General features: G+C 53.1%; 46 protein-coding genes, 1 pseudogene and 1 riboswitch (2 of these 48 running past the window's edge). Of the genes and pseudogenes, 18 read left to right on the top strand and 29 right to left on the bottom strand.

Annotated elements, in window-relative coordinates:
- The 4 genes from J2Z18_RS03515 to J2Z18_RS03530 form a co-directional block, all read left to right on the top strand.
- A protein-coding gene (locus J2Z18_RS03515) for a serine hydrolase domain-containing protein (RefSeq protein WP_007130416.1) crosses the window boundary here: on the top strand, nucleotides 1–532 show its 3' portion. The gene continues 506 nt to the left of window position 1, outside the view; the window shows 532 of its 1038 coding nt (coding positions 507–1038); its start codon lies off the left edge, out of view; it ends in the stop codon at nucleotides 530–532.
- Nucleotides 533–624: 92 nt separating this feature from the next.
- On the top strand, nucleotides 625–900 hold the full coding sequence (locus J2Z18_RS03520) for a hypothetical protein (protein WP_007130417.1): 276 nt from the start codon (nucleotides 625–627) through the stop codon (nucleotides 898–900).
- 166 nt (nucleotides 901–1066) lie between these two features.
- Entirely contained in the window at nucleotides 1067–3022 is a 1956-nt protein-coding gene (locus J2Z18_RS03525) for a hypothetical protein (protein ID WP_007130418.1), read from the top strand.
- A 105-nt stretch (nucleotides 3023–3127) separates the two neighbouring features.
- A complete protein-coding gene (locus J2Z18_RS03530) occupies nucleotides 3128–3466 on the top strand; it encodes a DUF4870 domain-containing protein (RefSeq protein ID WP_007130419.1) in 339 nt (112 codons plus the stop codon).
- A gap of 140 nt (nucleotides 3467–3606) precedes the next feature.
- On the opposite strand, the gene J2Z18_RS03535 is transcribed toward J2Z18_RS03530, so the two are convergent.
- The 6 genes and pseudogenes from J2Z18_RS03535 to J2Z18_RS03560 form a co-directional block, all read right to left on the bottom strand.
- A complete protein-coding gene (locus J2Z18_RS03535; protein WP_007130420.1) occupies nucleotides 3607–4965 on the bottom strand; it encodes a nucleobase:cation symporter-2 family protein in 1359 nt (452 codons plus the stop codon).
- A gap of 43 nt (nucleotides 4966–5008) precedes the next feature.
- Complete coding sequence (locus J2Z18_RS03540; protein ID WP_007130421.1) at nucleotides 5009–5578, bottom strand: xanthine phosphoribosyltransferase; 570 nt, start codon at nucleotides 5576–5578, stop codon at nucleotides 5009–5011.
- A 150-nt stretch (nucleotides 5579–5728) separates the two neighbouring features.
- Nucleotides 5729–5829: riboswitch (purine riboswitch) on the bottom strand.
- Between the two features lie 297 nt (nucleotides 5830–6126).
- Nucleotides 6127–7227 carry a metallophosphoesterase gene (locus tag J2Z18_RS03545; protein ID WP_007130422.1) on the bottom strand — a complete coding sequence of 367 codons (1101 nt, stop codon included), beginning with the start codon at nucleotides 7225–7227 and terminating at the stop codon, nucleotides 6127–6129.
- A 140-nt stretch (nucleotides 7228–7367) separates the two neighbouring features.
- Entirely contained in the window at nucleotides 7368–7673 is a 306-nt protein-coding gene (locus J2Z18_RS03550) for a hypothetical protein (protein ID WP_007130423.1), read from the bottom strand.
- Nucleotides 7674–8149: 476 nt separating this feature from the next.
- A pseudogene (locus tag J2Z18_RS03555) lies at nucleotides 8150–8932 on the bottom strand (TrmB family transcriptional regulator); the annotation flags it as partial.
- A 106-nt stretch (nucleotides 8933–9038) separates the two neighbouring features.
- Nucleotides 9039–9842: a zinc ribbon domain-containing protein gene (locus tag J2Z18_RS03560; RefSeq protein ID WP_007130425.1), complete on the bottom strand. Its 804-nt coding sequence runs from the start codon at nucleotides 9840–9842 to the stop codon at nucleotides 9039–9041.
- 372 nt (nucleotides 9843–10214) lie between these two features.
- Between J2Z18_RS03560 and J2Z18_RS03565 the strand changes: the two genes are divergently transcribed.
- On the top strand, nucleotides 10215–10583 hold the full coding sequence (locus J2Z18_RS03565; RefSeq protein ID WP_007130426.1) for a hypothetical protein: 369 nt from the start codon (nucleotides 10215–10217) through the stop codon (nucleotides 10581–10583).
- 443 nt (nucleotides 10584–11026) lie between these two features.
- Here J2Z18_RS03565 and J2Z18_RS03570 read toward each other — a convergent pair whose 3' ends face one another.
- The 3 genes from J2Z18_RS03570 to J2Z18_RS03580 all read right to left on the bottom strand — a co-directional run bounded on the left by J2Z18_RS03570 (nucleotide 11027) and on the right by J2Z18_RS03580 (nucleotide 16151).
- Nucleotides 11027–11926 carry a M15 family metallopeptidase gene (locus tag J2Z18_RS03570; RefSeq protein ID WP_210094191.1) on the bottom strand — a complete coding sequence of 300 codons (900 nt, stop codon included), beginning with the start codon at nucleotides 11924–11926 and terminating at the stop codon, nucleotides 11027–11029.
- A gap of 180 nt (nucleotides 11927–12106) precedes the next feature.
- On the bottom strand, nucleotides 12107–12832 hold the full coding sequence (locus J2Z18_RS03575) for a hypothetical protein (protein ID WP_007130428.1): 726 nt from the start codon (nucleotides 12830–12832) through the stop codon (nucleotides 12107–12109).
- A 217-nt stretch (nucleotides 12833–13049) separates the two neighbouring features.
- Nucleotides 13050–16151 carry a DEAD/DEAH box helicase gene (locus tag J2Z18_RS03580; RefSeq protein ID WP_210094192.1) on the bottom strand — a complete coding sequence of 1034 codons (3102 nt, stop codon included), beginning with the start codon at nucleotides 16149–16151 and terminating at the stop codon, nucleotides 13050–13052.
- Between the two features lie 190 nt (nucleotides 16152–16341).
- On the opposite strand from J2Z18_RS03580, the gene J2Z18_RS03585 reads away from it, so the two are divergent.
- Nucleotides 16342–16554 carry a hypothetical protein gene (locus J2Z18_RS03585; protein WP_007130430.1) on the top strand — a complete coding sequence of 71 codons (213 nt, stop codon included), beginning with the start codon at nucleotides 16342–16344 and terminating at the stop codon, nucleotides 16552–16554.
- Nucleotides 16555–16728: 174 nt separating this feature from the next.
- Here the strand turns inward: J2Z18_RS03585 and J2Z18_RS03590 are convergent, their stop codons facing one another.
- From J2Z18_RS03590 to J2Z18_RS03600, 3 genes are all read right to left on the bottom strand, one after another.
- On the bottom strand, nucleotides 16729–18021 hold the full coding sequence (locus tag J2Z18_RS03590; RefSeq protein WP_007130431.1) for an ABC transporter substrate-binding protein: 1293 nt from the start codon (nucleotides 18019–18021) through the stop codon (nucleotides 16729–16731).
- A 138-nt stretch (nucleotides 18022–18159) separates the two neighbouring features.
- Complete coding sequence (locus J2Z18_RS03595) at nucleotides 18160–18996, bottom strand: carbohydrate ABC transporter permease (protein ID WP_007130432.1); 837 nt, start codon at nucleotides 18994–18996, stop codon at nucleotides 18160–18162.
- Nucleotides 18996–19877, bottom strand: coding sequence for a carbohydrate ABC transporter permease (locus J2Z18_RS03600; protein ID WP_007130433.1), 882 nt, complete (start codon nucleotides 19875–19877; stop codon nucleotides 18996–18998). Before J2Z18_RS03600 ends, J2Z18_RS03595 begins: the two co-directional genes overlap by 1 nt.
- A gap of 153 nt (nucleotides 19878–20030) precedes the next feature.
- Here J2Z18_RS03600 and J2Z18_RS03605 point away from each other — a divergent pair, with 153 nt between their 5' ends.
- Together J2Z18_RS03605 and J2Z18_RS03610 are read left to right on the top strand one after the other, a co-directional pair.
- Nucleotides 20031–21812 carry a cache domain-containing sensor histidine kinase gene (locus J2Z18_RS03605; protein WP_007130434.1) on the top strand — a complete coding sequence of 594 codons (1782 nt, stop codon included), beginning with the start codon at nucleotides 20031–20033 and terminating at the stop codon, nucleotides 21810–21812.
- A 9-nt stretch (nucleotides 21813–21821) separates the two neighbouring features.
- Nucleotides 21822–23435: a response regulator transcription factor gene (locus tag J2Z18_RS03610; RefSeq protein ID WP_007130435.1), complete on the top strand. Its 1614-nt coding sequence runs from the start codon at nucleotides 21822–21824 to the stop codon at nucleotides 23433–23435.
- Between the two features lie 324 nt (nucleotides 23436–23759).
- Here J2Z18_RS03610 and J2Z18_RS03615 read toward each other — a convergent pair whose 3' ends face one another.
- The 5 genes from J2Z18_RS03615 to J2Z18_RS03635 form a co-directional block, all read right to left on the bottom strand.
- Entirely contained in the window at nucleotides 23760–24140 is a 381-nt protein-coding gene (locus J2Z18_RS03615; protein ID WP_007130436.1) for a RidA family protein, read from the bottom strand.
- A 69-nt stretch (nucleotides 24141–24209) separates the two neighbouring features.
- Nucleotides 24210–24884: an NAD(P)H-binding protein gene (locus J2Z18_RS03620; protein ID WP_007130437.1), complete on the bottom strand. Its 675-nt coding sequence runs from the start codon at nucleotides 24882–24884 to the stop codon at nucleotides 24210–24212.
- Between the two features lie 254 nt (nucleotides 24885–25138).
- Entirely contained in the window at nucleotides 25139–25420 is a 282-nt protein-coding gene (locus J2Z18_RS03625; RefSeq protein ID WP_007130438.1) for a hypothetical protein, read from the bottom strand.
- 28 nt (nucleotides 25421–25448) lie between these two features.
- Nucleotides 25449–25652 carry a CsbD family protein gene (locus J2Z18_RS03630; protein WP_007130439.1) on the bottom strand — a complete coding sequence of 68 codons (204 nt, stop codon included), beginning with the start codon at nucleotides 25650–25652 and terminating at the stop codon, nucleotides 25449–25451.
- 295 nt (nucleotides 25653–25947) lie between these two features.
- Nucleotides 25948–27453, bottom strand: a complete 1506-nt coding sequence (locus J2Z18_RS03635; protein ID WP_007130440.1) for an HD-GYP domain-containing protein — start codon at nucleotides 27451–27453, stop codon at nucleotides 25948–25950.
- A 707-nt stretch (nucleotides 27454–28160) separates the two neighbouring features.
- On the opposite strand from J2Z18_RS03635, the gene J2Z18_RS03640 reads away from it, so the two are divergent.
- Nucleotides 28161–33884 carry a WIAG-tail domain gene (locus J2Z18_RS03640; protein ID WP_210094193.1) on the top strand — a complete coding sequence of 1908 codons (5724 nt, stop codon included), beginning with the start codon at nucleotides 28161–28163 and terminating at the stop codon, nucleotides 33882–33884.
- A gap of 471 nt (nucleotides 33885–34355) precedes the next feature.
- On the opposite strand, the gene J2Z18_RS03645 is transcribed toward J2Z18_RS03640, so the two are convergent.
- Nucleotides 34356–35594 (bottom strand): MFS transporter, encoded by a 1239-nt coding sequence (locus tag J2Z18_RS03645; protein ID WP_007130444.1) that lies wholly within the window; start codon nucleotides 35592–35594, stop codon nucleotides 34356–34358.
- A gap of 529 nt (nucleotides 35595–36123) precedes the next feature.
- Between J2Z18_RS03645 and J2Z18_RS03650 the strand changes: the two genes are divergently transcribed.
- Together J2Z18_RS03650 and J2Z18_RS03655 are read left to right on the top strand one after the other, a co-directional pair.
- Nucleotides 36124–36645: a sigma-70 family RNA polymerase sigma factor gene (locus J2Z18_RS03650; protein ID WP_007130445.1), complete on the top strand. Its 522-nt coding sequence runs from the start codon at nucleotides 36124–36126 to the stop codon at nucleotides 36643–36645.
- Complete coding sequence (locus J2Z18_RS03655) at nucleotides 36635–37483, top strand: hypothetical protein (protein ID WP_210094194.1); 849 nt, start codon at nucleotides 36635–36637, stop codon at nucleotides 37481–37483. The genes J2Z18_RS03650 and J2Z18_RS03655 overlap by 11 nt, the downstream gene beginning before the upstream one ends.
- 199 nt (nucleotides 37484–37682) lie before the next feature.
- Here J2Z18_RS03655 and J2Z18_RS03660 read toward each other — a convergent pair whose 3' ends face one another.
- From J2Z18_RS03660 to J2Z18_RS03675, 4 genes are all read right to left on the bottom strand, one after another.
- A complete protein-coding gene (locus J2Z18_RS03660; protein WP_007130447.1) occupies nucleotides 37683–38744 on the bottom strand; it encodes an NAD(P)-dependent alcohol dehydrogenase in 1062 nt (353 codons plus the stop codon).
- 19 nt (nucleotides 38745–38763) lie between these two features.
- Complete coding sequence (locus J2Z18_RS03665) at nucleotides 38764–40461, bottom strand: glycoside hydrolase family 13 protein (protein ID WP_007130448.1); 1698 nt, start codon at nucleotides 40459–40461, stop codon at nucleotides 38764–38766.
- A gap of 15 nt (nucleotides 40462–40476) precedes the next feature.
- Nucleotides 40477–40839 carry a hypothetical protein gene (locus tag J2Z18_RS03670; protein WP_028407336.1) on the bottom strand — a complete coding sequence of 121 codons (363 nt, stop codon included), beginning with the start codon at nucleotides 40837–40839 and terminating at the stop codon, nucleotides 40477–40479.
- 256 nt (nucleotides 40840–41095) lie between these two features.
- Nucleotides 41096–43345, bottom strand: coding sequence for an ATP-binding cassette domain-containing protein (locus tag J2Z18_RS03675; protein WP_210094195.1), 2250 nt, complete (start codon nucleotides 43343–43345; stop codon nucleotides 41096–41098).
- A gap of 183 nt (nucleotides 43346–43528) precedes the next feature.
- Here J2Z18_RS03675 and J2Z18_RS03680 point away from each other — a divergent pair, with 183 nt between their 5' ends.
- On the top strand, nucleotides 43529–44083 hold the full coding sequence (locus tag J2Z18_RS03680) for a 5' nucleotidase, NT5C type (RefSeq protein WP_210094196.1): 555 nt from the start codon (nucleotides 43529–43531) through the stop codon (nucleotides 44081–44083).
- Between the two features lie 18 nt (nucleotides 44084–44101).
- On the top strand, nucleotides 44102–44332 hold the full coding sequence (locus J2Z18_RS03685; RefSeq protein WP_007130452.1) for a hypothetical protein: 231 nt from the start codon (nucleotides 44102–44104) through the stop codon (nucleotides 44330–44332).
- Between the two features lie 329 nt (nucleotides 44333–44661).
- Here the strand turns inward: J2Z18_RS03685 and J2Z18_RS03690 are convergent, their stop codons facing one another.
- From J2Z18_RS03690 to J2Z18_RS03700, 3 genes are all read right to left on the bottom strand, one after another.
- On the bottom strand, nucleotides 44662–44937 hold the full coding sequence (locus J2Z18_RS03690) for a phage holin family protein (protein ID WP_007130453.1): 276 nt from the start codon (nucleotides 44935–44937) through the stop codon (nucleotides 44662–44664).
- Nucleotides 44938–45424: 487 nt separating this feature from the next.
- Nucleotides 45425–47239, bottom strand: coding sequence for an ABC transporter ATP-binding protein (locus J2Z18_RS03695; RefSeq protein ID WP_210094197.1), 1815 nt, complete (start codon nucleotides 47237–47239; stop codon nucleotides 45425–45427).
- On the bottom strand, nucleotides 47236–48981 hold the full coding sequence (locus J2Z18_RS03700) for an ABC transporter ATP-binding protein (protein WP_007130455.1): 1746 nt from the start codon (nucleotides 48979–48981) through the stop codon (nucleotides 47236–47238). The genes J2Z18_RS03695 and J2Z18_RS03700 overlap by 4 nt, the downstream gene beginning before the upstream one ends.
- Nucleotides 48982–49389: 408 nt before the next feature.
- Between J2Z18_RS03700 and J2Z18_RS03705 the strand changes: the two genes are divergently transcribed.
- Together J2Z18_RS03705 and J2Z18_RS03710 are read left to right on the top strand one after the other, a co-directional pair.
- Nucleotides 49390–49722: a hypothetical protein gene (locus tag J2Z18_RS03705; protein WP_144872333.1), complete on the top strand. Its 333-nt coding sequence runs from the start codon at nucleotides 49390–49392 to the stop codon at nucleotides 49720–49722.
- 148 nt (nucleotides 49723–49870) lie between these two features.
- A complete protein-coding gene (locus J2Z18_RS03710) occupies nucleotides 49871–50557 on the top strand; it encodes a hypothetical protein (RefSeq protein WP_210094198.1) in 687 nt (228 codons plus the stop codon).
- 184 nt (nucleotides 50558–50741) lie between these two features.
- On the opposite strand, the gene J2Z18_RS03715 is transcribed toward J2Z18_RS03710, so the two are convergent.
- Nucleotides 50742–51614 (bottom strand): LysR family transcriptional regulator, encoded by an 873-nt coding sequence (locus J2Z18_RS03715; protein ID WP_144872337.1) that lies wholly within the window; start codon nucleotides 51612–51614, stop codon nucleotides 50742–50744.
- Between the two features lie 242 nt (nucleotides 51615–51856).
- Between J2Z18_RS03715 and J2Z18_RS03720 the strand changes: the two genes are divergently transcribed.
- The 3 genes from J2Z18_RS03720 (at nucleotide 51857) to J2Z18_RS03730 (ending at nucleotide 54826) form a co-directional block, all read left to right on the top strand.
- Complete coding sequence (locus J2Z18_RS03720) at nucleotides 51857–52975, top strand: NAD(P)H-dependent flavin oxidoreductase (RefSeq protein WP_210094199.1); 1119 nt, start codon at nucleotides 51857–51859, stop codon at nucleotides 52973–52975.
- A gap of 191 nt (nucleotides 52976–53166) precedes the next feature.
- Nucleotides 53167–54093, top strand: a complete 927-nt coding sequence (locus J2Z18_RS03725; RefSeq protein ID WP_210094200.1) for a DUF2268 domain-containing putative Zn-dependent protease — start codon at nucleotides 53167–53169, stop codon at nucleotides 54091–54093.
- Nucleotides 54068–54826 (top strand): MerR family transcriptional regulator, encoded by a 759-nt coding sequence (locus J2Z18_RS03730; RefSeq protein WP_210094201.1) that lies wholly within the window; start codon nucleotides 54068–54070, stop codon nucleotides 54824–54826. Before J2Z18_RS03725 ends, J2Z18_RS03730 begins: the two co-directional genes overlap by 26 nt.
- A gap of 167 nt (nucleotides 54827–54993) precedes the next feature.
- Here the strand turns inward: J2Z18_RS03730 and J2Z18_RS03735 are convergent, their stop codons facing one another.
- The 3 genes from J2Z18_RS03735 to J2Z18_RS03745 form a co-directional block, all read right to left on the bottom strand.
- Nucleotides 54994–55383, bottom strand: a complete 390-nt coding sequence (locus tag J2Z18_RS03735; RefSeq protein ID WP_007130461.1) for a YmaF family protein — start codon at nucleotides 55381–55383, stop codon at nucleotides 54994–54996.
- A 20-nt stretch (nucleotides 55384–55403) separates the two neighbouring features.
- Entirely contained in the window at nucleotides 55404–56165 is a 762-nt protein-coding gene (locus J2Z18_RS03740; protein ID WP_050954041.1) for a DUF2935 domain-containing protein, read from the bottom strand.
- A gap of 824 nt (nucleotides 56166–56989) precedes the next feature.
- Nucleotides 56990–57671, bottom strand: partial view of a carboxypeptidase-like regulatory domain-containing protein gene (locus J2Z18_RS03745; protein ID WP_210094202.1) — the 3' portion only. The gene runs 182 nt beyond the window's last position; only the last 682 of its 864 coding nucleotides appear in the window; the start codon falls outside the window, past its right edge — the gene reads right to left on this strand; the stop codon is at nucleotides 56990–56992.

The raw sequence follows: 57671 nt of genomic DNA on the forward strand, positions 1-57671 counted from the left end.
CATGGGCGTGTTTCAATACCGCAGCACGGACTCGCATCTGCTCTCCGTTGCCCTGACCGAGGCCTGCGGCAAAGATGCGTATGCCTATGGCAGAGCGAATCTGTTCGAGCCGCTTGGCATCGATCACGCAGCCTGGACCCCGAGCCCGGAAAGCCACAGCATGGGGCACATCGGCTTGTACCTGACTTCTAGGGACATGGCCAAATTCGGGCTATGCTGCCTGAACGGCGGACGATGGGAAGGTCATGAGCTGATCCCGGAAGGCTGGCTGAGCGAGGCTCTGACTTCTCAGGCTGAGGGATACCCCGCCTTCGGCGATTATGGATATCAGTGGTGGACGGGCACCCTAAGCGGAACTCCCTTCGCGCTGGCCCACGGCCATGGCGGTCAGCAGATCTATTTGCTCCCCAAGCTCGACGCTGTGGTCGTTTTTACGGCTGACAGCAAGGTAAGCCGTTGGCGAAATCCAAGAATTCTTCTGGAACGGCACCTTATCGGGCTCTTGCAGTCCAAATTCAACTCGTTATCCTGAAATCTCGAATGATACGGATAGTCCTCCCCGGTTCTGGTTACTTTATGCGATATGAATCATTACTAAATTTCAAGCTGAGAGGAGCATGCAACATGGCCGGCAAGGACAAAGATCTGCCACCGATTTCAAGGGATGAAGTTGAAGTAGACGGCACCTATACCAACGAATGGGGCCGGGAGGAATATTTAAAGCGCGGAGAGACCTTTCCTTTCGATCCGCAAAAAGGCTCTACGGAATGGAAGCTGTCCGAATACGATTTCGAGAACCATCACCAGGGACGAACCGATGAACGTCTCGTTCCGAAAGAGAAAGGGCCGGACAAGCAGGTCAATATCGATTCCCCGTTCCGCCACGTAGAAATCGACTGACACGGTTTATTTTAAATGAAACAAAACGATGCGGCCGATTCAGCGGCGAACAAACGAAACTGCGATGCGATATACTTCAATGAACAGACATCCGGATCCGCGGTAACTGTTCTTCCGTGAGCAGAAGCACATTCGTACTGCTCTCATGCAAAGGGTGAATAAGAATATGACAACATCCAGATGGCTTAGGCTTCTCATCCCACTGGCTGTCATCTGCGGAATATGGCTCGCCGTCGATATCAGAGGGCTTGAATATGCCTATATTCCGCCCAAAAGCAAGCTCGAAAATACTCAAGCTCTTCAAGTTCTTCTTCAGCGTAACGCAATACGCCAGTATGATATCTGGGGCAAGACGCTGACCGTTCCGGGAACCGCTCTGCAGGATCCCGATCCCCGTCTCAAGCCTGGTAACGGAGCCGTCGAGATCACAGAGGATTTACTTGCGCTCGGCAGGCGCACGCTTTACAAGGAGTCGTTCGGCAATGAAGTGTTCTTAACGGATATCGTGGGCATCATTGACGGCCCGATGAAGCTGAAAGGCATTCTCAAGGCCGTCGCCGACTTGAAAGGAAAGGGAACGGACAATCTTCAGGTTGAACTGGATGAAGACATTACGGTCGGGGGAAAAACGTTCCGCAAAGGAGATAAAATTGCCACCGGCTTCGATGTACCCAAAGGAGCCCATGCCCCGATCGGAGTCACCTTCCGGTACGTCGAGGGCAGGACCAAGCTCGGCGTCAGCTGCATGGCATGCCATGCTACGGTCAACCGGGATACCGGTAAAATTGTGGAGGGTGCTCCGAATTCCGATCTGAACCTGGGACTGCTGCTCGCGCTGGCTCCTAACAGCTCAGCCTATTTCACGCATACCGATGTAGCCAAGCTTGTGGATTATGTGAAAGACCAGAACCGGACGGTAATCAACTCCAAAGGAAAGGCAGAACCTTTGCCCGACCCGGATATGCTCGAGAAGGCCGTTGACGATAATCTGGTCAAATGGGTGCCGGGAAGCTTCGATACAACGGTGGATATGATCAGCAACGTTACCCAGATTCCCGACATGTTCACTAAAGGCGGCCACCCGTTCAGCTGGAGCGGCTTTGCCATGGCCGGCGGGTTCAGCGGGTTAAGCACCTTCGGCAACAACGTCCACGCCCAGAATACGGATACGCTCAGCCAGACCGAGGTGAGCGAGGTTCTACTCGGTATCGATAAGGAACTTTACGTCGGTACCATCTTGCAAAATGCCCCAAGCCGGAAGTTCCGCTATGACCCCAACAGCGGGCTTACACCGACCGAATTTTTCAACAAGCAGGACCCGAATCCCGGAACGCCCGGCGTTAATGAGGTCATTAAAATGCCGAACTTCCCGAAGGTATCGCCGATTGCTCCGAATGGTCTATATATCAGCTCGCCCGGCTACAGGGCAGGTGAACAGGTCACTGCCATGTCCGCTTACCAGAATACGATCCGGCCTCCGGAGACAACTAAGAAAGGTGCAGACGCCAAGACGATAAGCCTCGGGGCTGAAGTATTCAAAAAAGCACAGTGCATTACGTGCCATGCAGGCGATTATTTTACGAACAATCGCATCCTGCCGGTTAATGAGGTCGGTACCGAGCCGTCCAGAGCGAAGGCCTTTCAACGGACGAAAAAGGACTTCGGAGAAGCGCTGTTCTACGCGCCGGACACGCCTGTACCCATCCCCCCTGACGCCAAGGTGGTCAAAGTGCCGATGGAGCACATCGATCCGAAGCAGATTGCGCTTGGATTTGGGCATAACGGAAGAGGCGGCTATAAGGTGAAAGGACTGATGGGTCTGCGGTGGTCAGCACCGTATCTCCATGACGGCGGTGTGGCCGTCGGCCCCGAGCTGTCGCAGGCAGGGCTTTCCGAAACCCTTATGAAGGGAATCGAGCCGGACCCTTACAACAGCTTGAAGGCGATGATCGACCGGCGGCTTAGACAGCAGGTCATCGATGCCAACCGGAAGGATTCCCGGCTCAGGGACACCCATGTCACGGGGCAAGGCCATGAATTTTGGGTGGATGACGGCACAGGCTTTACGAAGGAGCAGCAGGATGCGCTGGTGCACTATTTGCTCAGCCTGAAAATGAAATAGGATCGGGGACAATAAGCATCATACTTTGTCCAAACCGTTCATAAGGTAAGGTATACAGCTTGACCTGCCGAAATGAACGGTGCTCAAGACAAGGAGTTGATGACATTGTCCCCTTTCAAATCGTCCACAGGACTTCCCGAGAATCTGGCTGCAACGCTCTGCTACCTGTTCCCCATGGTCGGAGGAATTCTGTTTCTGGCGTTAGAGAAAAGAAGCCGCTACGTAATCTTCCATGCGCTGCAGTCCTTAATGACCTTTGCGGTTCTGGCGATTGCACATCTGCTGTCAGGCGCAGTTCCGATTATCGGGCTGCTCGCTTCGGCTCTGCTGGCGCTGGTCGGCGTGGTGCTGTGGCTCGTGCTGATGGCCAACGCCATTCAGGGAAAATGGTACAAGCTTCCCTGGATTGGAGCCATCGCCGAAAAGCAGATGCAGCGGATTTGAGCAATCCCCGCTCTATGAAAACGGCCGCAAGCCCTGTGAACAGGGCTTGCGGCCGTTTTGCGTCATCATTTATATAAGGAAGAATTCCATGGATATCTACTAAACCGGCGCAGCCAGCCTTAGCTTAGGAGCTGCATCCTTTATGCGGCGTGCCCTTCGGCTGCATCGCCCTGCTTCATAGCAGGCTTCGTATATTTCAACCCGTTAAAGATCAGATTGAGCACGATCGCCGTCACGCTGCCGACGACGATGCCATTATCGGCAAGAATGCGGAAGTTTTCCGGCAGGCTCTCGAACAGCCCCGGCACCGTTGTTACCCCAAGCCCCATGCCGACAGAGCAGGCGATAATGAACAGATTCTCATGACGGTTCAAATCCACCTGGTCGCCCAGCATGCGAATGCCAGAGGAGACGACCATCCCGAACAAGGCAACCATAGCTCCGCCGAGAACGGATGTCGGTACAAGCTGGGTCAATGCCGCAATCTTCGGCACGAAACCGATCAGCACGAGCAGGCCGCCCGCAACGACAATGACGTCGCGCGTCTTCACGCGGCTCATTTGAATCAGGCCGACGTTCTGGGAATACGTCGTGTACGGGAACGAGTTAAAAATACCGCCGACCACAATCGCAAGACCTTCCGCGCGATAGCCCCGGGCCAGGTCCTTGGATTTGATATCGCGGTCCACAATTTTACCGAGAGCCATAAATACGCCCGTGGATTCCGCCACGCTGACAATCGCAACCAGAATCATCGTCAGAACCGGCATCAGCTTAAATTCCGGAGTACCGAAATAGAACGGCTGCGGTGCACGGAACCAGCCCGCTTCACGCAGCGGGGTCAGATCAAGCCCTCCGAACAGCGCTGCGGCGATCGTTCCGAGGATCAGGCCGAGCAGAACGGAAATCGAACGCAAGAAGCCTTTGGCAAAGCGATTCATAAGAATAATGAAAGCAAGGACGCCAAAGCCGAGCGAGATATTCAAGGCACTGCCGAAATCCTCGCTGCCTTGACCGCCGCCCAGATCATTAAGAGCTACCGGAATCAGCGTCAGGCCGATAATCGTAACGACAGAGCCCGTTACGACCGGCGGGAACACCTTGATCAGCTTGCCGAACAGGCCCGAGAAGAGAATGACGAACAAGCCGGAGGCGATGATCGCTCCATATATAGCGGACAAGCCATGCTGCTGGCCGATGATGATCATGGGACCAACGGCTTGAAACGCGCATCCGAGCATAACCGGAAGCCCGATGCCGAAATACTTATTGCCAAATACCTGAAGCAATGTCGCCACACCGCATGCAAGCAAATCGATCGCAATGAGGTAGGTCAGCTGCTCCGTCGTCAACCCAAGCGCGTTCCCCACGATCAGAGGTACAATAATGGCTCCCGCGTACATGGCAAGCACATGCTGCAAACCAAGTGAAAAGGTCTTGCCCGGATTCCGGCGTTTATCAAAGATCGGCTCCAGCACCGCTTGTTTCTGTTCTTCCATGGCTCTTGAATTCCTCCTAATTGATTGTTGTATGGCTTGTTACCTATGCAAAAGTTACTGTTCCGTCTTCAAGCGATGCAATGCGTACGAGCGATTCCACCCGGTAGCCTGCTTCCGCGAGCAGCCGTCCGCCCGGCTGGAACGCTTTTTCGATCACGATTCCGATGCCGACAACCTCGGCGCCGGCCTGCTCAACGATTCGGGCCAGGCCGAATGCAGCCTCGCCGTTGGCCAGAAAGTCATCGACGATCAGGACGCGGTCGCCCGGCTTGATGAATTTCTTTGAAACGGTAATTTCATTCGTCTCTTGCTTGGTGAAGGAATAGACTTTCTCCACGAAGATATCCTCACGGAGCGTCAGCGACTTCTGCTTCCGTGCAAAGATCATCGGCACGTCCATCTCGAGGGCGGTCATGATGCCCGGCGCGATGCCCGAGGATTCAATGGTCAATACACGGGTGACGTTCTCATCCTTGAACCGCCGCGTAAATTCCTTGCCTACCTCTTTCATGAGTACCGGATCCATCTGGTGGTTCAGGAACGAATCCACTTTCAGCACCTGTCCGCTAAGTACGATGCCTTCCTCTTTCACTTTGTTCTGCAGTAATTGCATGATGCTCCCCCTTCAATTTTGTACACATTCCAAGCACGAAAAGCCCATCTCCTTCTTTCGCCGTTATCGCCGGGAAAAGAAACAAATGGGCATAAGCAGCAATAATACGCCGAAAGCTGCAAGATGGGCCGTGGCCCTCATAGCTTGTCCGTCGCTGCCGCTGTATCCCGTAGTCCAATCATTTCCGGTGATCGGGTAGAAACATGCAGGCCAATCCCTGCACATATACGAGAACACGTATGTTCAGCATTTTGCAACAATTCAATTCCAGCCGCTCCCAAGTACAATGTCATAGGCGACCAAACCGTTTCGCTCTAATAATTGCTGATTGAAAGTCGATTTCGATTTGTGCAAAATCTGCATGGTAAGAAAAAATCAATCTCATGCTTACGTGTAATGTGATAATTCCGAATGAATGAAGTATAACGCAATTAGTATGAAAAAATAAAGTGAAAATTTACGGAAATCTATTCAACGAAGAGCTAAGCGGCCAAATCTTGAGCATTTGAGCACCAAAAGGCCACCGTTAACCGGTGGCCCACGTTGTATTATGGCTGAAACGCGACATGAATTTGCACGATTTCGGAGCGGGAGCCGAGCCGGATCGGCGGTCCCCAAAATCCATAGCCCGAGGAAACGATGGAGTGCATTTGTCCTTTTTTCAAATAACCCCAATCATTTTCAAACAACGCCCCGGTAATCAGGTGAGCCGGGAATACCTGCCCGCGGTGGGTATGGCCCGATACGACCAGGTCCACGCCCTGCTCCTTGGCCTCATCCAGCGCATTCGGCTGATGATCCAGAAGAAGAATGGGCCGCGTCTTGTCGGCCTCCTTCAGGATCTCGGATAATGGGGCACGCTCCGTATCCTGCTTGTCCCGTCGCCCGGCAATCATCAAGTCCTCGACGGCTGCCGCCTCATCATACAGCACGGTCATCCCGCTGCGCTCCAGTGCTTCAATCAGCTCTTTAATGTCACCTTCGAAGCGGTCATGGTTGCCAAGCGAAGCATATACCCCGTATGTAGAACGGATGCCTGACAAGATTCCGTCAATGCCTTGGCCAAGATAAGCATCCAGATCGTCGTCGATCATGTCACCCGGGAACAGCACCAGATCCGGCTTTAACGCATTAATTTCCTCAACCATCCGCTTCGCATGGCCTTTTCCCGACAGCAGTCCGAAATGCATATCGGAGGCCATGACGATATTAAGCTCATCCATCGCTCCGGCATCCTTGGCAATATTCACGCTGTATGCCCGTACCGTCGGGCTATAGGCATTAAACGTACCAAGCCCGATCAACAGCAGTAAGAGAACCAACACGAGCAGACCTGCCCTCTTCCCCGCGCCGTCCCGGCGGAGCTTCGTTCGGCGCAGCACCCACATCGTTAAATGCAACAACGGGAGAACGAGGATCAGCACGTAAAAGACCGCCATCCAATAGGCACCGATTACGTTCAGCACCGTAAGATTGCCGAGGAAACGCCCTGATATAAAAGAGGTCGATACGACCGTCAGGACGATAATGTACAGTGTCTTGAACAGGGCGGATTTCCCAGGCCCCATCCAGCTCCATACACTTCGCCCGATATAATAGACGAGCAAGCCGTAAATGATCAACGCTATGATTCCTATGAAAATATACATCGCCATCTCCTTTTCATACACTCATTATATCAAGGCTAATGAGCAAATCCCAGCACTCGCCGGTAAGGAAGACAGCATCCGTAATGATATATTCATACTTGAGATCGTATGCTATATTGGTGCTTGTTCATAATTATAGGCTACAACCCCGTATGCTTTCGCGGAATGAGCTCATTCAAGATCGATTTCAGGTTGCGATCCTCGGTATAACGCTCCTGACCCATATCCAATTCATTGACCCGGATGTAGGAGTACGTTGCATCCGGAGTCACCGGCTTGAACAGCAGCTCATCGCGCTCATCCGGAACGACGTTGTATTCCATATCGTGAAACATATCCAGAAGCTGCTGTCCGGTGGGCTGCTTCCCCTTATCAACAAAGATCAGGCCCCTTAATTTCTTGGGTCCTTCCTTGTGCCCGACTGTAAAATGAACGATGCATTCCATGCAAGCCACTCCTCTCGCTTCGTTGTCTGAATATCCTGCCCCTTACTCATGATATCCTGCATCGCGGCGGTATAGTCCCTTATGCAAATAAACGCCAGGATAGTTCCCGGCGTTCGTTAAAGTTTGATTGTATTTTATCATAAAATTACGGATCGGGCTGTGATTCATGTCATTGCCGATTCATACAATGCCATTGCGCTGGTGTGCGCAAGCCTAGTATAGATGAACTAGCGATTTCAGGCGCAGCATCTAATACGGGCAGATCGTGCTTGTCACGATCAGCTATCTGTCCCTTTGGATGCGTGCTCAGATGACGGCCCCTGCTCTGCCTCCGCGTTAACGCCGGATTCAGCTTCCGCTTCCAAGCCGGTCGCCGCTTCTTCAAACGCTCCCGTCTCGGGTAAAGCTACCCTTAAGGCATCAGGATCAATCGCACGTTCATCCTCTTCCCCGTACGGGTCGGCATAGCCTTCCGGCGTGACGTACTCGCTTTGAATGAGCCCGAAATTCCGGCCGTACCGCGACTCCAGCGTGTCTCCCATATCCTGCTCAAGCTGGAACAGCACCATCTCTTGGGTGAAATGATGCAGCAGCAGCTCAGCCATCACAGGGTGTTCCGTAATTACGGCACCGGTCTCGAATTCACCGCCGCGCATCCCGAGCATGCACCACTCGCGGTCCACGACGAAGGAGAATTTGCGGCCGCCCCGCTTTCGTTCCTCGAGGCCCCTCCAGCCCGGCCAAGCAAGCGTCCGCGACAAGCTCTGCTCAGGGCCGTCGCATGCCCACAGCACCTTCACGCCTCTAGCCTCCGCTTCGGCCAGCGGCTCGCGAAGCAGCGCAGCCTCCTCCCGCCAGACATCGACCACAATCTCGCGCTCTGCCCGTCCCAGCTCCCGAACGAGAGCATCTAGCACGGCTTGATCTCCTTCCATGCTGAGGAACGGGGCAGCCGTACCGCTGCTGCGCGGCAGGCTTTTCTCCACATAGGCAAGGGAAGCCTCCACTCGTCCCGAGATCATGCGCGTCAATTCCTCCGGCTTCAGCGACCGGTATCGGACGGGTTCTCCGTTCATGCGCTCGAGCGCTCCCTGCCGTTCCAGCCGCTGCATGGCCGCATACACATTGGACCTGGAAGCCCCGAGGCGCTTCGCCACCTCGTAGCCTCCGGCGGGTCCATGCTCGGCAAGGTCCACCATAATTTTCGATTCGATCTCGGTAAATCCTAAATTGCGCAGATGATGCAGCAATTGTTCCATAATTTCTAGTCCCCCCAAAGATGCTCGAACGCTTGCTCTATCATACACACGATTGTTGTTGAACTTGCGCTTAAGGCCATGGTCGTCCGATTCCCTTACAATTCAATTAGATTTGCTCCGCTCCGCAGCGCGGGCACCATTTCGAGCCCTTCGGCAGGTCGACGCTGCAAATTTGACATTTTACCGTATCCCGCACCGTCTCTTCTCCGGACACATAATCCTGGTTCTGATTGTTTTCCTGCCAGAAACGAATGCGCCGGTCCAGCTCCAGCTGTCTTTCCCGTTCACGCTCGAGCTCTTCCCAGTGGCGGCGCTCCTTCTCCTGCTCCTCCTGCTCAAGACGAAGCTGCTCAGGATCCACCTCCGGCTCAAGAAGCTCCTCATCGACAGGGCTAAACGGCTCCGGACCTTGGCGATACGTGAATGGCTCATGGTCTCGCTCATCGGCAGCTGCCGCATAAGCATCGGCCTCATCTTCATCCTCGAAATCGAATCTAACCTTGTTCAGCTCAGGCTCCTTCACCGCTTTTTCAATCGGTTCTTCCTCTTTCGGAGCGATGCTGGCCAGCTTGCGGCCGCAATTCGGACAGAAATTGGCATCGAGCGCCACCACGCGTCCGCATTGGCAGACCCGCTCATTTTTCAGCACCGCAATCCGGTTGCGGATCTCTTCAATCTTCTCCTGAAGACCGTCGCAGGTCTTGGCCAGCTCTACCATTTCCTGCTCGGCAACGGACATATCCTGCATGCGGTAGCCTTCGTAGAATACTTTCCCCATTTGAAGGTAGTACGAATTTTTCTGCTGCTCGATCTCCGCAATTTGGCTGTTCAGTTTATTGACTTCTACCACGTGCTGAGCTTTTTCCGTTGCCCGGTTCGCACCGTCCTTAAGCCTCTGTAATATATTCATCCCTATTTCCTCCTCTTCCTTATACCCGCATCATAACGCGCTTCCTAAAGCAGCGCATAGTTAACATCATTAATGAATTAAACGCTCACCCCTAACCGGTCCTCCGGTTCCCGCATGCCGTCGATCGGGCCATGCCAGGAAGGCGGACATCTCATCTATCCAGTATACGGCGGTGACGGTGATTCTATCATACCAAATTCCTTGCTTCTTGTGAAAATCGCCGTCTTCCTGTCATTTCAAGTGATTCAACCCGATTCCGGTTGTGTAAAGAATAGAAAAAAGCCAGCACCTGCCTCAAGCCAGCGTTCAATCTGGCATCGAAAGCTTACCGGCCGTGCGGTAAGCCGGCTGCCATTACTGGAGGGATAAAGCATGACAACCGATAAAAAAACCTATTATGTCTCCGTCAACCATAACCTGATCCGGGATGTCCCGGGAGATTCCAATGAATTCATCGTCATGCTCAGCAAGGACGAATTAACCCGGCTGAAGGACTTGATGAATGATTTCAGCAGCACCGACCGCTATGCGTTCCAACGGACCTTTGTACCGTATAAATCGGCTGATCACGATGAAGCCATCGAGCAATTCGATGAGCGGACAATCGACCTGTACGCATTCCTCCATGAGCATGGGGATGAACGTACGCGCCGCATGATCGAGGATATGAACATTATCCGCAAAATGGATGACACCGGCTATGACGATCCGGGCTACGAGAATGCCCCGCTTAATAAATAAACGAAATGACAAGCCATAAAGCAGCACCCATGTGAAAAAAATTCCTGGTAGGCGGCTCTTCTTACACAATTTCAGCGGCCGAAGGGCATGACAAGCCTCTCGCTGCTTACATTAGTAGGAAATCCTGCATGGAGGCCGTAAGCTTGCATTAGGCGGGAATCCTGCATGAGACCGGAAGCTTGCATCAGGCGGAAATCCTGCATCATGCGTGGAGTTTGTGCACCTGGCGTGAAGCCTGAATCAGGCGTGAGGCTTGCATGCCGGGAACCGCTCGCAGGATTGATCCAAAGAAACCCCGAAGCACAGCTCCGGGGTTTCTTTGCGATTGCTTAGCATTCCCGACGTCCAATAAGCCTGAAAGCTCGTTCAACGGTTTAGCCTTGTCCGGTCATGGCAATGAAGGGATTGCGTATTTCCCCTGCTCCGACCATTTCACACGACAGCTACAGCTTCAGGTTGGCTTCGTCGAAATACTCCTCCAGCGTCAGGCCGTTCTTGGCAATGTCCGGCGCCAGATCCTTCCCGACATAGCGGATATGCCAAGGCTCGTACACGTATCCCGTAATATCCTCCGCCCCTTCCGGGTACCGGATGATGAATCCGAATTCCGGCGCGCGTCTGGCCAGCCACTCGCCTTCCTCCGTATGGCCGAACGCTTCCTCCAGCGCGTTCCCTGCGCTTGGACTCGACACGTCAATCGTCAGGCCGGTCTGGTGCTCGCTCGTGCCGGGCACTGCGCTGACACGGTTCGCCTCCGCTTCTCCCTTGGTGCGGACATTATTTTCATATATCACCTTCTGGCGGTCATATGAACGGTAACCCGAAACCGCGCGAAGCTCCATTCCGTCCGCCTCGGCCGCTGCAAACAATTCCTCAAGCGCCTTGGCTGCCTCTTGTCTCAACATCCGCTTCTCATGGGGACCGTCGAAGGAAAACGGAACGTTCGGCTCCACAAGATCATTCGGCTCGTAGCCGTCCGGGAGACTGCGCTGCTTGTTCACCACTACGGTGACGGCATCCGGATTGGTCACGACCTGCTTGCCGTTCTCCTCCTGCACGGTTGCCTGGAGCGCATTCTCGCTCCGCTTGGCCATTACGGGATCCGCCGGCTCGTTCCCGGCCTCCGCGCTTGCGCCCTCCCCGGTTCCTTCCGGAAGCGTCGTGCCTTCCTGGCCCTCGGCCGGCGATTGAAGCTCCTGTCCCTGCTCTTTGCCTGAACCCGCGTCATTCGATTGGCATCCGGCCAAAATGCTCCCCGCTACCAGCAGAGATGACAGCATCAGGCTTGTCCAGCGTATCCTTTTTCCATAAAATGCATTCATCGCTGCCTCGTCCTTTCCCATCTTCATTGTCCTCATTGTACCTTATCCAAGCGTTACAGGACAAACGCTGTCATGTCGAAGAATGACGCGCTATGCCGTCATTTCTCCGAATTTGCGGTGCCGAGGCCGCGCTTTACGGCCATTAGGCGTGAAAAAAGCAGCCATGCGCCTGGCCGCTCCTTTCGAGAGGTGCGGCTACAGCTATGGCTGCTCTATGCGGCGGCGCTTCTGCTCGGCCCGCTCCGAAGCCGCACGGGCAATGAGGCCGAGCGCCTGGGTAACGCCGCTTACCCCCGGCAGCAGGCCCGCCCAATCGCCGGCGGGCCCAAGCTCCCCGGGCGGCGGCGGGGACAGCGGCACCGCCAGCTCGCCCAGCTGCGGCCCTGGCCGGTGCAGCCGGCCTTCGGCCGCAGCCTCGGCCACCCATTCGCCGGGAGAAGGGCCGGACGGCCCCTTCTCCTTCACGCGGGTGGCCGCGTCCCCGGCGGTGCCGCCTGGCCGCGGTGGTACGGCCTTGGCCCAGGCGTCGAAGACGCCGGCCAGCAGCGCCTCCCGCGGCAGCCCCAGCAGCGCCAGCAGCTGGAGCGGCTCCGCCGCAAGCTTCTGCCGTGCGGCGTCCAGCACGGCCGCGGCTTGACCGCAGGCTTCGCGCCCGCATGTGCAAGGCACGCCCTCCCCTTCGCCCGGCAGGGGCGAAGGAACAAAGCCCGCCAGCCACGGGGCTTCACGGCCTGCAAGGAGCGAGTACAGCTCCAGCGGATGATCCGTAAGGTAGGCGATTATCGTATTGCGGGCATCGCTAGTAAGCGGCTCGATCGTCACGCTGATTCCGCAGCTCCCGCCTTGCTCCCCGTCCGGACCGGTCCAGCCCTGAAGCCGCCCCGCAGTCAAATCAAACCGAGGCTCGCCAGTCTTCGTCGGTTCCATAACAGCACCCTCCTCTTCGCCGTAAATCCTTCTATGTCATCCAAACATTCAAAATTGTTTCGCTCGATATAGCAGCCTGGTCAGAAGAGAATCTGGGCAAGCATCCTGAACGAAAGAATCTGGCTAGCGTCCTGATCGAAAGAGAATCTGGACAGCATCTCAATCAAAAGAGAAAATCCGTATAGCACCCTCATTCATAATCGAACGGGATGCCCGTTTACATCCAATCCTGTCCTTGAAGCTCGATCAGTCGGCGGAGCTCGCCGTCGGACATTTCCGTCAGCCATGTCTCGCCGGAGCCGACGACCTGCTCGGACAACGCCTTTTTCTGTTCGATCAGCTCGTCAATCCGTTCCTCCAGCGTCCCCTGGCAGATCAGCTTATGCACCTGCACATTGCGGTGCTGTCCAATCCGGAACACCCGGTCCGTTGCCTGATTCTCCACCGCCGGGTTCCACCAGCGGTCGTAGTGGAGCACATGATTCGCGCGGGTCAAATTCAGCCCCACGCCGCCGGCCTTCAGCGACAGCACGAAGAATTCCGTGCCTTCGCCGTTCTGGAAGGCCCGGACCATCTCGTCCCTTTCGCGCTTCGGGACGCCGCCATGGAGAAAATGAGGCTTCTTCCCATACTTGCGTCCGAGCACGTTCACAAGCAGCTCGCCCATGCCGACATACTGGGTGAAGATGAGCGCCGATTCCCCCATATCTGCAATCTGGTCGAGAATCTCGAGCATCCGCTCCATCTTCCCGGAGGCTTCCGCGCGCACCGCTCGTCCCTCCTCCTGCCGCAGCAGCTGAGGATGATCGCATATTTGCTTCAGCTTGGTCAGCGAGGACAGCACCAGCCCCTTGCGAGCCATGCCCGTCTGGGTTTCGATCTGTCCCATCATCTCATCCACGACGGCCTGATACATAGCTCCCTGCACCTCCGTCAGCGTGCAGTAGGACTTCACCTCCAGCTTCTCCGGCAGATCCTTGCGGATGTCCGGATCGCTCTTCAGCCTGCGCAGCATGAACGGCGATACGAGCCGGTGAAGCTCCCGGTACCTCTCCTGCTGCCCTTCGCCGGCTGCATACCGCTGACGGAAGGCATGGAAGGAGCCCAAATACCCGGGATTGAGAAAATGGAAGATGGACCACAGCTCTGCCAGTCGGTTCTCCACCGGTGTACCGGTCATGGCAATCCGGTGGGGGGCCGACAGCTTCATGACGCTCTGCGCCTGCTTGGTACGGTAATTCTTAATATACTGGGCCTCGTCCAGTACAACGCTGGACCATCTGATGCCGGACAGATCTCCTCCGTCACGCCCGGCCAGATGGTACGTGGTCAGCACGACGTCGTACTCCTTGGTCTTCTGCGTGAACTCTTCGCCCCGAAGCCGCCGGACACCATGATGAACATGAAGCGACAGCTCCGGGGCGAACCGCTGGAGCTCCCGCTGCCAGTTCCCAAGCAAAGACGTCGGGCATATGATCAAGACCGGCCCGGTCTCCCCGTCCGATTCCCTCCGGTCCAGCAGGCAAGTAATGACCTGAATCGTCTTGCCAAGCCCCATATCATCCGCAAGGCATACGCCAAAGCCCATGTCGCGCATCATGCTGAGCCATTGATACCCCCGCTCCTGATACGGCCTCAGCTCCCCATGCAGCGTCGAGGGGACAGGCCGGGGAGGAACCTTCCGGATGAACTCGCCTTCGAGCAAGGAGGACAGCAGTCCTGCGGATTCCACCTCCTCGATAAAGAGGCCCTTCCACAGCCGTTCCCCGTCCATCTCGGCGGTCAGATGCATCCATTCCGCGAGCTCCATCTCGCCCTTTTCGTGGCGCTTCATGAAACGGAGCACCTGGTTGATCTCCTTCAAGTCGACCTCAACCCATTCACCGCGGAATTGGACGTACGGCAAATTCTGCTCCGCCAGCGATTTCAGCTCATCCCGGGTGAGACGCTGGCCTCCCATGGCCGCGGAAATTTCAAAGCGAACCAGATGCTCCATCCCCATCACAGGGAGCGGATGCATCCCGCCCGGCGATCTCGCGTCGGACATCATCTTTAGGGACAGCCCGACCCGTCTGCGGCCTTCCTTGCTCCACCTTGACGGCATTTGGACCGTCACGCCTCTTCGGGCCAGTCTCGGAACCGAATCCTTCATAAAGGAAGACAAGGCGCTGAGCGGAATCGTCGCCCCATCGGGTGCCGGTCCGCGTAAGCCCTCCGCCAGCTCCGGCGCAAGCTCCGCGGCTTCGCCAAGCCTTAGCAGCAGCTGCTGCTTCACGGAGGAATAGATCCGTCCCCGGATCAGCGGATCCGGCTCCGCCATTCCCCAGATGCTGCCTGCGGGGAGCAGCAAGCCCTCATCCTCCAAGCCCCGTGCCCAAAACGAGATTTGCCAATCCTGCCGGTTGTCCGTAAGCGGAGGCTCAAGCCGAAGTCCGAGCCCGACCGTTCCGCTCTCAGGGGGCGCATCCTCGCCCGCGGCATACGGAACCGACGTTCCTCCCGCCGCCTCCACCGCCGATGTCAGCTCCCCGATCTCTTCGGCTGTTCCTTGAACCGGGAGCTCACGGTTCACCGTCAGCAGACTGTTCCACCACAGCTCGGCTAAGGGAGAATGCCCGCGGCGATAATTCGCCAGATGGGGCCGCAGCTTATCCTGGGTTTCCCGCACCGCCTCCCGGGCCTCGCTGTTCAGAATGCCGCACAAGAACGAGTACAGCACGATCGCGCCCGCTTCTTCCCGGGTTGACGGGTCATGCCCGGCCAGAGCTGCCGGCACGCCGATGCAGACCGGCGGAATATTGGCCGCCAGGTGCATGAATCGCTCCGAGTCCTCCCCGGAGAGCTGCGGCTTCCATACCGCACGGATGCTCTGCATCGTGGTGCGCCGTCTTCCGACCGCCGGCACTTCGGCTGTTCCGGGCGCAAGCTTGCCTTGAAGCAGCAGCTGCAGCGCAAAGCGGCTTGCTTGTATCCAAAATTCCATCTCTTCTCCGGCTGCGAGGCCCTGTGCTTCATAGTTTGCCGGCGTAAGCTCGAGCAGCATTTGGAACGCATCCCCCGGCGTCAGCGCCAGTCCTTCCATCGTCCGGCCGCCAACCATCTTCCGCTCCGGACGACGCGTGCTTCTCGCCCCATAGGTCGGGGACGGATATCTGAGCTCGGCCAGCCGGAGGGTTGCATTTGCGAAGGGACGGCTTCCATCCTGCATCCGTACGGCACGGACAACGCGGCTCCATGCATCTACCTTGGGCTCGGATACCTCTCCGGAAAAACAAAAGAATGCGTCACCTAACCATACGCCATAAAGCGCTTGATTCATCGTTGTCTCCCGTCTTTTCCTGCTTTTTATAGATATTATTACTATCTTATACGATCGCCGCATAATTTCAAAACGGTAACCAAAAGAATTTTCGGGCAAATAAAGGATGCCGCTCCCCTAAATGTTGCCACCTAGCCGGTCCTTCATGCGTATTGAATAAATAAACCTACATTTGTCAGGAGGAGCTCGTGTGGACATCTTATTTGCCGGAAGCATTATTGGGCTGGGCGTTATATTAATAGGTATTTTATTTTTTATTATTCACATCTTGATTTGTATATGGGGATACCGCGATGCACGCCGTCTTGGCAGAAGCCCTGAATTCGCGCTGCTTGTCGTCCTCGGTCTGCTGTTCTTTCCGATTGTCGGACTCATCATCTATCTGCTGATCCGAAGGGCTTAGAGCTTGTCAGCCGTCGTCGCGGCATATCCAGCGAACACTCCGGGATCATTTGGCGATCGCAATGATGCGAGGACATCACTCTATTCCTGCGCGCCTGCATTCCCATAGCTGCCCCATACACGCAGAAGAGGCCGCTCCGACTAATCGGAGCGGCCTCTTCTCGCTTCTATTCGTTTATTTCGCCTTCAGGCTCTCCCAGGATTTCTGGATGCCCTCGAACAATTGGTCTTTATTCACATTGCCGGCAACATAGCCTTGCATTTGGCTGCCGAATTCGTTCATGCCGCCATCCGGGAATTTATTGAACTCCCAGCTGAGCGTCTTGCCTTCCTTGCTGTATTTCACGATATCGTTGCCGAGATCGCCCAGTGTTTCGCTCTTGGTTTCAATGCTCTTGAAGGCCGGGATGAACTTAAATTCGTCCGTGATGTACCGTTTGCCGGTTTCCGAGGTGACAAGCCAGTTCAGGAATTCCTTCGCTTCAGGCTTTACCTGGGATTTGTTGTTGACTACCCAGTTGTTCGGCACGCCGACCGGAAGCTTGTCGTTCTCCTCGGCATTGTCGTTGATCGGCATCGGCAGGAAGCCGATGTTCAGCTCCGGATTGATTCCGTCAATCTGCACCTGGGTCCAGTTGCCGTTCTGTGTCATGGCGGCTTCCCCGCTGGCAAACATCGTGATCTCGGTGTTGTAGTCGGTCGTCAGCGGGTTCTTCTGGCCATACTTTACCGTCAGGTCAAGCAGGCGGATCCATTCGTCGAATTTCGCATTGCCCGCAATCTTCTCCGTTCCTTCGTTCAGGCCTTTGACAAAAGCATCCGGATTCTCTTGATGGGCAAACGGGATATTCAGCAGGTGGTTGGCCAAAATCCACGTTTCCTGATAGCCGTTGGCAAATGGCGTAATGCCTGCCGCTTGGAGCTTCTGCGCAGCTGCCTCAAGCTCGGTCAGCGTCTTCGGCAGCTCGGTGATGCCCGCTTGCTTGAACAGGTCCTTGTTGTAAATGAAGCCGTAGCCCTCAATGCCGAACGGCTGCCCATACAGCTTGCCGTCTTTCGTCATAGGTTCCTTCGCTACGTCCAGCACATCGTCCACCCATGGCTGGTCGGACAGATCTTCGATATTCTCGAACCAGGTTTCCAGGTCACGGTACCCGCCTACGTTGAAGATGTCCGGCTCATCGCCTGATGCAAACTTTGCCTTCAATGCCGCGCCGTAGTCAGAGCCGCCCCCGACCGTCTGAATGTCCAGCTTGATGCCGGGATGCTCCTTCTCATATTCCGCCTTCAGCTGGTTCAGCGCCTCCGCAATTTCAACCTTGAATTGGAAAATCTTAATGGTCTTCGTTCCGCCCTCAGCGCCGCCTTCGGCTCCCTGGCCGCTCTCTTTCGAGCCGCCGCCGCATGCTGCAAGCAAGGTGGAGAACGCCAGGATCATGACCAGCAGAAGCTTACCTTGTTTCTTCATGTTATGAATCCTCCCTTTTGTATAGGTGTATCAGTTGCTATGAATGGCGTTTTGCTTCTTCAGTATAATTAACCTTTTTTCGATTCACCAGGTACGATATTGATCTCTCGGGTGGATGAAATTGACCGCTTTACCGGTTTATCCCTTGACCGCCCCGTGGGTAATTCCTTCAATAATGTATTTCTGCATCGCCAGGAAGAAAATGATGATCGGCAGAATGCCGAGCACCAGCGCCGGCAGCGCCAGATCCCACTGCTTGGTATATTGCCCGAAGAAGGCGAAGGTCGCAATCGGTATCGTCCGCAGCTCGGCGGATTGCAGGATCAGCGACGGCAGCAGATAGTCATTCCAGATCCACAGCGTGTTCAGAATGATCACGGTCACGAACATCGGCTTCATGAGCGGAAATACGACCCGGAAGAATACGCCGTAGCCGCTCGCTCCGTCCACCGTTGCCGCTTCCTCGATCTCCAGCGGAATCGACTTCGTAAATCCATGGAACAGAAATACGCTGAGCGGAACACCAAACCCGAGATAACAGATGATCAGGCCGTACAGGCTGTTATTGATGCCCATCGTTGCGGTTACCTTCACCAGCGGAATCATGATGGACTGGAACGGAATGACCATGGCTGCAACGAACAGGGCGAACATAAGCCGGTTAAAGCGCGTATTGCGCCGCACCATCTGATACGCCGTCATGGCGCTCAGCATCGCCAGCAGCAGGTTGCTGGCAACCGTGACGACCAGGGAGTTCCAGAGCGCCGACGGAAAGTTCGTAATATCCCATGCCCGCGAATAGTTGCTCCATTCAAACGTTGTCGGCAGCCCCGCCGAATCGGTCAGCAGCTCGCCGAAGGTTTTGACCGAATTGACGAACAGGAAATAGAACGGTACCAGGAAGAGCAGAGCAACGATGATCATGATGAGCTCGGTAGCCAGCGTATTCAGCTTGTATTTTCTAACGGTCTCCATTAAGCCTCGACCTCCTTGCTCTTCGTGAACCGAACCTGCAGGCTTGTGATGATGGCGACGACGATGAAGAAGATGACCGCCTTCGCTGTGCCGAGGCCCAGACGGTTATTCGTATACGCTTCGTTATAGATGTTCATGGCCACCGACTCCGTGGAGCCGAACGGCCCGCCCTTGGTGAGCGACAGGTTCAGGTCAAACATCTTGAACGACCATGAGATCGCCAGGAACAGGCATACAGTGACGGCAGGCATCACGAGCGGTATAATGATGGACCGAAGAACTTGTCCCCTGCTTGCGCCGTCGATTTCGGCCGCCTCCAGAATATCCTTTGGCACGTTATTGAGCGACGAAATATAGATGACCATCAGATAACCGGCCGTCTGCCATACGAAGACGATGACGATCGCCCAGAATGCCGTCCCCTTCGTCCCGAGCCAAGGCAGATTGAAGAATCCGAGATTCGTCGCGTTGCCGATCGCCGCGAAGCCTTTTACGAAGATGAATTGCCAGATGAAGCCCAGAAGCAGGCCGCCGATCACGTTCGGCATGAAGAAGATCGTTCGCAGCACGTTCCTCGTCTTGAGAGGCTTGGTCAGAAAATAGGCCAGCACGAAGCCGAGAAGATTCGTAAGAATGACACCCAGCACCGTGAACCTTGTGGTGAACCAGAATGAGCTGCGGAATTTATCGTCATTGGTAAATATCGTTACGAAGTTATCAAAGCCGACCCAATCGATTTTATTCGATACGCCATTCCAGTTGGTGAAGGAATAATACAGTCCTAGAAGGAATGGAATGATCATGATCAGGATGAAAAAAATAGTGGAGGGTCCCACGAACAGAAACTGCTGGAGCAGCGCCGATGATTTTTTTCGATTCATCCCTGTGATCTCCCCTTTGCGATAAGATGTTGTATGATGTATAGCCATTATGAGGTAACCTGTTATCATTGAACACGGAGAATCATGAACCGTTAGGTGTAAAATATTGACCATACCCTTTTGTACGATTGATCCTATCTGAGGTGAGCTGTCATGAAATTCCGCAGTATTCAAACCCGGCTGATTCAATTCATGCTGGCCGTTACAACGATTCCGCTTCTGCTCTCCTTAATCATCACATTCTCGCATACCCGCGAATCCGTGAAGGAACAGACGGTTAACGAGAACATTCGGCTAATTTATCAAGGAGCGACCAATTTAAGAAACTATATGAACAGCATCAATCGGGCTTCGCTCTCCGTCTATTCGGACTCCTATTTTCTGCGCAATCTCGCCCTGGATCCGGACAATCACCGCGTCATTGCCGAGCTCTATGCCACCCTGCAGGCGATTCAGACAGGGATGGAGGACATTCATCAGATCTACCTGCACAACTACTTAACCGGTCAATCGACCCAAGTGTCGAGCAATCTTCCAAGGCGCGAGTTCCGGAAGGAGCCTTACCGCCGGATTGAGCAGTTCGGTCCCGGCCCTGCCGCGGTCGAGCCGATCCATGAGGTTCATAACTACGGATTTCCCCGCAGACCGGCTGACATTACCGATTTCAAGGTGATCACCTTTTACCGGTCGATCAACAACATTCCATCTCCCGAGCAGTACGCTCTAATGGCGATTGATGTGAAACTTGACAGTATCTTGGCCATTTGCGACCAACTGTATGCCAAGGGGGAGGAGCAGTTATACTTGATTGATGATACAGGCAGCATCATGTATAGTCCGAATCCCGATGAAATCGGGCAGCCCTTTGCCGATCAGACGCTGCTGAATGAAATCGCCAAGGAAAAACAGGGCTATTATGACGGCAAGCAAGCGATGGTGATCTATGAGAAGCTGGATCTGCCGTACGCCCCCTGGACTTTGGTGAAGCAGATACCGCATAAAACGCTGTACAAAAATTCGACGGAACTGACGGGGATCAACGCGATCATTGCCATTTTTGCTCTACTGGTTGTCATTTTCGGCACCCTATGGATATCCATTCGGATTACAAGACCCATTAAACAGCTCACGAGTTATATGAATCAGGTACAGACCGGGCGGCTGGATGTCGATATCGATGTAACGAGCCCGGACGAGATCGGAATTTTATCCCGGCGGTTCCGGAATATGATGGACACGATCAACAACCTGATCCTGCGGGAATACCGGCTGGAGCTGGCCAACAAGACCAACCAGCTGAAAGCGCTGCAGGCACAGATCGACCCGCATTTTCTGTACAATGCGCTTCAGTCCATCGGAACGTTGGCCCTTCAGCATAAGGTGCCGCGGATCTATTCCCTGCTCTCCTCCCTCGCCAATATCATGCGCTACAATATGCGTAACAGCGAGGCGAAAGTAACGCTGCAGGATGAGATCCATCATGTGCGGCTCTACTTGGAGCTCCAGAAGCAGCGTTTCCGCGATCAGCTTGAAATTACATGGGATTTGGAGCCGGAAAGCCTGCAGGCTCCCGTTCCGAAGATGATTCTGCAGCCGATCGTCGAGAACTATTTCAAGCACGGCATGAACACCAGGGATACCGTGGGACGCTTATCGATTTCTTCGCGTATTACAGAGGAACATAGACTCGTCGTCGTGGTCGAGAATAACGGCACGTCGATTGAGGAAGACAGACTGGCCGCTATCCGCCGCATGCTGGCCGATCCTTCGGGCTATGAGCCGCGAAGCGGCGATGCCGGGGATATCTCCATCGGGCTTATGAATGTGCTGATGCGCCTGAACCTGTATACGGACAACAAGGCTGTTTTAACCATCGAGAATGCAGTGCCGCATGGCGTCATTGTCACGCTCAATATCAACGCTTGGGGAGAGTGAGCAGAAGAGATGAAAGTATTGATCGTAGACGACGAACAGCACGTAAGAGAAGCGATTGAGATGCTTGCGGACTGGGAGCGTCATGGCATAACGGAAATCTATCAGGCTGCCGACGGCGAGGAAGCGGTTCGGCTGATTGAGGAGAAAGATCCCCAGATCGTCATGACCGATATGCGGATGCCGAATTCAAACGGCCTCGAGCTGCTGACCTGGCTGCACACATCCAGACCCGACATCAAGGTGCTCGTCATCAGCGGATACGATGATTTCGAGTATGTCCGGCATACGATCCGCTCGGGGGGATCGGATTATATTTTGAAGCCGGTCGAGGCGGAAAGTCTGAACGAGGCGCTCGGCAAAGCGGCGGATGCCTGGCGGTTGGAGGAAGAAAAGCGGAAGCAGATCATGAGCCAAAATATCGAGATGAACCAGATGACCCCGCTCTATATGGACCGGCTTCTCTCGGATCTTGTGAACGGATACGGCAGCAGAGAGAGCATCGTAGCCCAGCTGCGAAACCGGATAGCTCTGCCTCAGACAGGAGCTCTCTGTCATATCGTCGTTATAAGCGATGTTCAGTTTGACAAAGACCTGCTGTCCAAATTTCGGAACCGGCGGCATCTGCTCTCCTTCACCTTGATTAATATCTGCAACGAGCTGCTGCGCGATCAGGGTGTCGCTTTCCGCCATATCGACAAGCCCGGTGAAATGATTGTGCTGTACTGGAACCCTCGTCTGCCCGTCAACGATATGCTCGAACGGATCAACGACGGATTGTTCGCCATTCTCCGGCGCCGGGCCCATTTCGGCTATGCGGCAGCAGCTTTCCCTGCTGAGCTGCCGAAAGCATACTTGAACGCCGTCCAGGCCTTGTGGAGCCGCAACCTGCTGACAGGCAAATCGCGAGTTCACAAAGACCGCGTCCCGGAAAGCGAAGGCTCCCGTACCCCTCGCTTGGCCACGTATGAAGAGAAATTCAAATTAGCCGCCCTGAGCGGGAGCAAGGAACGGATCGAAGCAGCCGCGGATGAGTGGATGAAGGATATCCGGGACATGGATCGGGTGTCTCCGGAGCAGCTGCTGCGCATAAACTCCGAATGGGACTGGATGCAGCAGCATTGGACCGAGAATGAGGTAAAGAGCGTACAGGAGCCCGTGGAGGACGCGGAAATCTCCCAAGACCTGCCGTCCCCTCTTCCCTTGAATGAGGACGGCATGCTGTGCTGGGACCGCTGGCGGGAACAGATTTGCGGCCGACTCAACGCAGCCTCCAGAGTGCTTACCCAGATTCATTCGAAGGACAGCCATATTATTCATGATATCGCCCGGTATTTGGAAAACAGCTATCATGAGGAGATTTCATTGCAGCAGATTGCCGGTCGCTTCTTCCTCAGCAGGGAGTATATCTCCCGCAAATTCAAACAGGAATTCGGCGTGACCCTCTCCGATTTTCTCGGACGTGTACGCATCGACAAGGCCAAGACCCTGCTGCTCAATCCTCAGCTCCGCATTGCCCAGATTGCAGAGATGGTCGGTTACCAGGATGAAAAGTACTTCAGCAAGGTGTTTAAAAAAATGGAGGGCGTGACGCCCAACGAATATCGGAAGGTGCACCAGAAGTAAGAAGCAACAGCCGGAATATTTGCTACGGGAACACCGGCTTGAGCCTGGGAAAACACCGGGTCACGGGACTGGAACACCTACTGCGGCCTCGAAAAGACCGGGGGGCACGGAACGCCCGCTTGGGTTCCTGGAAACACCGGGTCACGGGTACGCCCGCTTGGGCCCGGGAAACACCCGCTTGGCGACGGCAACGTCCAGTCTTGTTCCTCGCGCTCCCAGTTGAACTGGCCGGCTCCCATACAAGTAAAGCTGACCCTGACAAAAAAAGAGCTCCCGGCCGCCTCTAGGGCGCCGGAGCTCTTCCTTACGTTTTCCTTCGATCCATTATCCCTTGACTGCAATGACTTCGATTTCCACCAGTCCGTCCTTAGGCAGGCGGGCTACCTCCACCGCGCTCCGCGCCGGATAAGGCTCGGAAAAGAAGCTGCCGTACACCTCGTTTACCGCTGCGAAATCATTCATGTCCTTCAGGAATACGGTTGTTTTGACGACCTGGTCCAGGCTTGTCCCTGCCGCTTCAAGAATGGCCTTTACATTGCTTAAGGACAGCCGCGCCTGTTCCTGCACGCCTTCACCGAATTCCCCCGTTTCCGGATTCAGACCGAGCTGGCCGGAGGTGTATACGAAGCCGTTGATCTCTACCGCCTGGCTGTAAGGGCCGATCGCGCCTGGCGCTTTAGGCGTGGAAATAATATGTTTGTTCATGGATAAGGCTCCCTTCTATGTAATTCTGTTATGTTCACATTGTAAACGTCCGGCTGCAGACTGGCAAATTTATTCAGCCGTATCGCCCAGCACATGAATGACTTCATTCGGATAGATGTGATGCCCCTTCATATCGGTAAGCCCGATCCTCACCATGGCGCGGGCCACCTTCAGTGAAGGGACTGCCCGGTATGGAGCGAGCTTCGGACGCCTGAACAGCACATCCAGAGAAGTCATCAATGCCGCAGCTGCCTGCTCGCCGAAACGGCTGTCCGGCCGCTTTCCAAGCAGTAAAGACGGACGGAACAGATGCAGGCCATGAAAGCCCATTTCGGTCAGGCCTTCCTCCATTTCGCCCTTGGTCCGAAGATAGAAATTCCGCACATCCGGGCTTGCCCCCATCGAGCTGACCGCCAGGAATTGGCGAACGCCGTGCCTTCTGGCAAGGGTCGCCGACTTCAGCACGTATTCCACATCGACCTTCCGGAATTGCTCCCGGGAGCCGGCCTTCTTGATCGTTGTCCCGAGGCAGCAATACACGCTGTGAACACCCGCGAAGGCTTCTTCGAAGCGTTCGAGCTCATCCCAATTCACGGGAATGCTCCGCAGACTCGGATGGGTAGCGTCAGGCGGTCTTCTCACCAGCACCCGGACCTCATTCATCTCGGGTCTCTTCAGCAATTCCTCGGTAACCTGTCCCCCTACAAGCCCCGTTGCCCCAATAACGAGTGTTATCCGTCCCATCTAACTGCCCTCCTTAATTATTCATCATCTAAATCATTCATCAGGTTAAGACCGCGGCTTATGGACAACCTGGACAGCTTAGATGTGGACAAAACCTCCGTCAAAGTTAGGCTGACCGAACTCCTGCTACTGAGATCATTCTACACCCCATAACGGAGCTGTCAACATACTTGAATCAGGTGAAACCACTCATGGACCATACAGCCGTTTACAGGAGGATGAGCCGCAGCTTAAATACAGAAAAAGAGTGCAAATCAGGCACGATTCGCACTCTTTCTCCAAGCGGTTATCAAGTTAAGCAGCGGCTTCCAATCTCTGCGGAACCAGCCGGGGGCTTCGGCATGCGCCGCGTCCCCCTCCGGCAAACCGCCCGTTATGGACGCCTCGCTCAAGCCTTCGTGAATAGGGAAGGGCTCCTCCTCCATCCAGACATAGTACTTCATATCAAACGTACTGACCATGTCTCCATGAAGCGTAAGCACCTTATCGTTACGAATATCGATCACCTTGCCGGTCACAACCCGGTTCTCCAACACGATCATTCGCCTCCCTTAATCTAAGGCTTTAATCCCGAAATCTGGCGCTCCAATCCGCATATTCGCGCTCTGCGGCATCCTTCGAATGTCCGTAGCGTTCCTGCAGCTTCCCAACCAATTTATCCTTCTCTCCGGCGATGACATCCAGGTCGTCATCGGTCAATTTGCCCCATTGCTTCTTCGCTTCACCCTTGATCTGGTTCCATTTCCCTTTAAAAACGTTGTTATCCATAGATATCTGCCTCCCTATCAAGTAATGACTCCTGCATTCATCTATCGTCTGTACATTGTGTTTACCCGCCTGCTGCCGCTCTGAATCCTTGAAGGAAGCTGTCATGGAAGGATCACCTTCTACCGCTTGCCTCACCTGGCGCCAATTCTGTAGGGAGGGTCACTGCTTTATCATCCATGCTATAGCCAAGGCAGCAGAGGGGCGAACACAGCAAAATGCCCCGCGAATCCATGAGGACCCGCAGGGCATCTATCTATCAACTGTACTTGAGGTCTGATGTAACAGCCTCTCATTCTTAGCGAATCGAGGCCACCTTTGTCTCGCTTTTCATATAATTCACGAACATGCCTGCAAAATCCGGATCCCACTGGGTCCCCTTGCCCTCCTCCAATATATTCAGCGCATCCGCCGATCGCATGCCGCTGCGGTAAGGACGATCCGACGTCATCGCATCATACGCATCCGCGACGGCAATAATCCGCCCGAACAACGGGATTTCCTTGCCCTTCAGGCCATCCGGATAACCGCACCCGTCATATCGTTCGTGATGGGATCGCACCCCTTCCAGGTAAGGAGCCATGGCGTCGGCCGGTTCAATCTGCAGCAAAATATTCTCGCCCTGCTGCGGATGCGTCTTGACCTGATTGAACTCCTCTTCCGTCAGCTTCCCTTCCTTCAGCAATATATGATCACGCACACCGATTTTGCCGATATCATGCAGAAGCGCCGTCTTACGCAGCAGATCGATCTCCTCCTCGCTGAGACCGGCCAGACGGCCGATCAGAACGGAATATTCCGCAACCCGAAGCGAATGACCGGCCGTGTAAGGATCTCTTGCATCAAGCGCGGCCGCAAGCGCCGCGAAGTAGCTGTCAAGCAGCTTACGGTTCCGTTCCTCGCGCACCTGAAGGCCGCGAACCATCATATTGAAGCCCGCGATCAGTGTAGAGAATTCGTCGGAATATAGATTCGAGGTCTGGATAAGGCGTCCTTCTTTAATTTCATTCATCGCCCGGTACAGCTGGCGGATGGGGCGCTGTAAATCCTGGGTTAAAAGCCATGCTCCGACATATGCGAATCCGACGCCGAGCAGCAGGACGAACCCTGCCCAACCCCAATACTGCTGCGGAGCAATTTTGTTAAGCCCCTCCAGCCTAATCTGGACGGCCAGCGAGAACAGAAAGAGCGGAAATGTGCCGATGAGCATCGTGCTTAGCAAAAATTTGGTGCGAATCGCCATGAATACTTGCCCTTCCAGCGAGAAATCGACACCATACCTCGACAGCGCATTCCGCCTTATTCCCTTGATCAGCGGGCGAATGGCGGCAATCGTCAGGAAGAACTCAATCATGGCATGGCAGCTGGCAAGGAGAACGGCTCCAAGTGACGCAAGCCATATGTAAAAGGCAGGAAAGCTCAGCTTCCCCTGCTCCATCATCCATAAGGTCAGGAGAATGGCCGGCAGCGACAGCCCGAGCAGATGGGGGCCGAATATGCGATAAACGGCGAGGCGCGGCATACGATGCACGTGTAAATAGGCTTTTTCAAGCAGATCCAGATCCGGGTTTTCCTCTTCAAAGACCGCACGGATCGGCTTAAGCTGCTTCAGGAAGACGCTGAGCTCCGAAACGCTCATGATCATGAACGAAATGGCAAGGATGACCATCAGACGCGCGCCTTCCTCGAAGGAAATTTCCAGGGTCGTTACCAATAATACGCCGCCGACGACAAGAACAGCCGCAATCGAGCCGATCATATAATTCCGAACAAGCTGATTAAGAAATGACTTATACAGTTGCATGGTCCGCCTCTACTTTCGTAACAGAAATAAACACCCCGTTTAAGCCGAACATCGGTCTGCAGCATCATTCACAAAATCCCGCATGAAATGAGGATAATTATCGAATTTGCTAAAATTGTCGTTACTATGAATATCGTTGGAAATGCCAAAAAAATCAAGAACTTTAAACCTCATTCGCCAAGATTCTTGAATATTTTTGCTTATCGGGCCCAACTATGATATAATAATAAACTGTTACATGAAGTTTAACCCCGTAAGTTCCTCGAAAATTGATATTACATCTCAGATGAAGTGGAAAATTCCTATTTAATGACCCTAAGAGTAAGAGTTTTAAGGAACGTTTTCTGATTCACACTGGAGCGGTCATCGGAGCCGCAAGGACGAAAGAGAGGCAGGGCTTTTGTTGTTTTGGAAGTAATGATTCTTGAATGACTTCACACACGGAACCGACTGTACAGACCGCATGCGTCTGTCAGGGGTTAAATTTTATAGGCGGCGCATTTCACGCCGCAATAAGGGACCTGGCTGCACAGCCGGGTCCCTTTTCCATTTTACCGGCAGCTCCCCATGGCGACTTCTATCGGAGAGGCCCCCTGATAAAAGCCCCGGCCGTTCGTCTGCTAAGCTCCCGAAACATCTGTGACAGCCGCCTACGCGTCTGCATAGGATATCGGAGACGATTTAGTATTCAGAAGGAGTGTGCCGTTTTGAAAAAAAAGAAGAAAACCTCATCCTCCTCTACCCAGCCCTTCAGAGTCGATCCGAGTACCCGGGAGATTGACCTGCTGGGGCGAGGTACGGGACGCAACTCCAAAAAAGACAAGGAGGCCCGCATCCTGTCCGCGGCTTCCGTCTTGGATTCCGAGGAAGACCTTGTTGGTCTAGCTGAACTGAAGCAGGAGAAAGAGAACGAACAACAGTTTGAACAGGAGATAAGGCAGGAACAGGAAGAGATACAGGAACAGATACAGGAACAGATACAGGAACAGATACAGGAACAGATACAGGTCATCCACGATATTCTGCCGGAACAGAACCCGAGCAATCCATTGAGCGAAGTTTTCCCGAGCCAAGAGAAACCTGCCGATACCTCATCCTTTGCGGCCATACATGCTGAACAAGAGCAGCTGCTGGCCGATAGGGAAATGCCCGGAGTGAAGGGAGCATTCATATACACCGAAGATATCGGCGAATATGCGATTACCGATAGCCGCATTGCCTCCCGGGCCGTGACCGCCTCCAAAATCGCACCCGGTGCCGTAGGAGCCGAGGCGCTTCAGGATTACAGCGTGAGCAGCATCCATATCACGGACGAGGCCGTTACCTCAAGCAAGATCGCCCCCCTGTCCATTACCAGCGATCACCTGATGGACGGCTCGCTATCCACTCGGAAGCTCCGCGACGGCGCAGTAAACGGAAGCAAAATCAAAGACGGCGCAATCACTGCCCAGAAGCTCGCGGATCATTCGGTCGAAGGGAATAAAATTGCCGATGGCGCCGTGACGGCCCGCCACCTGCAGCATCTGATCGTGACGACGGAGCTGCTTGACGATCAATCTGTCAGAGGCGACAAAATTGCCTCCAGCGGGATCGAAACCCGGCATCTGGCCAACGGAGCCGTGCACACCTCCAAGCTCGCTGACTACGCAGTCACGACAACCAAAATCCGTGACGGCGCGATCAGCAGCGAAAAGATTGAATATGGTGCCGTTTCCGGCTCACATATCCAACAAGGCTCCGTAGACAGCGGGCATTTGGCACCCGGATCGGTCACTGCCGAGCATTTAGCTTATGGCAGCGTCGGTTCTAGCCAAATCGCCGAAGGCGCCGTTGGTTCGGCACATCTACAGGCTGGCACCATCCTCTCCCGCCATATCGCGGACGGCGCGATCGGTACCGAGCAAATCAGACATGGCTCTATTGGAGATGAGCAACTCGCTTCTGGCGCCGTGGCTTCTCGGCATCTTGCCGATTCCAGCATTACAAGCTTCAAGCTGGCCGACCAGTCTGTCCATACGGCGAAGCTGGTGGAGCAAGCCGTCACTGCCTCCAAGATCGCAGACCAAAGCGTTCTCCCGAGCAAAATTGCTAACGAAGCGGTGCAGACCCGGCATTTGAGCAAAGGATCGGTAGAATCGGCCCATATTGTAGATCAAGCGATTTCATCCCAACATCTGGCTGAGCAAGCGGTGAAAGCGTCCCATATCGCGGAGGGCAGCCTGACGCCGAAGCATTTTGCAGCGGAAAGCGTAACCGGATCCGCCATAAAGCCTAAAGCGGTCGGACCGCAGCATCTGGCCGACGGCGCCGTAGCCAGGCAGCATCTTCAGCCTGAATCCATTGGCGAAAAGCAGCTGGCTTCTGGCAGCGTCACAAGCAGCAAGCTGGCGCTCGGCTCTGTCGGCGGAGCGATCATTGCGCTTGATGGCGTCACCTCCGTCAATATCGCCAAACAGTCGGTGTTGCAGCATCACCTAGCTCAAGGCAGTGTCGGAACCAGCGCTCTTCAGGAAGAAGCGGTGCGCTCGGCCCATCTGTCCGACCAAGCAATTGAAGCAAGGCATCTCAAGGCCGAAAGCGTACAGAGCAAGGCGCTTGCGCGAGGCTCGGTCACGGCGGACAAAATCGCGGAGGGCAGCGTGACCGAATCGGCCATCGGGAATGGCGCTATTGCCCCTCGCCATCTGGGCGACCACGCCGTTACATCATTAAAGCTGTCGCCAGAAAGCGTATCGACCGACAAGCTTGCGGATCTTGCCGTTACCTCCTCCAAGCTTGCAGAGGGCAGCATCACTGCAGATAAGATTGCCCAGAAGGCCGTACAATCAGCCCACCTGTCCCCGGGTTCCGTAACGGGAGAGGCGATCCAGAACCAGGCGGTTACTTCAGACAAAATTGCACCGCAGGCAATAGAAGGCGCTCATCTCGGCCTGGAATCCATCTCGGGCAAGCATATTGTTCAGGAAGCCGTCCACGGTTACCACCTGAAGAAAAAATCCGTCACATTAAATCACTTGGCGGACGAAGCCCGCTCTCCGGAGATGTTGTTTAATGACGGCAGCATTCCGGGTTCCAAGCTGGGAGATCAGTCCGTCTCGGAAGCCCATCTCTCCCCTGCGTCGGTATCCGAACAGGCTTTGAAACCAAACTCTGTCAGCGGGGACAAAATCAAGCCGCTCTCCATCAGCGCCGGGCACCTGCAGCAGGAGAGCATCCTGTCCGACCATCTGGGGGCAGACATTGTCAAATCAGAGCATATCGGAAACAATGCCGTAACGGATCGCCATCTTGCTCCGGATTCGGTCAAAACGCATCATATTCAGAACTCGAGCATTAAATCGGACCATGTCGCCGTTCAAGCCATTTCGGCCCGGCACCTGGCTGAACAAGCGGTAAATCAGGCTCATATTGCGGAGGGCTGCCTGATTCCGAAGCATTTTGCACCGGACAGCGTTACCGAATCCGCCATCGCGAACGGCGCCATTGTCCCCCGCCATCTGGGCGACCACGCCGTTACATCGCTGAAGCTGTCGCCGGAAAGCGTATCGACCGACAAGCTTGTGGATCTTGCCGTTACTTCCTCCAAGCTTGCGGAGGGCAGCGTCACCGCAGATAAGATTGCCCAGAAGGCCGTACAATCGGCCCACCTGTCCCCAAGTTCCGTATCGGGAGAGGCGATCCAGGACCAGGCGGTTACTTCAGACAAAATCGCACCGCAGGCAATAGAAGGCGCTCATCTCGGCCTGGAATCCATCTTGGGCAAGCATATTGTGCAGGAAGCGATTTACGGTTACCACCTGAAGAAAAAATCCATCACATTAAATCACTTAGCGGACGAAGCCCGCTCTCCGGAGATGTTGTTTAATGACGGCAGCATTCCGGGCTCCAAGCTGGGAGATCGGTCCGTCTCGGAAGCCCATCTCTCCCCAGAGTCGGTATCCGAGCAGGCTCTGAAACCAAACTCCGTGAGCGGGGACAAAATCAAGCCGCTCTCCATCAGCTCCGGGCACCTGCAGCAGGTGAGTATTCAGTCCGAGCATCTAGGGGCAGACATTGTCAAATCAGAGCATATCGGGAACAATGCCGTAACGGATCGCCATCTTGCTCCGGATTCGGTCGGGTCGCACCATATTCAAGAAACAAGTATTACTTCTTCCCATCTCACGGAAGGAAGCATTCTTGCAGGTCATATCGCGGAGGACTCTGTAAACAGCCAGCATATCGCAGAAGGTTCTGTCGGTTCCAATCATATTGAGCTGTTCGCGATTCAGAGCCATCACCTGGCGCCTTATTCCGTTAATGCCGCCCATCTGGGGAATCAATCCGTAGGGCACGTGCATCTGCAGCCAGACAGTGTCGGCGTGGATCAACTGCAGTCGGGTTCGGTAAGATCCCGGCAGTTAGCCGAAGGTGCGGTCCTTCCCCACCACCTGCAGATGCACTGCATCAGTACAGAGCATATCGAAGCCGGGGCGATTACGGCGGAACTCATAGCTGAAGGAACGATGACTGGAGATAAGATCGCGGATGGAACCATTGCAGGCTCGCACATTTCCGACGGCGCCATCGAGAGCAGACATCTCGGACCGGACGCCTTCAGCGGATTTACCCTCGCCGATGGAGCCATTGACAGTGCCAAGCTGGGAATGAGGGCAGTGACCAGCGCTCATTTGACCGACGCCGCTGTCACCGGAGTCCACATCGCGCAGGGCGCTATTACGGGATCGCATGTTGCCGATGGGTCGCTCGGCGGCGCGCAAATTGCTGATGGCTCCATTGAAAGCCGCCATCTGGGGCCGGATGCCTTCGACGGATTCACCCTCGCCGATGCTTCCGTTACCGGCGACCATATTGCGCAGGGTGCTATTACAGGTTCTCATATTGCCGATGGGTCTCTGGGGGGCACACAAATTGCCGATGGCTCCATTCAAAGCCGCCATCTCGGACCGGACGTCTTCAGCAGCTTCGCCCTTGCCGATGCTTCCGTTACCGGCGACCATATTGCGCAGGGTGCTATTACAGGTTCTCATATTGCCGATGGGTCTCTGGGCGGTGCGCAAATTGCCGATGGCTCCATCGAGAGCCGCCATCTCGGCCCGGACGTCTTCAGCAGCTTCGCCCTCGCCGATGCTTCCGTTACCGGCGACCATATTGCGCAGGGTGCTATTACAGGTTCTCATGTCGCTGACGGTTCTCTGGGTAGTGCACAGATTGCCGATGGCTCCATCGAGAGCCGCCATCTCGGGCCGGATGCCTTCGACGGTTTCACCCTCGCCGATGCTTCCATCACCGGCGACCATATTGCGCAGGGCGCTATTACGGGGTCGCACGTCGCTGACGGTTCTCTGGGCGGTGCGCAAATTGCCGATGGCTCCATCGAAAGCCGCCATCTCGGGCCGGATGCCTTCGACGGTTTCACCCTCGCCGATGCTTCCGTTACCGGCGACCATATTGCGCAGGGTGCTATTACAGGTTCTCATGTTGCCGATGGGTCTCTGGGCGGCACACAAATTGCCGATGGCTCCATCGAGAGCCGCCATCTCGGACCGGACGTCTTCAGCAGCTTCGCCCTTGCCGATGCTTCCGTTACCGGCGACCATATTGCGCAGGGTGCTATTACGGGGTCGCACGTCGCTGACGGTTCTCTGGGCGGTGCGCAAATTGCCGATGGCTCCATTCAAAGCCGCCATCTCGGGCCGGATGCCTTCGACGGTTTCACCCTCGCCGATGCTTCCGTTACCGGCGACCATATTGCGCAGGGTGCCATTACAGGTTCTCATGTCGCTGACGGTTCTCTGGGCGGTGCGCAAATTGCCGATGGCTCCATCGAAAGCCGCCATCTCGGGCCGGACGCCTTCGACGGTTTCACCCTCGCCGATGCTTCCATTACCGGCGACCATATTGCGCAGGGCGCTATTACGGGGTCGCACGTCGCTGACGGTTCTCTGGGCGGAAAGCAGATTGCCGATGGCTCCATTCAAAGCCGCCATCTCGGGCCGGATGCCTTCGACGGTTTCACCCTCGCCGATGCTTCCATCACCGGCGACCATATTGCGCAAGGTGCCATTACAGGTTCTCATGTCGCTGACGGTTCTCTGGGCGGCACGCAAATTGCCGATGGCTCCATTCAAAGCCGCCATCTCGGATTTACGCCAGTGCGCGGTACGGCCGGCCAGGCGAAGCTCCAACAATATGGAATGACGCCTTTCGTTTTGAGCGGCCCCGAGGCCAAAGCCGAAGTGGGGGTTCAATTTGAGGAGCCTTTTGGCGGCATCAACTATGTCATCGTAGGCATGAGCAACAATCCCGGCTTCCAAATTTCGCTGAAATCCCAGCAAGAAGACAGCGCCGTGCTCGAGGTTGTGCGCCAGCCCGGCTGCAATCTGGCCTACGGCTTCATATCTTGGATTGCGATTGGCCCTTCCCTGTAGAACGTGCATAATTCTTTATAAGACTCCCCCGATCTCAGCGTCTTGGGGGAGTCTTTTTGTACACGGCTGCAGCTAAAGCTGCCCATCAGGGGATGTGCATGATTGTAAGTGTAAGCAGCAATTCCCGACCTATGAAAAGCACGGCAATCTGCTAACATCCTCCGCTCCTGGACAGCTTATCAAATGGTCTATATTATGCCAAAAAAGACGAGCCATAGAGCTCGTCTTTCAATATGAATGATAATCCCTTGATCATCCGAAATCGGGCGGACCGAGTAGCCCCCTGCCTTCTGCAGTTGAAAACAGGACCCTTTTAAGTACTTGTAACGCGGCAATCGCCTTTTACTGCCGCTACAGGACCCTTTTAAGTACCTGTGGCGCGACAATCGCCCTCTACTGCCGACACAAATCCCTATTCGGTACATATGACGGACCCGTGCTGCATTACGAAAAAATGCCCCAGCGTATTTTTCATTGCGCCTTATCTGGAGCGTTTTTACCCGACGGCCATCGGGACCGTGCCCCGAACGCGTAGCAGCCAGATAAGAACAATATCCCTGCCGCTGCCATAAAGGTCGCCCTGACACCAAACCGGTCTGTGACATACCCGAACAACAGCGTAGACGCTCCAAAAACGAGTGAGATCAGCGAGCTTTGGGCCGCATACACTTTGGGCATCAGCTGCAGGGACACGCTCCGCTGAAGCATGGTTTGCAATGAAACCGCCTTGAGCTGATCAAACAGACCAAACCCTGCCGAAAACATCAAAGCCAGCCACGGCATCGAGGTCATTCCGAAGCCAAGCGTCATCAGGCTGATGCCGAAGGAGGAATATACGGTTAAGCTGCCGATATGGCGATCAATCCACCTCGAGCCCTTCATGCCGCACCATCCGCCTGCCATCAATCCCAGAAAAAAGCTGGCGTTAATATATCCCCACCAAGCCTCTTCCTTGTGCAGCACCTCGGACACGTATACATATAGGATAGCAGCGATCCACACGACTCCGGCAATGGATTCCAGCACATATATGACGTGGATCGTCCGCAAAGCAGGCTGTTTCCAGATGAGTACCCAGCCTTCACGCATGGAGCTCCAATACGGAGGACGGTCCCTCCGTTCGCTTGAGTCGCCTGAAACGAGCGGATCCTCCATCCTGTTCATCAAAACAGCTGCAGCCGCTGCCAGTACGACGGTCAGCCAAATGACCTGACCGCCTCCGACCATGGCGACCAGCATTCCTCCGGCAGCCCAGCCGCCTAGCTGAATGATCTGGTCAACTACGGCAACGAAGCTGTTCGCCCGGGTTAATTCATCCCGCGGAACAAGCCGCGGGAGCATTGCATGGCTCGCCGGAGCGGCCCAGCCGTCCAGGAACGAGATAAGGAACACCATGCCAAGAATCACATACACCGTCATCTCTTGATTCCCCAGTGCATATCGGGTCATGACGAGCAGCAGCAGTGCTGTTGTTTTTCCCCATTGCGAGATGAGAAGCAGCAACTTCAGGGCATATTTGTCCATCAGTACGGGCGCAAAGCCCCCGCTAATAAATCGAGCAAGCGTAGTAACAAAAGGAATCATAGCCATATACATGGCAGATCCCGTGATCTCATGGACGATCGCCATTAGCCCGACAACGTAAAATAAATCGCCGCAATTGGCGAGGGCCTGACCGGTCCAGAGATAGCGGAAAGATTTGTTATTCATGGTTCTACCCCGTTTCTTTCAGTATTCAATTGTATGGGTGGTGGGGTAGTAACCTACATGTTCCGGCCTCGCTTCCTAATCTTATATGCTCACATGTTAACATTATTCCCTATCGCTTGTTAACCCCAAGAAACGAAATCACCCCAGGGAATTCCTTGCGTGAAAGATGTCTTCTACTCTGGCGTCTAAGGGTTTCCTGAAACTCCCATGACTTTTTAGTCATGCGCTAAAACTATTTCGGCTCCTACTCGGTCTAATAGTCGGTGTGGCTAACAAGCATGAAGCTGGCCAGCCAATGATGCGCGCGCGAGCATCGATCCTGTACAGCAACAACCGATTATATGAGCGGCAAGATTTGACGCAGAAACAATCCGTGTTTTAAGCAGGTGTAACGGAGTTTAGACAGTGGCAATCGTGTTTATGCAGCTTCGGCCGAGTTTCATACAGCGGCAGCGACTTGACGCATAAGCAATCGGTTTATGCTGCAATCGATCCTGTACAGCATCATTAAGACGTTAAATAGCAAGGAGTGAGTGAACTGGCCAAGGCACTTTCGCAACAGCAGTTCAGCGAACATATTACGAGGTGCAGCGGCAAGCTGTACCGGGTGGCATATTGTTATGTCAAAAATGAGCAGGACGCGCTTGATATCGTCTCAGAGGCGACTTACAAGGCTTATCTTTCCTTCGAGCGGATGAAGACGCCGCAGTATTTCGAATCCTGGATTACCCGGATCGTGATTCACTGCGCGCTCGATCGTCTGAACCGGAACAAGCGGATCGCCTTTATGGAGGATCAGACCCAGGAGTACGCGGCCGCCGAGCTTGCCGTTCCGCTGGAAGAGAAGCTGGATTTATATGAGGCAATGGACCGGCTTGCGCCGGAGGAGAAGGCGTATATTATTTTGAAATTTTTCGAGGACCTGCGCTTCAGAGACATGGCCGATGTCCTGGAACTGCCGGAGAACACGGTCAAAACCCGGTTTTACCGAATCATCGGAAAGCTTAAACAATATTTGATCGAAGGAGAGGTCGAGGGATATGACAGGTAAGGATCGTTATGAACAGATCGAGATTCCGGCTCAGCTGGCTAATGTGATGGAGTCGGCCCGGCACAAAGCGGCCGCGCGCAAAAGATCCCTGCGCTTGATGCGATACTCGAGCGTGGTTGCCGCAAGCCTCGCCCTGTTGTTTGTCGTTAACATACCGGGCGTTGCCAATGCCTTGTCCAAAGTCCCGGTTGTGGGCAGCATTGTGCAGGTGCTTCAGTTTGGCGGGGGCGGTGAGCGGACCGATGGCGTAAGCGTCAACACCGAAACTGTAGCAGATGTGCTTCGCATCAACTTCGACCAGGCAGGCGAAACGGTATCCAGCGTGCCCTCCTATACCGTAGAGCACCGGGAAGCGCCGAACCGGCTCATTTTTACGCTCAACGGCGTTCGAAATTTCGATTACGATGCAGTCAAGAGCGATCTGCTGGCTCTTTCGCTTGTGGAGGACGTCTATGAAAATATCATCCTGGATGATTCCGCCATGCGTTTTGTGGTAGAGTTGAAGGATGGTGTGACCCACAGCGTGTCGGAGTATCGGGATCCGGGGTATATCGAGCTGAAGCTTGCCTTTACCGGCAAACAGGCAACGCCGCGCGAAGTGTTTTATATCCGTAGTGAAGCTATGCCGCAGGGAGAGTCCCTCGCAATCCTCGAGGAGATATACTACGAAGATGACGTAACGTTCATTAAGACAGCCGGCGGTGGTTTCATTGCCGCGATTGGCGGATTCGATACCCGGGAGGAAGCGGAACAGAGGCTCAGCGAAATCTCATCCCGTGAAGGCTACGCCGGGGATCTGCGCATTGACAGCTGGATGAGCAATGCCCATCCGGAATAAGAGGCTTGGGAGGATTTCACCCCTTTATTGGGAAGACATACATTTAACGAATCCCCAAAATGTACAGCAGCCCGGCTCCATGATGATTGGAGCCGGGCGCTTGCTGCTAAGTAACTTTTGGGATTAGGCACTAATGAAATTTAGAGAACCGTATCATCCAGAGTGCTGCTGTGCCGAGAAACGAACGAATGGGCGCTTTTTATGACGTCCGTCCCGGATATATCATAACCTTCACGCTGGTGTCCTTCTGCGTCCGGGCCAGCTCCACGGCCTCCTGGATCCGGTCCAGCGGGAATTCATGGGTAATGATATCCCGGATCCGGCTGCTGCTGCTCTGCAGCAATCGAATCGCCGCCGGATACGTATTGGCATAGCGGAACACGCCGTACACGTCCAGCTCGGCATCCACCAGTGCGCCGATATCGACAGGAATGGCGTCCTTCGTCGGCAGGCCGACAAACACGATCCGTCCGCCACGGTTCACGTAGCCGATGGAGCTTCCAATCGCGACTGCATTGCCGGACGTCTCGATGATCAGGTCGACGCCTTCTCCTCCAGTCAGCTCCTTCAGCCGCTCAGGCACGTCATCCGACAGCGGATTGATTACGCCAGCGGCTCCGATCCGCGACGCCAAATCGCGCCGGAATTCCACTACATCACTTCCGTACACCTGCGATGCCCCGGACAGCTTGGCCGCCTCGATGGCCAAGAGGCCGATCGGTCCGAGGCCGAGCACCAGCACCCGGTCCTCCGGGCGGATCCGGCCGCGGCGAACCGCATGGAGACCAACGGACAGCGGCTCCAGCAGCGCCCCTTCTTCAAAAGACATATCGTCCGGCAGCTTAAACAGAAAATCGCTGCGAACCGCCACGTATTCCGCCCATGCCCCATCCACCGGAGGGGTAGCCATGAATACGACATCCGGGCAGAGGTTGTACCGGCCGCTCTTGCAATACGCGCAGCGACCGCAGGTTACGCCCGGCTCGACGGCGACACGGTCTCCTACCGATACGTTCGTCACTCGATCCCCGGTCTGAACCACAATGCCTGCTAGCTCGTGTCCCAGAATCAGCGGCTCCTTAACCTCATATCTGCCGATGCGCCCATGTTCATAGTAATGGACATCCGAACCGCAAATGCCGATGCAGTAAACCTGAATGAGCGCTTCATCCGGCTTCGGCTCGGGAACGGGAACCTGCTTCACGCCGATCGACATCGGCTTGTCCAGAACGGCCGCTGCCATCATTTTCGATTGTGACATACTGACAACACCTCGAATCTCAAGTAATCGCTTTCCCCTGTAGTGTAACACGATATACAACCGCTTCATAAGGGCGCAGCGTGAATCGGTCCTGTAGAATTTCGGCTGGCGTATAATTGGAGAGAACGACTTCGAGCTTGCGCTCCCGCCACGGGGAGGGCATGCGAAGCTCGGGGGTGTTTCCAAAAAAGTTCAAGACGATCAAATAAGCCTCATCCTCTAAGCTTCGGGAATACATGAAAATTTCCGGATGTTCCTCCAGCCAATCGTCATAGGTGCCGTAAATGAGCGTTTGACTGGATTTCCGCAGGCGAATCAATGCTTTGTAAAAGTTCAGGATCGAGTCCGGATCCTTCTCCTGCTGCTGTACATTGATCTCATGGTAATTCGGGTTCGTGCGGATCCACGGCACAACGGTCGAAAAGCCTCCGTACAACGAGTCATCCCACTGCATCGGGGTTCTTGCGTTATCGCGTGCCCGATATGCGATTCTCCGCATCGTCTCCTCCACGTCCTTCCCGTCCAGCAGCCGCTCCCGGTAATAGTTGTAGATCTCTACATCCCGGTATTGGCTCAGCTCGCTGAAATCCGCATTGGTCATGCCGATCTCCTGTCCTTGATAAATGAACGGCGTCCCCTGCTGGAGCATGAAGAAGGTAGCCAGCATCTTGGCGGATTCCTTATGGAAATTCACGGGATCGCCGAAACGGGAGACGGAGCGCGGCTGATCATGATTCTCCATAAACAGCGCATTCCAGCCGACGCCCTCAAGTCCCTTCTGCCACTTGCGGGTAATACGCTTCAGCTCCGCCAAATCCCACGGGGCAAAATCCCAGCGGCCCTCCGCTCCGAAATCCATGCTGACATGCTCAAATTGAAAAATCATATTGAAGGCCCCGTTCTCCTCACCGATCCACAGATCGGCCTCGGAGACATCGGTTCCGCTGGCCTCGCCCACCGTCATAATGTCATACTCCGCAAAGGCTTCGCGCTTGAACTGCTGTAAAAAGTCATGAATGCCTTCAATATTGCGGTGGCCCGGATTCGCATCGACATAGCGGAAATTGCCCGGATTCGGCATGTCCGGGAGACCCGGCGCTTTTTTGATATGCGTTATGGCATCCACGCGGAAGCCGTCAATGCCCTTGTCGAGCCACCAGCGGATCATCCGGATCAGCTCCTGCCTCACCTCCGGATTCTCCATATTAAGATCCGGCTGCTTTCTCGAGTAAAGATGCAGGTAATATTGGTCGGTTTGCTCATCGTACTCCCAGGCGGAGCCGTTGAACATCGACGCCCAATTGTTGGGCTCTGCCCCTTCCTTGGAGTCGCGCCATATGTAATAGTCCCGTTTGGGGTTGTCCCGGGAAGACCGGGATTCAATGAACCACGGATGCTCATCCGACGTGTGGTTCAGGACCAGGTCCATGATCACCCGCATGCCCCGGTCGTGAATTTCCGCCAGCAGCCGGTCAAAATCCTCCATTGAGCCGAATTCCTCCATGATGGCATGATAATCGCTGATATCATAGCCATTGTCATCATTGGCCGATTTATAGATCGGGCAGATCCAGATCACGTCGATGCCGAGCTCCTTCAAATAATCCAGGCGGGAAATGACGCCAGGAAGATCGCCGATGCCGTCTTCGTTCGTATCCATAAAGCTGCGCGGGTATATCTCATAAGCGACAACTTCTTTCCACCATACTGTTCGCATTGTTAGTATCCCCCGTTATGTATGCGGCCCGTGCGGTAGCTGACAGGACGCTGCAATGATTGAATGGTGCAGGCAGGAGAGGGCTGGCGTAACTGCAGCGGGCGTAATCGCAGCTAACGTAACTGCAGCTGACGGAACTTCAGCTGGCGTAATTGCAGCTAACTTAACTGCAGCGGGCGTAATCGCAGCTAACGTAACTTCAGCTGACGGAACTTCAGCTGGCGTAATTGCAGCTAACCTAACTGCAGCCGGCGTATCTTCAGTTGACGTAACTTCAGTTGACGCATCTTCAGCCGGCGTATCTGCACCCGGCGTAAGAGCGGCCCGCTCATCATTCGGAAACTGCTCTCCATGCCTCTCCTGTACCTGCCGCTGCATCCAGTATTGCCGGATTGCCCTGCTTATAAGCCCTCCATGTGGGAGGCCATCCTGAGTTGGTCGGTGAGGCTTCCTGAAACGAGCTGTTAAGGCGACTTCTTCATTGGCACTGTTTGAGGACTTCGTGTGAATCGGAGACGTTGGGGGGCCTCCTGAATCGGAGCTGCTGGGGGACTTACTGAAAAAGAGCTGCCCCGCAGCAGTAAACACCACGGTTTAGGACAACTCCAGCATCGCAGGTCTTAAGGATGATTAATCACACCACATACTTGGCGGTGAGCGAATGCTTCGCCTTCACCAGCTGCGCAGGTGTACCCTCGAACACAACCGTTCCGCCCCGGCTGCCGCCCTCCGGCCCCATATCGATAATCCAATCCGCCTGCCGGATGACGTCCAGATTATGCTCGATGACGATCACCGAGCTACCGTTATCCACCAGCCGGTTCATGATTTCGATCAAATGCCCGACATCGGACATATGCAGCCCGGTCGTCGGCTCGTCCATCACGTACACCTTGCCCTGCTTGTGCAGCTCGCTCGCCAGCTTGATGCGCTGATTCTCTCCCCCGGAGAGGGTGCTGAGCGGCTGACCAAGCGTCAAATAATGCAGCCCGACATCATGCAGCGCCTGGAGACGAAGGATGATCTCCTTGTTTTCGAAAAAATCCAGCGCCTGCAGCACCGTCATATCCAGCACCTCGGTGATCCTTTTGCCATTCAGCTTGTATTGGAGCACCTCGTCCCTGAAGCGTCGTCCCTCGCATGTTTCGCATGGCGACACAACGCCTTCCATAAAGGCCAAGTCCGTGTAGATAAAGCCCAACCCTTGGCATTCCGGGCAGGCTCCCTTCGAATTGAAGCTGAACAGCGACGGGCTCTGTCCATTCGCCTTGGCAAACCGTTTCCGAAGATCGTCCATGATTCCGGTGTAGGTGGCCGGATTCGAGCGAATCGAGGTGCTTACGGCAGACTGGTCAATGACAATCGCTTCGGGATGCTCCGGCAGGAAGGCATGGTGAATGAGCGAGCTTTTGCCCGACCCTGCTACCCCAGTGACAACCGTCAGCACGCCTTCCGGAATATCGACCGTCACGTTTTTCAAATTATGCACGTTCGCGCCGGAAATCCTCATATGGCCGGAGGGCTTTCGGAAGCTTGTTTTAATCGGCAAGCTCTGCTTCATGAAGCGCCCGGTTAAGGTGTCCTCCTGGCTGTACAGCTCTTCCACCGTTCCTTGAAAAACAATCTCTCCCCCACGGGTTCCCGCGTAAGGCCCGACATCCACCACATGATCGGCGATTTCGATCACATCCCGGTCATGCTCCACGACCAGCACCGTGTTCCCTTTATCGCGCAGCTTGCGCAGCATCCCGTTCAGTCGCTGCACATCCCGCGGATGGAGCCCGACGCTCGGCTCATCGAAGACATACATCATATCGGTTAAGCTGCTGCCCAGATGACGGACCATCTTGACCCGCTGGGACTCGCCGCCGGACAAGGTGGTCGTCTCCCGATTCAAGGTCAGGTAATCCAAACCCATATCGATCAAATGCTGCAGCCGTTCGGTTAAGCTGTCCACCATCGTCTGCGCGCTCGGCTCCCGAATGCTCTCAATGACCTTCTTCAATTCCGGGATCTCCATCGCCGTGCACTCAGCAATATTGTAGCCGTTGATCCGGCAGCTTAAAGCCGCTTGGCTGAGCCGGGTCCCTTTGCATAACGGGCAAGGGGCGTGCGTGATGAAATTTTTGACATGGTTCATCGTCCGTTCGGACAGCTCGCTGCTGTCCCGCTGAATGTAGAGCCGATTAAATTTATGAACGAGCCCTTCAAATTCGGCTTCGATCGGCCCGCCCTTGGACGGAAACGACACCTTGCGATCCTTGCCGTACAGCAGCAGCTCCCACTCCTCGTCGGTATAGTCCGAGAGCTTCTTGTCATTATCAAAGAAACCGGAATACGTGTAGTTTCTTAAATACCAGCTGTCTACCGAAAAGATCGGGAACAGCACCGCTCCCTCGTTCAGCGATTTCGACGGATCCAGAAGCTTATTAAGATCCAGCTCGACCTTCTTGCCGATCCCCTGGCATTCCGGGCACATCCCTTGCGGGTCATTAAACGAGAACGCGTTGGAATACCCGATGAACGGCTTCCCCACTCTGGAGAACAGCAGCCGCAGAATCGAATACAGATCCGTAATCGTTCCAAGCGTCGACCGGGAATTGCCGCCCAGCCGCTTTTGATCGATGACGATGGCCGTGGACAGATGATCGATCGAATCGACATCCGGCTGCTTATGCCGAGGAAGGCGATTGCGGGCGAATGCGGTAAAGGTCTCGTTCAGCTGGCGCTGGGCCTCCGCGCTGATTGTATCGAACACGATCGATGATTTGCCGGAACCGGACACGCCGGTAAACACCGTGATTTTCCGCTTCGGAATTTGCAGTGACACGTTCTTCAGGTTGTTCTCCCTTGCTCCCTGAATGTCGATAAACGAATGTGACATCCTAAAATCCTCCTATGCCCTGTAATGTGCTTCCATTATAAGAATGAATCATGACATGTACTGTCTTAATTGAAGGAAAAGACCAAAAAATAATGAATGGTTTGCCATTGCTCATCCAGTCCGTTACAATTACGGGAAAATCATATTTATTCCGGTTCCGGATTATGGGAGAATAATAGAGATATGAGTAAAAAAATCGTAGCGATTGATATGGATGACACGATCTGCCACCTGATTCCCAAAGCCATTCACTATCATAATTTACAGTATAAAGACCTGCAGCTTACGCTGGATCAGATTACGGACTACAACCTGAGTGAAATCTGGCATCCCGAATGCTCGGAGGATTTCTTCTTCGGAAAGCCCGGTTTATATGAGGAGCTCGACATTTTTGATGAATATACCATTGACGAAGTCGAGCGGATGACGCACGATTATGACGTCATTATCATTACGGCTGCCCGCCCGTCCTCCGTGCCCGAGAAATGGAAATGGCTGCAGACGCATATGCCGTTTATACCGTTCGATAATTTTTTCGTCGCCAAACGCAAATATTTAGTAGAGTTCGATCTCCTGATCGACGACGGTCCGCATAACGCGATTGCGGCAAGGGAAGCGGGGAAGCAGACGATCCTTATCCCGCGTCCATGGAATGCGCATATTCAGCATGAATTCATCCTGAAGGATTCCTGGAAGGGCATGAACGAATTGGTCGGCCGGATTTTGTCCGAAAAATAACACTCAAGGGGATAAACAATGAATATAGAACGAAATAGTAGGTACTTGTCGCAAGACGTTCATTTCTTTGCAGCTGCGCTGTCGGAAACGCTCGTATCCGTATGGGAAGAGGATCCCGCCAGCGTGTATGTGGAGGTTGAGCGTGGATACATCGAATGCTATACGCCCGACGTAGTCCGTGTCCGGAATGAAGAAACCGGTCTGGTCAGCCACTACAGCCGGGATACGGCTATGTTTCAGCGCATGTAAGGATTTTATGAGGCAGTCCCGTAATTCTCATTACCTTATTACAGTCTAAAAATGCCGAGCATAACACAAGAAGGTGCCCCATAAGATCGATAGATCTTAGGAAACACCTTCTTTTTTGTGGGAAGAAATGCTTCGGTGCACGAAGCATTTCTTCCCGGGATTCGAGCGATTACCCAGATTGCGTTTGACACCCGCCCGTAACGATTCCTCCCTCGTCTGCTTGTCCGATGCTGTTTAGGAAGAAGAGCTGGATTTTTTATCAGTCCTTATGCCTCCAAGCCGTATATCCGCCTCTAATCGCTTGGAGTACTCGAAGATAAGCCGGGCATTTACTTCTTCTTTCCGGAAATCGCCTCTGCCGTCTGCTTTACAGCCTGATGGCCGAATACGGCAAATGCGCCCGCGATAATACCTTGTATGATATTTTCAACGCTCCAGCCTATAAGGCCTGCCGTGAACAAAATGGATACCACGATAACGACATAGATGATGCTCCAATTCGGAACCTTTGGCGTTTGCTTGAGCACGTAGCCGATGACCCAGCAGGCGACAACTACCAAGGACAGCCTCGGGTCGATCATCTGTGCAATAATGCTCCATTCCATGGCATATCCCTACCCTTCCTCTGATGTCTTTCTACTACATCCTATTCTCGGAATCTATCGATTTGCTTGGACTCATGCCCTGTAACCCCCTACCTTGTGCAGTCCCGCTAACCAAGCCTTTATTTGGCTGTCATTGTTTGATTCTTTGCATTTCTGAGTGCATTTTTGAGGCATGCCAAGCAGTCTCTGCGCCACTGTTAACCGTCCATAGCTGCCAAGCACCCAATGCGTAATGAAGAATTTCGCTTGGGTACTTAGGGTTACTTAACGTACTCTTCCTCTACTATCAAGGTATGCGGGACAGGAGGTGGAATATTCAGAGTTTTTGAGAAGAAGCGGATGGATATAGCACAACTTGATCGATCCTTGCTTCCGCTTCAGCCCTTGCCCGACCACATAAAAAAAGACGCGCCCCGTATTATACGGGTACGCGTCATCTTCTTCTTGCCAATTCCCAATTCCAATAAAATCTTACGTGTTGCGTTCGTTACCTGAGAACGACTTTTTCGCTTACCGTGACCTTCGGCTCTTCACGCTCCGCGGCCGTTTGTTCTCCCGCCCACAGCAGCCTCATTTCTTCGCTTGTCGCGAGCAGCTCGGATAACGTGCCTTCCGCCTCAATCCGGCCGTCCTTCATGACGATGATATGATCCGCTTTGGCGAGCGCCGCCCTCCGGTGCGATACCGCGATGCAGGTAACATCGCTTTCCTGGAAGAGCCCCTCCCATACCTGCTGCTCCGTCTCGACATCCAGCGCGCTTGACAGGTCATCGAAAATATACAGATCCGCCCCCGTCATTAGCATGCGCGCCGTAGCCGCACGCTGGATCTGTCCTCCCGAGAGCATGACGCCCCGCGGGCCGACGAAGGTCTCGAGGCCCTGGTCGAGGTCCTGGATATCCTTCTCCATAACGGCGAGACGGATTGCGCGATTCAACGCCTCGTCCGCATGGTCTCTTTTGCCCTGGACGATGTTCTCCCTCAAGGTATCGCTGAACAAACGCGGCACCTGCGGCGTATAGGCGGCTCTCGGCGGAACCAGGAACACAGCGGGATCCACCTCCGTGCCGTTCCAGCTGATTGCCCCCTCTTGCTTCGACAGCAGACCGAGCAGGGTCCGCACAAGCGTGGACTTGCCCGCACCGATCCGCCCTGTAACCACCAGGAACTTGCCGCGCTCAAGCCGGAAGCTGATATCCGATATTCCGCTCTCGGAACCCGGATACCGGTAAGTTAGCCCGCTCACCGTAAGCTCCTTAAGCTGCAGCTTCGGATCCCTGACGGGCTCCTGCAGTTCCGGCGGCTCCCCGTTCAGGTACGTTTCCCGCGCTTCAATGAGCCGGTCCTCTTCGCCCGGCCGGAACAGCATCCGCATCCGGTCGAAGGATACCTTCAGCCGCTTATGCTGGAACACCATGTAACCAAATAAGGAAATGCTGAATCCGATGTTCGCCAAATAACTCGTGAACAAGGCGAAGTCGCCGACGCTAAACCGTCCGGCCTGCATTTCCGCAGCGCACATCAGCAGGATTAATCCTGTGCAAATGCTGAGCACATGCTGGTTCAGCGACCGCATCCACTGCTTGAACAGATTATCCTTGAGCGCTGCCTGGCGGCGCTCCTCGTTCAGCTTCGTAAAGCGCTCATGCACGTGATCCTCAGCCTGGCCGAGCTTGAGCGCCTGAACCGCGCCGAAGGTCTCCGCGATAAAACTCGTGATTCTACCGGTCGCTTCCCGGTTCTTCTGACCGTATCTCCGCGCCCGGTTGCCGGACAGATTGTTCAGCAGCGTTACGATGACCAGCGGCAGCACCGCGACCAGCATGATTTTCCAGTTAATGCTCGCCATAATGACAACGGACACCAATGCAAATACGAGACGGCCCCAGAAATCCACCCAGGACTCGACATATTCGACAACCTCATCCACGTCATCGCGGAAGCGGCTCATCGCCTCGCCCGGCGAAGCGGGCAGATTCCGCCCCGGCCAGCGCATAATGCCGGCCAGCATATTCGTGCGCAGAATCGCCTGAATGTGGTAGATATAGGTTACCCATTCATAGAACGCGGCGAAGAAAGTCCCGACTCTCGCGACCCGCACAGCCGCAATAAAAATCAGCGGCACAGCCAGCCACAGGTAGTCGGCAGCCCCGGAGCTTGCAGTCGCCCGGTCGAAGAACCACTGCATCCCGAGCCCGATCAACAGCGGCAAAGAGTGGAATACGCACCACAAGACGCCGTTAATCAAAAACAATGCGGGGCGGAAACGAAACAATCGCCCGATAAAACCGGCTACCGTCATGCAAGCTCCTCCTCTCTGCCTGTCGTCAGCAGTCTGGCATAATGGGAAGACGGATCCTGGGCCAGCGCCTCACGCTCCCCGAATTCCAGGATGCGTCCGTCGCCGAGCACCATGATTTTATCCACCTGCTCCAGCGTTGCCAGCCGGTGCGCAATAATTATTCCCGTGCATTGACGCATCAGCTGATCCACAGCCGCCTGCAGCATCGTCTCCGTGGCTGCATCCAGGCGCGAGGAAGGCTCATCCAGAATGACGAGACTCGGCTGTGTCAGAAAGACTCGCGTTAACGCGAACAGTTGGGCTTCCCCGGCAGACAAGGATGACCCTCCCGTCGATAGATGGGTGTCCAGCCCTTCCGGCTGCGCATCAATCCATTGACGAAGTCCAAGCCGCTCCGTCGTTTCCAGGATGAAGTCATCCGATACGCCGGCATCGAACAGCGTCAAGTTGTCGCGGAGCGTGCCGTCGAACAGCTGAACGTCCTGCGTCACCATCCCGACCCGCCGGTACAGGGCCGGGAGCGTCAGCTCCGTAATATCCGTGCCGCCCACGCGAATGACCCCGCCGTCGATATTGTACAGCCGCAGCAGCACCCGGCTCAGGCTCGACTTTCCGCTTCCGGTGCGTCCGATGATGCCGAGGCGCTCCCCTGGCTTCACGGTAAACGTAATGTCCTTCAGGACAGGCTTATCCTCGTTGTAGCTGAAGTTCACCCGCTCGAACTCCAGGCCGAGGGGCCCCTCCGGCAGCTGTTCCTTCTTCCCGTTTACAATCTCGCTGCGATTCGAGAGCAGTTCCCTGGAGCGGAGCATGCCGGACTTGGCTTTTTGAAATTCCTGCACCTGGTCGCCCAGCATCTCAATCGGATCGTTCAGCATCTGCGTGTATTGATAGATGAGAAACAACGTCCCGAGGCTGATCTCGCCGATGAGATAGTAGCGAACTCCGAGCAGAAGCACGCCCGTGACCGCAAGCGCGAACAGGATAACCGTGGTGTTCCAAGGGATGACGCGAAGCATCCAGGCCTTCCGCCCTTTCAGGAACACGGCCCGCATCAAACGGTAAAACCGGTTCATCACATACGGTACGTTACCATTTGCCTGCACATCCTCGATCCCGGCAATGCGCTCCTCAATCAGCCCGAACAGGGATGCGCTTGCTTCGCGCTCGTTCTTGGACGATTGAACGCCCAGGTTGCGGATGATCACCATAAACATAATCGACAGCAGCGTGAAGACGGTCATGACAATGGCAATCGGCAGATTGACCGTAAACATGAATCCTAATATGCCGGCGAGAAGCACGAAGCTGCCGATAACCTGCACGATGAACATCGCGAAAAAATTGGAGATGCTGGTCACATCGCCGTCCACGCGTTCGATCATGACGCCGGGCGTTTTCGTATTATGAAACCGCATATCCAAGCGGAGGCAATGCTTCAGCAGATCTCCGCGCAGCCGGTTCGTCGCCCGCCAGGAAATGTCGTTGCCTAAATAGCTGACCGCCACCGTAATCAGCTGATTAACAACGGCGACAATCAGAAACAGCCCTGCCAGCTGCAGCAGGGTGCCAAGCAGCCCTCCGCCCGCTGCCGTGTCGATGAACCGCTTCACGATCTGCGGATTCAATAGCTGCAGACCGCTTGATGTCAGCAGCATGACGAGCAGAATGATCAGCCTTCCCTTGACCGGACTCAAGTACCGCAGGAGCCAGGACATGGATATCTTTTCTTTTTTGGGCACAGTGCCCACCCCCATTATGCAACCAATATGGATGTCGACCTTTACGAAGCCATGATCGGATCAAGCCGCTCACCAGTAAATCATTACCAGTTTACATGATAAACCCGGCCTTTCCTAGGTAAAGAATGATTATAAAGTTCCTTCCCGGCGCAAGCAGCCAGTGGTATAGTATATGGATCATTGACAACAGTCTGTCATGTAGATCGGTCATGAAAGGAGATTCTAACGCTTCCGTTGATTCTGATGATGGTTCATGAGGTTAAATAAGCAAAAAAGCTGACCTTCCCAACACATAACAACCACCTTATGCATAAAAATCGAAGTCGGATATTTATAAACTCGTAGATATAATGAATGGATCAATACCACGTACGCCATCGCTGCGTGATCTTACCGGAGGTGCACATCATGAATACGGAGATAAACCCATTGGATGGGCTTAATGAAGAGAAGCTGCAGGAAATTCGGGATAACGCCTCGAAGCTGTCCGAGATGCAGCAGGAAGTGCCCGTTGAGGAAGTGTTCACGGATGCTTTCGTGCAGCGGCATACCGGATTTCCCTCCATTGGAGAGCTTCTGAAGTCCGCCGGATATCAAGGAACAACCGACGAGGATTTCGACCGCTTCATTCAGCATTCCTCGATTAGCCGGTTCATGGCGGAGCACACACCATTTGATAACTGGCAGGCATTCCAAGACCAGGCCGTGACCGCCTACATCACCCGATTGCTGGGATTATAAGATTGTTGTGTAAGAAGGCCTGATCCGCTGCATAAGCCCTATACGCGAAGAAGCCCCGCCGATGCTCACTCGGCGGGGCTTCCAATCTATTGTAAGGGGTGTCTTTATCATAGTTCTCGAATCTTAAAGGAAGCTTAAAGCTGGATTAGTGAAAGATAAAAAAACACTTGCCGCTCCGCTTTCAGCCATAATCTCACCTGCAATTTTTATGAACCTATCCGACGCAATTTGGTATAATATACCTACTACTGCTGTAAAGGAGAAGGGACCATTGCCTATTTTCAAGAAACTTACATTGTCTATTTTTGCGCTAAGCCTCATCTTTTTATCAGCGAACTTGTCTTACGCTGAACCACACAATCCAATGAAAATACTGAATCAGAAATACCCTAATGAAAGAGTAAAGATAATAAAATCTGCCGACCTTAATAACGACAACAAAAAAGAGTACTTCATACTTACCGAAGCGGGTAACTTTTATCTTCTTAATTCAAAAGGAATCCTTGTATTGATAAATACAGGAATTTTGAGCGATGATGACGCTGATGACCCATCGATTCAGATCTTCTCCGCTACGAAGAAAGAAATGCATGTTGCGGTCTCGTTTAACTATTTCCCTTCCAATACAAGAATGTACGTATACCGATTACAAAACGGAACCTTGATAGAGAAACTAAACATTATGGGGGATTTGCAAGTGTTCATAGACTCTAAAAGCAGAGTTGTCGAGTACTGGAAGAAGTACTTCCCGGAAGGCGGATGGGAAGCCGCTAAAGCGGTTTACACCTGGGACCCAAATAAGCTTAAATATAAGGGTTCTGGACAACTGCCATAATAGCAAAGAGACCTGTCGCATAGAGGCGACAGGTCTCTTTTAGAATCTCCCGATTCCTTAATCACTCACCTGATGCTGAGAACAAAAAGTATAAGTTAGGACCGATAGCTGATTCCCTGCTGCAGCAACCACAAAGACACGGCCCCCCAAATCCAGAAAATCCGCATTCTCTACGTCTTGTTTATTAAATATCGTTGAATCTTTCTTTGGAAATCCTAATGAATTCGGATACCGCTGCTGTTTTAAAGGTGTCTTTACGCCGTATAAACAATGTAGGTGTTCTGAGGAACTCATCCGAGATGTTGTGTGATTGTAAGTTATATTTCATCATGGCTCTTTCGATTACCGACCGAGGCAGCAGCGAAACGCCAAGCCCGGCATGAATAAATCCCAGAATCCCCTCCAAAGTTCCGAATTCCATGATTTTCGCGGAAACACCCTTTGCATGCAGCCAATCCTCGAGTATACGACGGTAATGACATCCAACACGAAATACCAATATGGTCAGATGGCGTAGATGTTCCGGCCGATGGATCGGGTCAGTTTGCCCGCCTGATAGGAGAACAAGTTCCTCAGCCCCAACTTCTACGGTTTCAAGCTCTGCATGCTCACCTGGTGAGGACACAAAAGCTCCGTCCAGCTCGTATTTCAGTACCGAATGGACAAGCTCCTCCGTCGTCCCCGTTCTGAGTACTAAATCGACGTCGGGATATGAATGATGGTATTCAGCGAGAATCGATGGAAGCCGAATCGCCGTTGTGGTTTCAAGCGATCCGATTCGAAGAGGCCCCCGAGGGATTGAACGATCGGATACGACCCGCTCTGCTTCTTGGGTAAGGAAAATAATTTTTTCAGCATAAGATTTAAGCGCCTCTCCGGATGATGTGAGCCGAACTCCCTGACGACCGCGATGAAACAGTTCTGTGTTTAGTTCGCTTTCAAGCTGCTGAATCCTAATGCTTATGCTTGACTGAACGTATTCTAACTTCTCGGCTGCTCGGGTAAAGCTCCCCTCATTGGCTACAGCCAAAAAAATCTGCATGTCCCGGATGTCCACTGCATACCTCCGTATTAGGCATTAAAATTTTTAATGTTAAACATCATTTAGATTCATTTTACTTGATATGTGAAGGCAGGTAAAATAAGCAGTAATCTTACTTACGTTTTATCATCCGTGTTTCGTAATGGATGCCCAGGTGGCGCTCAATCTAAGCTCAACCTTAATCTGCAGTTATAAGCTAAACATGTCCTCGCCATATGGAGGCACGAAATATGCATGATTAACAGGAGGCATTAAAAATGTTTGAAACAGCGATCACAAGCAAGCTCAACATTCACTATCCGATTTTTCAGGCACCGATGGCAGGCGGGCCAACGACTCCTGAGTTAGTCGCAGCCGTTTCAAACGCAGGTGGACTAGGCAACCTAGGGGCCGGATATTTAACCCCTGAACAACTCCGTCATGCCATCCGTAAGATCCGAGCGTTAACCGACCGGCCTTTCGGAGTGAATTTGTTTGTCCTGGAGCAACCGGAGGAATCCGAAGAAACCATTGCCAAAATGGCTGAATACCTGAACTCCTGCCGTAAGGAGCTTGGAATCCCGCAAAATCCACCACTTCCCCAATATTCGGAATCGTTTGAAAAGCAGGTGCAAGTACTGCTGGAGGAGCGCGTTCCCGTTTTTAGTTTCACGTTTGGTATACCATCACCGGGTGTTATTCAAAGTATGAAGCAGCGTGGAACATTTGTAATGGGTACTGCTACCACAGTAGATGAAGCTATACAATTGGAGCTATCGGGGGTTGACGCTATTGTAGCGCAGGGCAGCGAAGCAGGGGGACACCGAGGAACATTTCTGAAGAACGGCTCCGATGCTTTAATAGGACTCATGGCTCTGGTTCCCCAAATTTGTGATCATGTTTCGATTCCCGTGATCGCATCAGGGGGGATCATGGATGGACGGGGTCTCGTAGCCAGCCTTGCTTTAGGAGCAGCAGCGGTTCAAATGGGCACTGCTTTCCTGGCCTGTACAGAGAGTGGCGCACATCCTACGTACAAACAAAAGATACTTTCGGCAAACGAGGACGCTACAGTAATTACATGTGCTTACTCAGGCAAAGCAGCGCGCGGTATTCGTACAGAATTCATACGCGGTATGCATATGTATCCCGGCAAGATCCCCTCCTATCCCATTCAGCATGTCATGACACGGGATATTAGGCAAGCTGCGGCAATGGCAAACAACCCGGAGTATATGTCACTCTGGGCTGGACAAGGCTTGAGGTTGGCTAAAGCCCGACCTGCCGCTGCCATTATCAAACAAACAATGGATCAGGCGAATATGCTTGTAAACAAGAGCTTCCATTCTAAGAATGATGATCAAAGTATTCGCGACTCACAACCATTACACGAATAATTTCGCACAGAACGGACGCAGCGATCGAACGATACGCGGCTTCCGTTTTTTTATTGAACGGGGAGCTGGAAGATGAATGCATCTGGGTACGTCTTTACCTAATTTTTCATGATTTGATTCAAAGCGCTTGACTATGACGTTAGGTCATAGTGCATAATCTCGCTATGAAAACATAACTAGGAGTGAAAGATATGAACATACAAACACTGCGTTCAGACAAAATTTATCAAAAAGTTGCCCAGGCTCCGCCCGAGGAAAAGCTAGAATTATTCAGAAACGAAATTATGGCTCCCTTTATGAAGCAGTGGCAAATTCAACAGCTCCCTTTTAAAGCTGAAGAGGCCAACGGTTTTGACGTGATTACGTTTAATAGTATGATGCATCGAGCCCCTCATCAGATTAGCCCGCAGATTTCGGCAGAGATCGAGCTGATTTCGTCCGAAGCCTTTTGGTTAGAGTGTGAGCATGCCGTGAAGAAAAGCTTGAATCTATTTGTTGAGCACGATATAAATCTTCCCGTTTCCGATTATTTGTTTACCATTCAACTCGGGAATCCGGAAAACCGTGCCTTAACCATAAACGAAGGATATAGCGGTTTTGGTGGCATTCCCGGGTTTATCTGGGGTACGCTCTTGCCAAATGAATACACGATGCCTCGAATGAAGGCTGCGCTGGCGCACGAATGCAACCATAATGTGCGATACCAATTTATCCAGTGGGATCACACCGTGAATTTGGGCGAGCTCATTGTAAGTGAAGGATTGGCTGAAAATTATGCTACGTTTATGTTTGGGAAAGGATTGCTCGGTCCTTGGGTAACGAAAACAAACGCAGAAACGCTTAACCGGCGCATAAAACCTGTGCTTAGAGAGCAGCTGCAGTTAACGGGGTTTGATCAAATTGCTCCGTATCTTTACGGTGACGAGATCGCGAAGCTTCAAAATTCTCAACCAGTCAATATGCCTTATAGTGCCGGATACGCCTGCGGATATTATTTGATCCAATATTATTTAAGAAAAACAGGAAGAACGATTTTTGAGGCCACCATCACGCCTGCTGCTCAAATACTGGACGAAGTAAAAGGATTCTGGGATGAAGAAACCATTATTAGCGGTTAAGGATATTGTTCAGATTACAGGCATTACAAGTCGGACCTTGCATTATTACGATAGAATTGATTTATTCAAACCGACACATCTGACGGAAAAAGGGTATCGACTATATGATCGAAGCAGTTTGGAAAAACTTCAAACGATTTTGTTCCTAAAGGAATTGGATTTTTCCTTGAAAGAGATTGCGGACATTTTAAAGCTGACCAGGCAAGAGCAGAATCAAATCTTAAAGGAGCAGCGACAAGCCTTAATACTGAGAAAAGAAAGATTAGAAACGATCATGGAAGCTCTCGAAGAATACGTTTCGGGAAATGATATTAGTAATCTGCAGCTCTTCAACAGCACTTCCGTCCTGCCATTGAAAGAGCAGTATGCAAATGAGGCGAGATTCTTTTATGGCGAAACCGAGGCGTATAAAGAGTTTAATGATTCGTTGGAAGAATTGTCACCGGATGATAAAGAAGAAAGCTTTCAAGCCATGGAGGACATATTCAAACGAATTGCGTCTTGTATCGATCAGGATCCTTCCTCCAATGAAGTTCAGCGATTAATCGAGGAATGGAAAAATAATCTGATGCAATTCATGACATGTGATGCAGAGTTACTGGCTTGCATTGCCCATACTTACAAATTCGATGCACGATTCAAAAACTATTTTAATCAATATGGCAATGAAGAGTTGGCCGATTTTCTCTACAGTGCAATTATGCATAATATCAACCGTGAAACATCTCAATGAATGGTACATGCTCTGGATTGGGCGATCTTGTTACCTCAATAAAAAAAGAAAGCAAACACTTTCCCTAAAGGAAAATATGTGTTTGCTTTCTTTCGTTGATCAAGCTTTTTCTTTTTCTGATCATTAGAACCAACCTCATACAAAATGCATCTATACCGAATCACTGGTCAGCCGTATTCATTGCCTGTATTTCCACTATATCGATGAGCATGCGGGATTCTGCCATCAACGGTGGTATAACCTTCAAAATAATGATAGTGCCCACCACCTGCCAAGGGAATGGCAGGACCCGTAGTTCCTCTAATCATGTGCTTGTGCTGGTCATTAAACGATGTTTGAGCATGATAGTTATGGACGTGTGGAACACCACTCGGAGCTGGTTCAGTTACACCCACGTAATGATGGTAATGTCCAACATCAAAGGACGTATCTCCTTCAAAGGGATGAACATGAACGTTAACTGGCCTTCCATCCCAAGATGTAAGAAAAAGTTGATGTGAATGTCCGGAACCCGAGTCATCGGAATGAACAACAAATCCCGTTACTTGTATTTCCATCACTTAAGGCCTCCCTTACATTAAAACAGGATTTCTTTCTTGTTTACCTTCATGCCGCTCAATGACCGGTCGAACATGTCGAGTATGAATAAGAATCGTTCGGCTTCACGAAACACGTGATCTGCTAATAGAGGGTGAATGATGCTTTTGATTCGACACTGCTCAATCAAATCGCGCGCAGTCTTCTTAAAATCTCGCAAGGATTTGACTGAAACGCGGTTTTCATCAACAAATTGACTAAGCAGTGGATGTGTTTGCGATTGTGGACGCATGGAACTTAAGTCGATGGCTTGAAACATCAACGTATCGAATTCTTGGCTAAACTCTCTAGCCTGTTCCACTAATTTTCGCTCGGATGGATCAAGCAGATGACCTATAAATTTTGCATGGTCAGCCATTATTTTCAGGAAAAAGACATTTTCATCAATAATCGCATCAGGCAATGGTTCAAGTCTCCCGCTATTGAGCTCCTCCAACCGATTTCTAAAGTAATTTGCTTCCCGGCTAACATGATCGACAAGCAAGGGAAAATTGTTTCCCCCAGGAAGCTGGCACCTAAGTATAAGCCCAAGGACCTTTCTCTTAAATGCCCAAATGTGTGAAGCTGCATTGCGGACTTCTGAATTAAACTGTCTAATGGTTTCGGGATCCGTATCTGCTTGATATGAATGTGCTCTTCTTTCAATATCCTCAAATATTGCATAGAATTGGTTAGCCTCATTAATTAACTGCGTATCTTCACACCTAAATCCAAGTCGAAGAAATAAAGAATGTTCTTTCATAATGCGTGACCAAAAACGTATTTCGTCTAATGATCTGATTACAAAAGGATCCGACAAACCATCTCCCACCTTTCGGCACACTACAAGACAACAACCATAGATATTGTCATGTTATCAGAGCGTATGAGGATGGCATGTTTCAATATGCTACTGGAGAACAAAAAATCAATTAAAGAGCTAATTCACAAAAATTCCTCATCAGATATCCTGCTGGGACAGGAAAATTTCGCCGGGGTTTCCCGTCGCGTTTTAGTTCCCTTTGGGAGCGGCGCGTTTATTAACATTACCTTTCAAATCGGAAGCCCGCTTATCTTGGTACTTCCACTGCCTGACCGGTGCCTCCCCAAATAGAAAGAGCGTCCATTTCAACGCTCAAATCACATGGAAGCTAGCCACAAAAAATAAAGACGTTCTTCTAATTGCCGAAGAACACCTTTAGCACTTTAATTTATTCGGATGATTAAAAAATGTGTTTTATATAACAGCTTTAGTTTTCTTGCGGCTTACCCGTTTATTATTCCTCACCGACACCCCCAGTTTGATGTCTACCGGGCATATTCTACGGTATTTTAGGCATGAGTTTCGCTCTCTTTTACTGCTCCATTTTATTGTGTTTCTGCAACCTGCTTTGCTGCGAATGTAGAGCTGAAACCGATGCTTATAGACGGTTCGTTTTTTTCTGACAACCAAACAAAACGTGACTCGAACGGGACTGAAGCCATGCCGGACGGAATGATTCTTGCCCTTAAGCGCCAGCGGAACCCATCTACTTTCTTCAGCACCGATTGAAAAAACAGAACTGCCTGTAAGAATTTTAGTCTCCTTCATCCTGTATTCACCTGAACGGTCCCTTTCACACGATAGGTTCCCGGGGGCAAATCGCCAAATAGGTAGAGCCCCCCTTGATTCGTACGCGTAATCTGGATGATCTGTTCCACTCCTGCGTTTAACCTATAGAGCGCCACTAGGGCATTGGGTATCGCTGCTCCAGTTGCTTGGTCTGTCACGATACCACTTACAGTCCCTGTATTTGCATCCGGATCGACTGTCAGGTTGATGTCAAGGGGGGCATATTCAGGACCTTGGATCGTTACAGTGGCACTTTGGCTTGATAAAAATCCGGCTAGGGTAGCCTGAACGAAATAGGTCCCGTCCGGAAGCTCAGCAAACAAATACTGTCCGGATGCGTTGGATGTCAAGGTTCCGATCGGAGTAACCGTGCCCCCATTGATTTGAAAAAGACTAACCAAAGCATTATTCACAGGTTCATTATTCGAAACGTTCCTTACGATGCCAAACAATGCTCCTCTCGTTGCTGCGGGGTTTGGCTGTAAAGTAATCGAAACTTGTGTTGGTCGACCTTGGGTAACTGTTAGCGGAATACGGACAGGTGTCAGGTAGCCAGGTTCAGCAGCAGTGATTAAATAAGAGCCTACTGGAATATCTGGTATGATATATTGCCCCTGAGGGTTGCTGTTAACTTGCTCAAATGGCACCCCTTGAGAA

This window comes from Paenibacillus lactis (genome assembly GCF_017873605.1).
GTDB lineage: Bacteria > Bacillota > Bacilli > Paenibacillales > Paenibacillaceae > Paenibacillus_AQ > Paenibacillus_AQ lactis.

Bases quoted from the DNA above. Each gene is read 5' to 3' on its own strand.
- J2Z18_RS03605 (WP_007130434.1), top strand. From the start codon at position 20,031: ATGAAATTCCGCAGTATTCAAACCCGGCTGATTCAATTCATGCTGGCC.
- J2Z18_RS03565 (WP_007130426.1), top strand. From the start codon at position 10,215: ATGACAACCGATAAAAAAACCTATTATGTCTCCGTCAACCATAACCTG.
- J2Z18_RS03705 (WP_144872333.1), top strand. From the start codon at position 49,390: ATGAATACGGAGATAAACCCATTGGATGGGCTTAATGAAGAGAAGCTG.
- J2Z18_RS03610 (WP_007130435.1), top strand. From the start codon at position 21,822: ATGAAAGTATTGATCGTAGACGACGAACAGCACGTAAGAGAAGCGATT.
- J2Z18_RS03735 (WP_007130461.1), bottom strand. From the start codon at position 55,383: ATGGAAATACAAGTAACGGGATTTGTTGTTCATTCCGATGACTCGGGT.
- J2Z18_RS03730 (WP_210094201.1), top strand. From the start codon at position 54,068: ATGAAGAAACCATTATTAGCGGTTAAGGATATTGTTCAGATTACAGGC.
- J2Z18_RS03630 (WP_007130439.1), bottom strand. From the start codon at position 25,652: ATGGATAACAACGTTTTTAAAGGGAAATGGAACCAGATCAAGGGTGAA.
- J2Z18_RS03695 (WP_210094197.1), bottom strand. From the start codon at position 47,239: ATGACGGTAGCCGGTTTTATCGGGCGATTGTTTCGTTTCCGCCCCGCA.
- J2Z18_RS03635 (WP_007130440.1), bottom strand. From the start codon at position 27,453: ATGCAACTGTATAAGTCATTTCTTAATCAGCTTGTTCGGAATTATATG.
- J2Z18_RS03740 (WP_050954041.1), bottom strand. From the start codon at position 56,165: ATGAAAGAACATTCTTTATTTCTTCGACTTGGATTTAGGTGTGAAGAT.
- J2Z18_RS03520 (WP_007130417.1), top strand. From the start codon at position 625: ATGGCCGGCAAGGACAAAGATCTGCCACCGATTTCAAGGGATGAAGTT.
- J2Z18_RS03590 (WP_007130431.1), bottom strand. From the start codon at position 18,021: ATGAAGAAACAAGGTAAGCTTCTGCTGGTCATGATCCTGGCGTTCTCC.
- J2Z18_RS03665 (WP_007130448.1), bottom strand. From the start codon at position 40,461: ATGCGAACAGTATGGTGGAAAGAAGTTGTCGCTTATGAGATATACCCG.
- J2Z18_RS03580 (WP_210094192.1), bottom strand. From the start codon at position 16,151: ATGAATCAAGCGCTTTATGGCGTATGGTTAGGTGACGCATTCTTTTGT.
- J2Z18_RS03685 (WP_007130452.1), top strand. From the start codon at position 44,102: ATGAATATAGAACGAAATAGTAGGTACTTGTCGCAAGACGTTCATTTC.
- J2Z18_RS03560 (WP_007130425.1), bottom strand. From the start codon at position 9,842: ATGAATATATTACAGAGGCTTAAGGACGGTGCGAACCGGGCAACGGAA.
- J2Z18_RS03670 (WP_028407336.1), bottom strand. From the start codon at position 40,839: ATGCAGCGGCAGGTACAGGAGAGGCATGGAGAGCAGTTTCCGAATGAT.
- J2Z18_RS03720 (WP_210094199.1), top strand. From the start codon at position 51,857: ATGTTTGAAACAGCGATCACAAGCAAGCTCAACATTCACTATCCGATT.
- J2Z18_RS03680 (WP_210094196.1), top strand. From the start codon at position 43,529: ATGAGTAAAAAAATCGTAGCGATTGATATGGATGACACGATCTGCCAC.
- J2Z18_RS03595 (WP_007130432.1), bottom strand. From the start codon at position 18,996: ATGGAGACCGTTAGAAAATACAAGCTGAATACGCTGGCTACCGAGCTC.
- J2Z18_RS03725 (WP_210094200.1), top strand. From the start codon at position 53,167: ATGAACATACAAACACTGCGTTCAGACAAAATTTATCAAAAAGTTGCC.
- J2Z18_RS03545 (WP_007130422.1), bottom strand. From the start codon at position 7,227: ATGTATATTTTCATAGGAATCATAGCGTTGATCATTTACGGCTTGCTC.
- J2Z18_RS03570 (WP_210094191.1), bottom strand. From the start codon at position 11,926: ATGGGAAAGGACGAGGCAGCGATGAATGCATTTTATGGAAAAAGGATA.
- J2Z18_RS03535 (WP_007130420.1), bottom strand. From the start codon at position 4,965: ATGGAAGAACAGAAACAAGCGGTGCTGGAGCCGATCTTTGATAAACGC.
- J2Z18_RS03690 (WP_007130453.1), bottom strand. From the start codon at position 44,937: ATGGAATGGAGCATTATTGCACAGATGATCGACCCGAGGCTGTCCTTG.
- J2Z18_RS03615 (WP_007130436.1), bottom strand. From the start codon at position 24,140: ATGAACAAACATATTATTTCCACGCCTAAAGCGCCAGGCGCGATCGGC.
- J2Z18_RS03525 (WP_007130418.1), top strand. From the start codon at position 1,067: ATGACAACATCCAGATGGCTTAGGCTTCTCATCCCACTGGCTGTCATC.
- J2Z18_RS03645 (WP_007130444.1), bottom strand. From the start codon at position 35,594: ATGAATAACAAATCTTTCCGCTATCTCTGGACCGGTCAGGCCCTCGCC.
- J2Z18_RS03675 (WP_210094195.1), bottom strand. From the start codon at position 43,345: ATGTCACATTCGTTTATCGACATTCAGGGAGCAAGGGAGAACAACCTG.
- J2Z18_RS03655 (WP_210094194.1), top strand. From the start codon at position 36,635: ATGACAGGTAAGGATCGTTATGAACAGATCGAGATTCCGGCTCAGCTG.
- J2Z18_RS03600 (WP_007130433.1), bottom strand. From the start codon at position 19,877: ATGAATCGAAAAAAATCATCGGCGCTGCTCCAGCAGTTTCTGTTCGTG.
- J2Z18_RS03620 (WP_007130437.1), bottom strand. From the start codon at position 24,884: ATGGGACGGATAACACTCGTTATTGGGGCAACGGGGCTTGTAGGGGGA.
- J2Z18_RS03575 (WP_007130428.1), bottom strand. From the start codon at position 12,832: ATGGAACCGACGAAGACTGGCGAGCCTCGGTTTGATTTGACTGCGGGG.
- J2Z18_RS03540 (WP_007130421.1), bottom strand. From the start codon at position 5,578: ATGCAATTACTGCAGAACAAAGTGAAAGAGGAAGGCATCGTACTTAGC.
- J2Z18_RS03660 (WP_007130447.1), bottom strand. From the start codon at position 38,744: ATGTCACAATCGAAAATGATGGCAGCGGCCGTTCTGGACAAGCCGATG.
- J2Z18_RS03550 (WP_007130423.1), bottom strand. From the start codon at position 7,673: ATGGAATGCATCGTTCATTTTACAGTCGGGCACAAGGAAGGACCCAAG.